Consider the following 55,859-nt stretch of genomic DNA (forward strand, 5'->3'; position numbering starts at 1 on the left):
AGCAGATCGAGACGGTGCTGATCGGCGGGGTGCTCCGCAAGCGCGACGGCCGCCTCCTCGGCATCGAGCCGGAGGAGCTCCGCGAGATCGATCGTCGAGTGCGCCGCAACGCGCTCGCACTGCTGCGCGCCGCCTGACCTTCCCCACGACCCCCTACGAAGGAGAACGCAATGACCGACCCCACGACCTCCGTCGGCTGGCTCGGTGCCGGCCGCATGGGCACCGTGATGATCACCCGACTGCTCGACGGCGGACGCCCCGTGCAGGTGTGGAACCGCACCCGCTCGAAGGCCGAAGCGCTCGAGTCGCGTGGAGCGACGGTCGCCGACACCGTCCAGGATCTCGCCGGCAACGACGTCGTCTTCGTGATGGTCTCGACGCCGAAGGACCTCGAGGCCATCGTGCTCGGCGAGGGCGGACTGCTCTCCGCCGCGGTGCGCCCGAGCGTCATCGTCGACTGCTCGACCGTCGACACCGAGGCATCCGCCAGGGTCCGTGCGGCCGTGAACGCCGCCGGCGTCGGCTTCCTCGCCTCGCCCGTCAGCGGGAACCCGCACATGGTCGAGGGCGGCGAGGCGCTCTTCGTCGCGTCCGGTCCCCGCGAGGTCTTCGACCGCGTGGAGCCGCTGCTCGCCACGATCGGCAAGGCCGCCGTGTACGCAGGCGAAGGGGAGCAGGCGCGGCTCGTGAAGATCTGCCACAACCTCTACCTCGGCCTCATCGTGCAGTCGATCAGCGAGGTCACGACGCTGGCGGAGAAGTCGGGGGTCGACCGCGCCGCCTTCCTCGAGTTCATGAACAACACCGTGCTCGCGACGCCGTGGGTGAAGCGCCGCACCGCCGACATGCTCTCGCTCGACTGGACGCCGACCTTCACCACCGAGCTGCTGCGCAAGGACTTCGACCTCGGCCTCGCCGCGGCGCGGAGCGAGGAGGTCACCATGCCGCTCGCCGCCAGCGTCCTGCAGCTGATCCAAGCGGCCATCGGCCGCGGGTACCGCGACCAGGACTTCCTCTCGCTGTTCGAGGTGCAGGCGGCCTCGAGCGGCATGCAGCTCGAGCCGAAGTCGTCCTGAGCGCCGCCGGCTGACCGACCCCGTCGCGACGCCGCGGCGGACCATCGAAAGGAACCACATGTCACTGCAGCAGTTCGTCGAACCGCCGAAGTTCGAGGAGTACCGGGAACGGTTCAAGGACTTCTTCCACATGGAACGGCGCGAGGACGGCGTCATCTGGGTGCAGGCGCACACGCTCGGCGGCCCCGTGCAACTCAGCGTCGAGAATCACCGCGCCCTCGGCCAGATGCTGAAGGTGGTCGGCAGCGACCCCGAGAACGAGCTGATGATCCTGAGCGGCACGGGCGAGGAGTTCATGATGGACTCGGACCCCGACGGCTTCGCGCTCGAGGAGGAGGACCTCGCGTACTGGGCGTACGAGTACGCCTACAAGGACGGCCGGATCAACGTCAGCTCGCTCGTGAACGACTTCGAGATCCCGACCATCGGCATCTTCAACGGCCACGGCTTCCACTCCGAGATCGTGCTGATGTGCGACCTCACCCTCATGGCCGAGGAAGCCCGTCTCTACGACCTGCACTACGACATCAGCTCGGTGCCGGGAGACGGCATCCACAACGCCTTCCAGGAGCTCCTCGGCACCAAGCGTGCCGCGTACGCGCTCCTCACGGGCGAGGCGATCGACGCGCCGACGGCGCTTGAGTACGGCATGGTGAACGAGATCCACCCGCGCGACGAGCTGAAGGCGCGCGCCTACGTGCTCGCGGACCACATCATGGCGCAGCCGCGGGTGACGCGCCGGCTGACGACGCAGATCATCCGGCGGCCGTGGAAGCGCCGCGTGATGGACGACCTCGACGGCGGGTTCGGCATCCAGATGTTCGGGCACCTCGCGAAGAAGTCCTCGATCCACAGCAAGGACCACATCGCCGGCAACGGCGCCTACGTCCGCGAGGGCCGTCGGAACAACTTCGACTGAGCTCCGGCTCCGGTCGCCCGCGGGCGACCGGAGCCGCCCCACGCGGCACGCACGCCGCGCCTCCCTCCCAGCGATGAAGCTCCAGGAGTGAACGGATGCCCCACCCCCACAGATCCCGCACGCGGCACGCCGTGCTCATGGCCGTGCTCGCCGCGACGGGCCTCGCGCTCGCCGCCTGCGCCGCGCCCGCCGAGCCGGAACCCGGCGACGACGCCGGCGGCGTGCCCGCCGACGGCGGCACCCTCACCATCGGCATCCACGCCGACCCCGGCACCCTCGACCCGACCTTCGCCTCGACCTTCACCTCCGTGAGCGTCTTCAACGCCATGTGCGAGCAGCTCTACGCCGTCGACGCCGACGGCCGGGTGACGCCGCAGCTCGCCGACGGCGAGCCCGAGTTCGACGACGAGGGCCGTGTGGCCACCGTGCGGCTGCGGGAGGGCGTGCGGTTCCAGGACGGCACCCCGTTCGACGCCGCCGCCGTGAAGGCGACCCTCGACCGCTACCTCACCGCCGAGGGCTCGCAGCGCACGAACGAGCTCGATGCGCTCGCCGAGGTCGCCGTCGTCGACGAGCACACCGTCGAGCTGCACCTCAGTGGGCCGATCGCCCGCGGCGTCTTCGACGTGATGTTCACCGACCGCGCCGGCATCATGCTCTCGCCGACCGCGTTCGAGGCGGCCGGCGCCGACTTCGAGCGGGCGCCCGTCTGCGTCGGCCCGTTCGAGTTCTCCAGCCGGGTGGCCCAGGACAGCGTCGTGCTCGTCCCCGACGACGAGTACTACGACCGGGACGAGGTGCACCTCGACGAACTCGTCTACCGGGTCATCCCCGACACGAGTGTGCGCGCGACGAACCTGCTCTCGGGCGACATCGACGTGATGGAGAAGGCGACGCCGACCGAGCTCGCCGTGCTCGAGGGCGGGGCAGGGGTCCGGGTCGAGCAGTTCCCGAGCCTCGGGTACTACAACCTCGAGATCAACATCGGCAATGTCGCCGGTGCCACCGAGCCGCCGGGCCAGCGCGACACCCCGCTCGCCACCGATGCCCGCATCCGCGAGGCCCTCGCCCTGAGTCTCGACCGCGAGGCGTTGAACGCGGCCGTCTTCGGCGGTGCGTACGCGCCGGCGTGCGGCTTCATGGCGCCGTCGAGCCCGCTCGCGAGCGAGCAGACCCTCGGATGCGACGCCCCAGACCCGGAACGCGCCGCCGAGCTGCTCGCCGAGGCGGGAGTCGAGACGCCGTTCCGTATCGAGCTGATGTTGAACCAGCAGCCGGAGTTCCGCCGGCTCGCCGAAGCCATCCGATCGATGGCGGGCGAGGCCGGGTTCGACGTCGTCCTCGACGTGCAGGAGTCGACGACCGCCGTCGACCGCGGCTACGCCGGCGACTTCGAGATGTACCTGAACTCCTGGTCCGGGCGCATCGACCCCGACGCGAACATCAGCCTCTTCGCGATGAGCTCGAGTCCGCGCAGCATGTCGAAGTACCACGACGCCGACGTCGACCGGCTGCTCGTCGAGGCGCGCTCGAGCCTCGACGACGAGGCCCGCGTCGCCGCCTACGACGAGCTCGACCGTCGGCTCGACCGCGACCGGCCGTATGTCTACCTCGTCCGTCCGACGAACCTGATCGGCGTGCGCGACGGAGTGCTCGGCCTCGAGTACCGGCCGAACGGCAGCGTGATTGCCGGACGCGCCGGCTTCGCCGAGACCGGATGACCCGCCGGCAGCCGCGGCACCTGGCCGCGGCTGCCGGGAACACGGCCCGCGATCCGGGCCGACCCACCGAACCACGAGAAAGGCCCACCAGCATGACCACCGCCACCCGCGACGCAGATCTCATCCTGCACAACGGTCTGATCACCACCCTCAGCTCCGACGAGACCGTGCCGGCCGAGACCACCGCGATCGCCCTGCGCGGCGACCGGGTGCTGGCCGTCGGCTCGGATGCCGAGCTCGAAGCGGCACATCGCGGACCGTCCACCCGGATGGTCGACCTCGAGGGCCGGCGCGTCGTTCCCGGACTCATCGACTCGCACGTGCACTTCGTCCGTGCCGGACGCACCTGGAACGACGAGGTGCGCTGGGAGGACGTCTACGACCTCGCCGACGGGCTCGCGGCGATCACCGCCCGCGCCGCGGAGATCGGACCCGGACGATGGATCCGCGTCATCGGCGGCTGGGACGAGCGCCAGTTCGCCGGCGGCCGGGGGCCGAGCCGGGCCGAGCTCGACGCCGCCGCCCCGCAGAACCCCGTGTACGTGCAGATGCAGTACAGCTACGCCGTGTTCAACACGCTCGGCATGACCGAGCTCGGCCTCGACGAGGCGGGCGTCGCGGCGAGCCCCGATCCGGCCGGCTTCGAGCGCGACGAGACCGGCGCGCTCACCGGCCGCGGCGACGGGATGCCGTTGATGACCTGGTTCTATGCGAAGCTCCCCGCCCCGACGCTGGCCGAGCAGACCGCCTCGACCGCGGCGCTCTCGGTCGAGTTCGCCCGGCTCGGCATGACGGGCGCGATCGACGGCGGCGGCGTCAACACCGGGCCGAGCGCCTATGGGCCCATCCATGGCGCCTGGCGCGACGGCGAGCTGAAGACGCGGGTGCGGCTGTTCAAGCACAGCACCGCCGAGGGCACCGAGGACGAGGACTTCGCCGGATATCTGCGCTTCGAGTCGCCGGGCTTCGGCGACGACGTGCTCCGGATGAGCGGGATGGGCGAGGTCATCCTCTTCCGCTCGCACGACCGCATCGCGGCTCCCGGGGACGTCAGCGACGAAGCGATGGCGGAGACGAAGGCGCTCTTCCTGCGGTTCGCCGAGCGCGGCTGGGCCGTGCAGGTGCACGTGCACCAACGGGAGTACTTCCTGCGCCTGCTCGACGTCATGGAGGAGGTGCACCGGGTGCACCCGATCGACGAGCTCCGCTGGGGCTTCGTGCACGCCGAGTCCACCTACGCCGAGGACATCCCGCGGTTGCGTGCGCTCGGCATCGGCATGCTCTTCCAGTCGCTGCTCCGGCTCAACGGCGAGGAGGCCATCGCGGTCTGGGGCGCCGAGCGGGTCGCCCGCTCGCCGGAGCTGCGCGATCTGCTCGACGCCGGCATCCCCGTCGGGCTCGGCTCGGACGCGATGCGGGTGGCCTCCTACAACCCCTGGTCGAGCCTCGAGTGGTTCCTCACGGGGTTGACGGTCACCGGCACGCCGACCCTTGCGGCGCCGCATCTGATCAGCCGGGAGGAGGCGCTGCGCGGCTACACGCACGGCGGCGCCTGGTTCACCCGCGAGGAGGAGCTGCGCGGTCGGCTCGTGCCCGGTCAGCTCGCCGATCTCGCGGTGCTCTCGGACGACTACTTCACGATCCCGGTGGAGGAGATCCGCCATCTGAGCTCGGTCCTCACCCTCCTCGGCGGCGAGCCGGTCTGGGACGGCGCCGGCCTGCTCTCCGGCGCGCACGAACCGGTCACCTCATGATCCTGTACCTCGTCAACCGCATCGGGCAGGCGCTCATCACGCTGCTGCTCGCGGTCGTCGTCGTCTTCCTCGGCGTGCGCGCCCTGCCCGGGGACGCCGCCACGGCGATGGCCGGGCAGGAGGGCACCCCGGAGACGATCGACGCGATCCGGGAGCTCTACGGGCTCGACCAGCCGCTGCCGGTGCAGTTCGTGAAGTACCTCGGGCAGCTCCTGCAGGGCGACTTCGGCCGATCGACCAGCACCGGGGTGCCCGTGAACGAGGTCATCGCGCGCGCCCTCCCGGTGACGCTCGAGCTCGCAGTCCTGGCCATGCTCGTCGCGGTCGCCGTCGGCATCCTGCTCGGCGTCGTCGCCGCGGTGCGCCAGGGGAAGCCGGCTGAGTGGCTCGTGAACGCGGCCGCCCTGCTCGGGCTCTCGGTGCCGAGCTTCTGGCTCGGACTCATGGCGATCCTGCTCTTCTCCGTGATCCTCGGTTGGCTGCCGGCGTCCGGCTTCGTGCCGTTCTCCGAGGATCCGCTCGGCAACCTGGAGCACATGATCATGCCGGCGCTCATCCTCGGCATGTCGATGGCCGCCGTCGTCATCCGGCAGACGAGGGCCGCGATGCTCGAGTCGCTCGGCGCCGACTACATGCGCACGGCGAAGGCCAAAGGCCTGAATCCGCGCGAGGTCGTCTTCGGGCATGGCCTGCGCAACAGCCTCATCTCGGTCGTGACGATCGTCGGCCTGCAGCTCGGCTTCCTCATCTCGGGGGCCGTCGTCACCGAGCAGGTCTTCGTGATCCCCGGCATCGGCAAGCTGACCCTCGACGCGATCTTCACGCGGGACTACCCGATGATCCAGGGGGTCGTGCTCGTCGTGGCCGCCGCGTACATCCTGATCAACCTGCTGACCGATGTCGTCTACTCGATCATCGACCCGCGTATCCGTGTGAGAGGGGAGGCGCACTGATGAGCCTCACGACCCCGGTTCCAAGCGTTCACGCCCCGCGGAGCGCGAAGCGCTCGGCCAGGTGGCGCGTGCTCAGGAAGGCACTGCGCACCCCGTCGGGCATCGTCGGCCTGACCGTCGCGATCGGTATGGTCGCCCTCGGCCTGCTCGCCCCGGTGATCGCCCCGTACCCCGCGGAGGCGACGGACTTCGGTGCGCTCCTCCAGCCGCCGTCGGCCGCGCACCTCCTCGGCACCGACGAGCTCGGCCGGGACCAGTTCTCGCGCGTGCTCTACGGCATCGGGGCCTCCGTGCAGATCGGCCTGCTCTCCGTGCTCATCGCCGCGATCGTCGGGGTGCCCCTCGGCCTCGTCGCCGGCTACTTCCGGCGCCTGGACTCGGTGATCGCCCGCCTGCTCGACGTGATGCTCGCCTTCCCGAATCTCATCCTCGCGGTCGGCCTCGCGGCGATCCTCGGCGCCTCCGCCATGAATGCGACCATCGCGCTCGCGGTCGGGGCGGTGCCGGGCTTCGCCCGCATCATCCGGGGAGAGGTGTTCCGCCTCCGCGGCCTCGATTTCGTCTCCTCGGCGGTCGCGGCCGGGGCGGGCGATGGACGCGTGATGTTCGGGCACATCCTGCCGAACGCCTCGAGCGCGCTGCTCGTCCAGATCACCGTCTCCATCCCGCACGCGGTGCTCGGCGAGGCGGCGCTCTCCTTCCTCGGCCTCGGCATCAGGCCGCCCGCCCCCTCACTCGGCACGATGCTCTCGAACGCGCAACCGTTCCTGCAGACCGCCCCGTGGATGGCGATCTTCCCCGGCCTCGTCATCATCGCGATCACCTTGGCCTTCAACCTGTTCGGCGACGCCCTGCGCGACGCCCTCGACCCGAAGGGACGGAGACGATGAACGTGCTCGAAGTCGCCGATCTCGGCGTCACATTCGCGACGGAGGACGGCCCGGTCGTCGCCGTCGACCGGCTCGACTACGAGGTGCGGGAGGGGGAGATCCTCGCGATCGTGGGCGAGTCCGGCTGCGGTAAGAGCGTCGGCGTGCTGTCGCTGCTCGGCCTGCAGCCCGGCAACTCGACCGTCTCCGGACGAGTCAGCTACCGCGGTGAAGATCTGCTCACCGTGTCCGAGTCGCGGCTCCGGGGGCTCCGTGGACGCGATATCGCGTACATCTTCCAAGACCCGATGACCGCGCTCAATCCATTGATGACGGTCGGCACCCAGGTCGCCGAAACCCTCAGGAAGCACCTGGGCATGAGCAAAGCGGCCGCGCGCGAGCGCGTGGTCGAGCTGCTGGAGCTCGTGGGGATCCCCGCGGCACGGGAGCGGCTCGGGGTGTACCCCCACCAGCTCTCCGGAGGCATGCGGCAGCGGGTCATGATCGCCATGGCGATCGCCTGCGACCCGAAGCTGCTGATCGCCGACGAGCCGACGACCGCCCTGGACGTCACCGTGCAGGCGGGCATCATCGAGACGCTGAAGGAGCTGCGCGACCGCCTCGGCATGGCGATCGTGATCATCACCCACGACATGGGGGTCGTCGCCGACATCGCCGACCGGGTCGTCGTCATGTACGCGGGCAAGGCCATCGAATCCGCCCCCGTCGTCGAGCTGTTCGCGCACCCGACCCATCCGTACACTCGCGGGCTGCTGCAGGCGGTGCCGCAACGCGGGCAGCACGCCACGGCGCACCGGCTGAAAGGCATCTCGGGCAACGTGCCGGTGCTCCGAAGCACGGCGGTCGCCTGCTCCTTCGCCGATCGCTGCGCCTTCGCGAGCGATGCCTGCCGAGCGGTGCGCCCCGAGCCGGCCCCGATCGCCGGCGCCGGCCACACGGTCGCGTGCCTGCACCCCCAGACCGAACCCCTCCTGCTCCAGAAGGGAGCCTGAGCATGGCCGAGCAGCAGAACGGCGACGCCCCCGTGCTCGTCCTGCGAGACTTGGTGAAGCACTACCAGGTGCCGGGCGGCACGGTCCGCAGCGTCGACGGCGTCGACCTCGTCATCGGCCGCGGCGAGATCGTCGGCCTCGTCGGCGAGTCCGGCAGCGGGAAGTCCACCATCGGCAAGATGGCGGTCGCACTCATCTCGCCGAGCTCCGGCAGCGTCGAGCTCGACGGGGTCGACCTCGCTGCGTTGCCGAAGCGGCGGGTGCGCGCCATGCGGAAGCGCTTCAACATCGTCTTCCAGGACCCCGGATCGTCGATCAACCCGCGCACCACCGTCGGCGATGCGATCTCCGAGCCGCTGCGCATCCATCGCATCGTGCCGCGACGTCGCATCGACGAGCGGGTCGCCGAGCTGCTGGAACAGGTCGGCCTGCGTCCGGACACGGCGGCCAGGTACCCGCACGAGCTGTCCGGCGGCCAGCGCCAGCGGGTGAGTCTCGCGCGTGCGCTCGCCGCGGGGCCGGAGCTGCTCGTCGCGGACGAGCCGACCTCGGCGTTGGACGTCTCGGTGCAGGCCTCGGTGCTGAACCTCGTGGCCGACCTGCAGCAGAACCTCGGGTTCGCCTGCCTGTTCATCAGCCACGATCTCTCGGCGATCGAGTACCTCGCCGACCGGATCGCGGTGATGTACCTCGGCCGCATCGTCGAGGTCGCCGATCGGCGCGACCTGTTCGAGCGGCCGATGCACCCCTACACGGACGTGCTGTTGCAGGCGGCGCCCGTGGCGGACCCGGTCGAGCAGCGGGGGCGGGAGCGGGTCGTGCTCCGCGGTGAGATCCCGAGCCCGATGAATCCGCCGAGCGGCTGCAGCTTCCATCCGCGCTGCCCGCTCGCCACGGAGGTGTGCCGCACCACCGAACCGGCGCTGCGCACCGTGCAGCGTGCCGACGGCCGCACCGCGCAGGTCGCGTGCCACCTGGTCGGCGACGACGGCGTGCGCGCCGCGCTCCCCGCCGAATCCGTTCCCGTCGGCTGAACGACGAACCCGAGAGGACCGAACGACATGACCGCACGACCGGACACCATCCTGACCGGGGGCCGGATCACGACCCTCGCCGAAGACGGCCGGACCCCGGCCGACGCCGAAGCGATCGCCATCGGCGACGGCCGCGTCACCGCCGTCGGCACCGACGAAGAGATCCGGGCACTCGCCGGGCCGGGGGCGACGGAGTACCGGCTCGACGGGCGCCGGGTCATCCCCGGCCTCATCGACGGGCACATCCATGCGCTCCGCGCCGGCCGCACCTGGAACGACGAGCTTCGCTGGGAGAACGTCTACGACCTGGACGTCGCGCTCGAGCTGATCCGGGCGGAGGCCGATCGCGTGCCTGCGGGCACCTGGATCCGGGTCGTCGGGGGCTGGCACGACGGGCAGTTCCCGCAGGGTCGCGGACCGACGCGCGACGAGCTCGACGCGGTCGCGCCGCACCACCCGGTCTACGTCCAGACCCGCTACGAGTACGCCCAGCTGAACACGCTGGCGATGGAGCGGATGGGGCTCGACGAGGACCGGGCGGCGGAGGTCGAAGCCGGCGCGACCAGGGCCGCAGGGAACGGCCGATTCGAGCGGGACGCCGAAGGACGGCTCACCGGCCGGGGCTTCGGCATCGCCCTGATGAGCTGGTTCTACCGGCAGCTGCCGGTGCCGAGCTTCGAGGAGCAGGTCGCCTCCACGGCCGCGCTGTCGACGGAGTTCGCGAGGCTCGGGATGACGGGGGTCGTCGACGGCGGCGGGGTCAACTCCGGCCCGGACGCCTACGGCGCCATGTACGAGGCGTGGCGCCGCGGCGGCCTGAAGACGAGGGTCCGTCTCTTCAAGCACCCCACCCAGGACGGCACCGAGCGCGAGGACTTCGCCGGCTACCTGCGCTTCGAGCATCCGCACTTCGGCGACGGCATCCTGCGCGTCTCCGGGCTGGGCGAAGTGGTGCTCTGGCGCAGCCACGACGGCTTCGGCGTGCCCGGCGACATCTCGGCCGAATCGGCCGAGGAGATGTTCGAGATCCTCTCCGAGGCCGCCGCCGCAGGGTGGACCGTGCAGCTGCACGTGCACTCCGACGAGTTCTACGAGCTCGCGCTCGAGGTCTGGGAGCGGGTGCACGCGGTGCATCCCATCGACGGCCTGCGCTGGACGATGGTGCATGCCGAGCCGGTGCAGGCCGCCGACATCCCGCGGCTCGCCCGTCTCGGAGTCGGGGTCAGCATGCAGTCGTTGATGCGGCTGTCCGGCGAGTCCGCGATCGCACGCTGGGGCGCCGAGCGGATCGCCGCGGCGCCGCCCGTGCGCGCGCTGCTCGATGCGGGCATCCCGATGCCGCTCGGCTCCGACGCCATGCGGGTCGCGAACTACAACCCCTTCGTGAGCCTGCAGTGGTTCGTCACCGGCCTGACCGTGTCCGGGACGCCGACGGTGCGCGGCGAGAATCTGCACAGCCGGCTCGAGGCACTGCGGGGCTACACGCTGCAGTCGGCCTGGAGCACGTTCGAGGAGCACGAGCGCGGCAGCCTCGAACCGGGGAAGCTCGCCGACCTCGCCGTGCTCTCCGCCGACTACTTCGAGGTGCCGGCGGAGCAGATCCACACCATCGTCTCGGAGCTCACCCTGCTCGGCGGCGAGGCCGTTTGGGATACTCGGGCGGTGGGTCGTGCGGCGCGCTGACCCGGCGCGCCCGGCCACCGGTCATCGGGGGCCAAGTAGGCTGACCGCGACGTCGGACTGGAGGTGAGCGCGAGTGCGTTCGAAAGAAGAGTCGGTCGAAGAGCTTCGGCGGTCGATGGAGGGCATCACCGCCGAGGCCGCGCCGGGGGCGAGTGCGGCTGAGGACATCGCGGCGAAGATCCAACAGCTCATCGTCGAGAACGACCTCGAGGCGGGCGCCAGGCTCCCGTCCGAGCGCGACCTGGCGCAGACGCTGCAGACGAGTCGGCCGACCGTCAGCCAGGCGATCCGGATCCTCGTGACGAAGGGGCTCGTCGAGTCGCGCCGCGGCTCCGGGGCCTACGTCACCCGGCGCCCGGAGGCCGGCCTCGCCGCCTCGGTCGATCTGATGCTGGAGCTCAACCAGGACTCGGTGCCGCAGCTGGCGGACCTGCGCCTGTGGCTCGAGACGATGGGCATCACCCGGGCGATCGAGTGCTGCACCGACGAGGAGATCGAGGCGTGCGAGGCGGCCCTCGCGACGCTTCGGGACGCCGCGGGCGACACGGCCGCGTGGATGAGCGCCGATACCGCGTTCCACGCGACGGTGGCGCGCGCCTCCCACAACCCGTACCTCGCCTCCCTCTTCGAGAGCGTGCACGCGACGCTGATCAACTACGAGTACCGCGCCTGGATCCAGGAGGGCACCACGCCGCGCTGGCTGCGGAGCACGGAGGTCTCCGCGATGGCGGCGCTCCACGATCCGATCCTCGCGGCGCTCCGCTCGCGCGACGAGGAGGCCGGCCGGGTCGCCGTGCTGCACCACCACTACGTCATGGCGCAGCACCTGGCGCAGGCCCATCAGCTGTAGCGACCCGTCCACCCGCGGACGATCGGGGCGCGGTCCCGTCAGCGGAGCCGCGCCCCGACCTCGTGGTGCCTCGGGTCAGGCCGCCCAGACGGTCTTCAGGTTGCAGAACTCGCGAATACCCGCCGCGGCGAGTTCGCGGCCGAACCCGGAGCGCTTCACCCCGCCGAACGGGAGCTCCGGATGCGACACGGTCATCCCGTTGAAGAAGACGGCGCCCGCCTCGAGCTCGTCCAGGAGGCGCGCCTGCTCCGAGGCATCCGTCGTCCAGGCGGAGGAGCTGAGCCCGAACTCGCTCGCGTTGGCGACCCGGATGGCCTCGTCGAGGTCGGCGACCCGGTACACGGTGGCGACCGGACCGAAGGTCTCCTCCCGTGCGAGACGCATCTCCTCGGTGATGCCGCTCAGCACCGTCGCCGGGTAGTACCAGCCGTCACGCGTCGGCACTTCGCCGCCGAGGTGGAGGTCCGCACCGTGGGCGACGGCGTCGTCGACGAGGGCGGCGAGCTCGTCGCGGCCGGCACGGGTCGCGAGCGGGCCGAGCTCGGTGGACTCCTCGGCCGGGTCGCCCAGTACGAGTGCGGCCATCGCCGCGGTGAACTCCGCCAGGAACGGCTCGTAGACCGCGTCATGCACGATGAAGCGCTTGCCGGCGATGCACGATTGCCCATTGTTCAGCGTTCGCGCCGTCACGGCCGAGGCGACCGCGGCCGTCAGCTCGGCGCTCGGCAGCACGATGAACGGATCGGAGCCGCCGAGCTCTAGCACCGCCTTCTTGATGCTCGCCGCCGCGGTCGCGGCCACGGCGCGGCCCGCCGGTTCGGAGCCCGTGAGGGTGACCGCGGCGATCCGCGGATCCTCGACGACGGCGGCGACCTCGCCGGAGCCGATGAGCAGGGTTGAGAACGCCCCCTCGGGGAATCCGCCGCGAGTGAACAGCTCGTCGAGGTAGAGCGCCGATTGGGGCACGTTCGATGCGTGCTTCAACAGGCCGGCGTTGCCGGCCATGAGGGCGGGGGCCGCGAAGCGGATGACCTGCCAGAGCGGGTAGTTCCACGGCATGACGGCGAGGACGACGCCGAGCGGGCGGTAGACGGTGCCGGCCCGGCTGGCACCGACGACGGACGGGTCGCCGAACGGCTCGTCCGCGAGGAAGTCCGCCGCGTGGTCGGCGTAGAAGCGCATCGCCCTGACGCACTTGGCGACTTCGGCTCGCGAGGCGGTGATGGGTTTGCCCATCTCGAGCGTGATCAGGGCGGCGAGCTCGGTGGCGTCCTGCTCGAGCAGGTCCGCAGCCCGATGCATCCAGCCCGCCCGAGCGGCGAAGTCGGTGCGCGCGAGCGTGCGCTGCGCCGCGTGGGCGGTGGCGATGCGGCGCTCGATCTCGATGGGGTCGTGCGGGGTGAACTCCCGCTCGGTACGGCCGGAGGCCGGGTTGACGGTCGCGATCGACATGATGCTCCTTCGCAGTCGGGCAGGTCGCGGATGGGGTGGATGGGCCGGATGGGGTGATTCAGCGGGCCGCGGCGAAGACCTCGGGGTGCTTCGCCAGTTCGAGGCGGGTGCGGCGCACGTGGATGCCGAGTACCGCCCCGGCCTCGTCGGCGTCGCCGCGGCGGAGCGACTCGACGAGGAGCCGGTGCTCGAGATGGATCCCGCGGTCGGCGCTCGGGTCCGAGAGGCGGAGGAACGCCCGCCGGTAGTGCTGCGTGCGGTTCCAGAGCTGCTCGACCGTGCTGCCGAGCACGCTGGTACGAGCCGCCCCGTAGCTCAGCGCGTGGAAGCGGCGATCGTCGCGGAGGAACTGCTCGACCTCCTGCTCCGAGGCCATGCGGGTGGCGAGCTCGTCGAGCTCGTCGAGCACTTCGGCGCCGAGCAGCGGCACGTTGTAACGGAGCAGGAGCGGCTCGATCTGCTCGCGCATGCGGTAGAGCTCGTCGCACTCCTCCTGACTCAGTCGAGAGACCCAGGCGCCGGTGTTCGCGACGAGGGTCACGAGTCCCTCCGCCTCCAGCATGCGGAGCGCCTCCCGCACCGGAACCCGGCTCGCGCCGTGGTGCTCCGCGAGTTGCTCCTGCCGGACGCGGTCGCCGGGCTCGTACTCACCGTGAAGGATGGCGTCGCGGAGGTCGGCCGCGATCCGGGCGGCGGCCCCGCCGTGCCCGCTCATTCGGCGGGCCGATCCGGCTGCCAGAGGCGCACCGGCGCGCCCTGCTCGTACGCCTTGCCGTTCGGGAAGCTCACGAGTTCGAGCTGCATGCCCCAGGGCGAGAGGAAGTACTGCCAGCGCTGGCCGGCGCTCGGCCCGGTGCTCGCCCACGGTTCGTCGCCCTGGAGTCGAACGCCCTGGCTGCGCAGGTACTCGCTGGCGGCGTCGATGTCGTCGACGTAGAAGGCGAGGTGGTGGCCGCCGAGGTCGCTGTTCCGCGGCAGCGGCGCCTGCCCGTCGGCCGGCTCCCATTGGAAGATCTCGAAGTTGGGGCCGTGCCCGCAGCGGAAGAAGCGGAGCTCGCGCATGATCGACCGGGGGTGCACGCCGATGCGTTCCTGCATCCAGTCGTCGTGCTCGTGGATGAACGGGCCGAGACGGTATACGAGTTCGCACCCGATCACCTCGACGAAGAAGCGCTCCGCCTCGTCGAGGTCGGGCACCGTGAATCCGATGTGTTCGGTGCCGCGCATACCGGGGATGCCGCGACCGCTGCTGGGGGACGTCATGCCTTAGATTGTATACATAGAGTGGTGGCATAGCCAGTTTCAGGGCATAATTGCCGCGTAAATGCGAGTGATTGAATTCAATCTGCCCGCAGAAGCCCCCACTGCCGATCGCGCAGCGCTGCGCCGGAGAGGACGAACGACAATGCCGAGACGGACCCGCTTGGACCCCGCGACCCCGTGGATCGAGCTCCGCAGCACCACCGCGGACTGGAAGGCCGCCGACCCGGCGCTGCTCGCCACCATGCTCGGGCAGCTGCACCTGATCCGCGCCTTCGAGGAAACAGTGCTCGAGCTCGCGGGCGAGTCGCTCGTGCACGGCCCGGCGCACTCGAGCATCGGTCAGGAGGGCGGCGCGGTCGGGTCGATCGTCTCGCTCCGTTCGAGCGACGGCGTCAACGGTTCGCACCGCGGCCACCACCAGTTCCTCGCGAAGGTCATCGGGCATGTCTCGGGCGGCCGTCTTCGCCTGGACGAACTCGTCACCCCCGAGATCGGCGAGGTGCTCCACCGCACGCTCGCCGAGATCCTCGGCCTCGAGAACGGCTACCTGCAGGGCCGGGGCGGCTCGCTGCATCTCCAGCTCCTCGAGGCCGGCGCGCTCGGCACGAACGCGATCGTCGGCGGGGGCGTGCCCTTCGCTGCGGGCAACGCCCTCGCCCAGCGTCGAGCCGGCGACGGCGACCTCACCATGAGCTACTTCGGCGACGGCGCAGCGAACATCGGCTCGGTGCTCGAAACGATGAACCTCGCCGCGGTATGGCGGTTGCCGCTCGGCTTCTTCATCGAGAACAACCTGTACGCCGTGTCGACCCACGTGCGGGAGTCCTCGGCCGACGAGCGCCTCTCGGTGCGCGGCCAGGGCTTCAGCATTCCCGGGTGGCGTGTGGACGGCATGGACCCGCTCGCCGTCCACCTGGCCACGCTCGAAGCAGCCGAACGTCTGCGCTCGGGGGAAGGGCCCGTCGTCATCGAGGCCGAGGTGTACCGGTTCTTCCACCAGAACGGGCCGTACCCCGGAAGCGCCTTCGGCTACCGCAGCAAGGAGGAGGAAGCCGAGTGGCGCGCGCGGGATCCGCTGCTGCGGGTCGCCGACGAGATGGCCCGGCTGGGGCTGCTGAGTCCCGCCGAAGCCGAGCGGGTCCGCCACCAGGCGGTCGCGGCGATGGCCGAGGTCACCGCGAAGCTGCTCGAGCCGGTGCCGGGCGAATCGGGCAAGCGGCGGATCCGGGAGGAGCTGTGGCCCGACCCCGCGACCGTGAACGACGGCGTCCGCGGTGATGCCTCCGAACTCGCGGGACTGCCGGCCGCCGACCCCCGGGAGCATCGCGGCGCATGGCGCGACACGAAGTTCATCGACGCGGTGGCGGCCGTGATGGACCGCCGGATGGAACTCGATCCCGGCATCCTGATCCTCGGCGAGGACGTGCACCGCCTGAACGGCGGGACGAACGGGGCGACCAAGGGGCTCGTGCGGAAGTACGGCGACCGCATCCTCGGCACCCCGATCAGCGAGAACGCCTTCGTCGGCATCGGCGGCGGCCTCGCGCTCGACGGGCGGTTCCGCCCCGTCGTGGAGTTCATGTACCCGGACTTCCTCTGGGTCGCGGCCGACCAGGTGTTCAACCAGATCGGCAAGGCGCGGCACATGTTCGGAGGTCGCAACGACGTGCCGCTCGTGCTGCGCACGAAGGTCGCGATGGGCACCGGCTACGGGTCCCAGCACCTCATGGATCCCGCGGGCATCTTCGCGACGAGCCCGGGGTGGCGGATCGTCGCGCCGTCCGACGCCGCCGACTACGTCGGGTTGATGAACGCGGCGCTCGCGCTGAACGACCCCGTGCTCGTCATCGAGCACGTCGACCTCTACGGCGCCGCCGGCCGCCTACCGGAGGGCGAGCTCGACTACGTCATCCCACCTGGCCGAGCGGCGGTGCGCAGAGCGGGCGAGGCGGTCACGGTGCTGAGCTACCTCTCGATGGTGGGCGTCGCGGCGCGCGCGATCGAGGAGTCGGGCGTGGATGCCGAGCTGATCGATCTGCGTTGGCTCGACCGCGCCTCCCTCGACTGGGAGACGATCGAGCGCAGCGTGCGCAAGACCAACGCCGTCGCGATCGTCGAGCAGGGCGCGAGGGGCACCTCGTACGGCGGCTGGCTCGCCGACGAGCTGCAGCGCCGGGTGTTCGACTGGCTCGACCATCCGGTCGAGCGCGTCACCGGGCAGGAGGCCTCGCCGATCATCTCGCGACCCGTCGAGCGGGCCGCGATCGCCCAGCAGGAGGACATCGTCGAGCTGCTGCAGCGGATCGACCGAGCGAAGGGAGCGCGCTGATGGCCGCGATCATCCGGATGCCGGAGGTGCTCGCCGGCGCCACCGAAGAAGCGATCCAGCAGTGGCTCGTGCATGAGGGGGACCCCGTCGACGTGGGGACCCCGCTCGCGGAGATCGAGACGGAGAAGGCCGTCGTGGAGTTCACGGCCGAGTCGACGGGGACCGTCGCCCGCCGTCTGGTGGCCGACGGTGACTCCGTCCCCGTCGGGTCACCCATCATCGCGCTGCTCGAGTCGGGGGACGACCCGGCCGAGCTGGCCGAGCTCCTCGCCGCGGCGGGGGTCCCGCTCCAAGCGCCCGCCTCGCGGGCGGACGCGCCGGAACCCGACAGCCTCCCGGCCGCCCGCGCGACCCCGTCGACCACGGCGCCGCGCGCCGACGGGCACCGGCGGTTCGCGAGTCCGATCGTGCGGCGACTCGCTGCCGAGCGAGGGCTCTCGCTCGACGGCGTCGTCGGCAGCGGGCCGGACGGCCGGATCGTCCGCCGCGACCTCGAGTTCACCGTGCACGATCCGGCCGGGAGCGCGGCGACGGTCGCGGCAGCGGCCGTGGCGCGGGCGGTGCCGACGAAGCCCGCGGTCGAGGCGCCGACGACCGGCGCTCGACGAAGCAGCGACCCCGGCGGAGGCGCCGTCACGGACACGCCGGCGAGCGCGATGCGGCGCACCATCGCGCGCCGACTGGCCGAGAGCAAGTCCACGATCCCGCACTTCTACATGACCCGCCACCTCGAGGTCGATGAGCTCCTCGCGCTCCGCGAGCGGATCAACGCGCTCGGCGGACCACGGGTCTCCGTGAACGACTTCATCGTGAAGGCGGTCGCGCTGGCGCACCGAGCGGTCCCGGATGCGGCGGCGATCTGGCACGACGAGGGGCTCAGGCGGTACGGCGACATCGATGTCGCCGTCGCGGTCGCCGTCGAGGGCGGACTCGTGACGCCGGTGCTGCGCGGCGTGGACCGTCTGTCGATCGGCGCGCTCGCCGCATCGAGTGCGGAGCTTGCGGACCGCGCACGCGCCGGTGCGCTCACGGCCGCCGATCTCACGGGCGGGACGATCGCGGTGTCGAATCTCGGCATGTACGGCGTCGACGAGTTCGCGGCGATCATCAACCCACCGCAATCCGCGATCCTCGCGGTGGGCCGGGCTTCGGCGCGCCCGATCGCACGGGACGGCGCGCTGGCGGTGGCCACGATGATGAGCGTCACCCTGTCGGGCGACCATCGGGTGATGGACGGGGCGGCCGCCGCGAAGTGGCTCGCCGCGCTCGCGGATCTCGTCGAGCACCCGCTCGGGATCGTCGTGTGACGTGCCACCCCCGCTGGACGCCCCGCCCGCCGCCGCGCGGTCGTGCTCAGTTCGGCGGGGTTCGGCTGAGGTAGCGGAGCAGGATCTCGAGCGACTCACGGACCGTCGCCCGGACGACCTCGTCCGGGCCGCCGTCGAACTGCCGCTTCTGCACCTCGAAGCCGCCCTCGGACGCCACGGCGATGAACACGGTGCCCGCGGGGTGTCCCTCCTCGGGTCCGGGGCCGCCGACGCCCGTCACCGCAACGCCGCAGTCGCTCTCGAGCCGTTTGCGCACGCCGTCGGCCATCTGCTTGGCGGTGTGCGCGGAGACGACCGGCCCGGGGTCGACCGCGAGCAGCTCGTGCTTGACCGAGGGCTGGTAGGCGACGATGGCGCCCGCGAACCACGACGCGGCGTCGGGCGCCTTGCCGAGCGCGACGGAGATCGCCCCACTCGTGAGCGACTCCGCCGCCCCGACTCGACGACCGCTGCGGACGGCGTGCGCCGCGATCTCTCGGGCCAGCGAATCGATGTCGGTCATCCGGGCTCCCGACGGCGCTAGCCGACGATCTTCTCGAGCGTCTTCCGGAGCTCCTCGCTCGTGTGCGTCTCCTGGTCGAGATTGGCGGTGAGCAGGCGGACGACGTCGGGCAGGCCCATCGCCTGAGCGGGGAGGATGAGCGCCTGGTAGGCGGAGATCTCGTAGTGCTCGTTGCCGAGTGCGCAGGAGACGGCGATCTGATCCCGCAGCTTGGGCGCGCCTCGCTCGAGCAGGGAGGCGGCCTGCTTGGAGATGCCCTTCGTGCTCGGCGAGGGCGCGGTCGACTTGCGGTAGTCGAGTTCTGCGAAGATCGCGTCGAGGTTGGCGATCTGCTCGCGGGTCTCGTCGGCGTGGTGGCGGAAGAGCTTCTTCACCTCGGCGCTCTTCGCAGCGCCGGCGAGGTCGCCGAGCGCGGCGAGCGAGTCGTTCTCCATCGTGAGCGCGGTGCGGAGCTGGAAGCGGAACAGTTCGGTGGGGGTGTCGAGTGTCTGCTGGACCATGGCGTCCTCCTTCGTGGCCACCGAATCTCGATGACCACTCCGATGCTCGCGTCGTCCCCCGGCCGGGGGGAAGGGCTTGCGCTGCGGGCGCGGCTGCCGTATGGCGCGGGCGGCTCAGGGCAGTTGCTGCTCGTAGTACTCGCGCTGAGCGGGGAAGTACTCCTCGAAGGCAGGCAGCGGCTGATCGTGCATCGAGGCGCTGAGTTGGTCGAGGTACCACTCCCACCCCGGCCCGACGCCGGCGGCTTCGTCGGCTGAGATCGCCCGGTGCACGAAGCGGAGCTCGCAGCGTTCGCCGGCCGGTGTGAGCTCGACCTCCACCTCCCAGGGGGCACCGGCGGTGAGGAGCACCAGGTGCAGCAGCCGGGGGCGCTCACAGGCGACGATCCGCACCTCGCTCCAGGGGGCGTCCGCTTCGAATCCGAGCTGCAGTCGCACGGTCTTACCGGGAGCGGCATCGCCCTCCCAGCGGCCCATCCAGCGCGCGGTCCGCTCCGGTGCGGTGATGCTGGCCCAGGCGTCGTCGATGGAGCCGGGCAGCGTACGGGTGACGACCAGGTCGAGGCCGGTGTCGGTGGCCAGGATGCGTCCGGTCGGGGTCGGGGTGCTCATGCGCTCTGCTTCCTCTGTCGTTCCGGTTCGTGTCCGGAGCCCGGCGTGTGCCCGGCGTGGGCGCCGGCAGCGGCGTCGCGCCGCTCGCGGCGGGTCCGCGCGACCTCCGTGGCGAGGGCGTCGAGTCCGTGCGCGAAGGGCGGGGCGACGAGGCGGTCGACGTACTCGGCGAGCTCCAAGAACGGCGCCGTGCGCAGCTCGTAGACGCGCTGTCGGCCGCTCGTCGTGACCTCGACCGCTCCGCACTCGACCAGGACCCGCAGGTGCCTGCTGATGGCGGGGCGGCTGATCGTGAAGTGCGCGGCGATATTGCCGGCGGGCAGCGGGGAACGCTGCAGCAGCTCGAGAATCGCTCGCCGCACCGGGTCTCCCAGCGCCCGTGCACCGTCCATGCGCAAAGCGTAACGGTTTGGTTACGCGTTGTCGAGCGAGAATGGCGATCCCGCCAGCCTCACTCGCCCCGATACCAGGCGACCGCTTCGGCCGAGAGCGCGAAGGGACGGGCGAGGGCGACGGATGCCTCGGCCGGCAGGCGTCGGACCGCGAAGCCGTGGTCGACGCCGAGCAGGGCGAGCGCCCGTTCGAGGGTCGGCGAATCGGCCACCGCGGTGCGCGCCTCCTGCATCGGCACGCTCGGGGGTGCCGGACGATCCGGCCAGAGCGCGCCGACGAGCGCCCGCACCCGCATCGGCTCCCGATGCGCGGCGTGCACGACCGAGTGCGCAGGGCGCGGACCGGTGGCGAGCTCGACGAGCAGCGAGCCGAGGGTGCTCGCCTCGATCACCGAGTGCACGGCGCGCCCGTCGTCGACGAGGCCGCCGACGGCCGCCGTGAGCGCGGCGATGCCGCGGCCCACCCAGCGATCGCCGGCGCCGACGACGAGGTGCGGGCGAACCACGAGCCCGCCGTGCGCGAGCACGATCCGTTCCGCGGCCGCGCGGCTCTCGCTGAGCGGGGAGCCCGGGGCGACGGGGGCATCCGCTTCATCGAGATCGTGGAACGGCCCGCGTCCCGAGACGGCGGCCGTGCTGAGGTACACGAGCCGCGCGCCCGCCGCGGCGGCGGCGACGTTGGCCGTGCCCTCGACGTTCACCCGCCGGCAGAGCTCGGGGTCGCTCCCGACGTAGCTCGCCGCGTGCACCACGACCGACGTCCCCGCCAGGGCGGCGCGGAGGGCCGAGGCATCCTGCACGTCGGCGAGCTCCCTCGGGATCGGGCGGGCGGTCCAACCCGCTCGCCGCTGCGCCGCGGCCACCGCGCGCGAACCGATGAAGCCGCGCGCGCCGAGGATCGCGAGAACGGGTGGGGCGGCGGTGCTGGGCATGTCGGCCTCTGTTCATCCGTGGCGGGTTGGCTAGGGTTGACCGCAGCCGAAACGAAGCGGGGTGGAATGGTCCAGCAGGAACGGGCGCGACGGACACGGGCGAAGATCATGCTCGGGGCGGCCGAGGTGATCCGCACCGCCGGGTACTCGAACGCCACGCTCAACGAGATCGGCGCCGCCGCCGGCGTCACCAAGGGTGCGCTCTACTTCCACTTCGACTCCAAGGAGGAGATCGCCCGGGCCCTCATCGAGGAGCAGCATCGGGTGACCCGCGAGGCCGCGACCGAGATCCTCCAGCTCGAGCTCTCTCCGGTCGAGCACATGCTCCGGCTCTGCATGGACCTCGCCGTGCGGCTCACCGACGACCCGATCGTGCGCGCCGGCATCCGCCTCACCACGGACTCCTCGACGTTCGACACCCCGCTCATCGATCCGTACCGGGACTGGATGGCGACCTTCGAGGAGCTCGCCCGCCGGGCCGATGCGGCGGGCGAGACGAACGGGCGCATCTCGCCCGAGGTGTTCGCCCGCACGCTCATCCCCTCGTACACCGGCGTGCAGCTCGTCTCGGAGACGTTCACCGGTCGCACCGACCTGGTCGATCGCATCCACGACCTCTGGCGGGTGCTGCTCTCCGCCATCATCCCCGAGGAGCAGCTCGACGCGAAGCTCGCGCTCGCCGACGAGGTGTTCACCGTGAAGCCCCGTCGGCGCCGGAAGCGAGCGTAGCCTCCGCGCGCATCGCCACGCGCCGCCCCTGGCGGATCTCGAAGTCGGCCCGCTCCCCGCGAACCACCGCGCTGATGCCGGCCGGGGCGTCGAACTCGACGATGCGGCGGAAGTCGGCCTCGAAGCGGGTGAGCTCGAGCCGCGGGTCCGCCGCCTCGAGCCGGGCCGCCTGGCGGCAGGCCTCGATGAGCGCGGCGCCCGGCACGTGGTCGAGGAGATGGTCGTAGAAGACCGGATGCCGCCGGTCGACGTCGAGTTCGAGCCCGCCGTCGCCGTCGACGAGGAGGACGTCCTCGTCATCTCGGCGGCCGACCGCCGCCGCCGGCACGAGCGGCCCGCGACGTCCGAGCGGCGGCGTCGAGCCCGCGCGCTCACCCCGGAGCCGGGCGTACGCGGCCGGGCCGACGACGAGGGCGTCACCGTGCCCCGTCGCGAGGGTGCCGCCCGTCGACGCGCCGAGCGAGATCTCGAAGCGGGCGCTGCGGAACGCCCCGGCGGGGGTGCGCACGAGACGCGTCGCGCGCACCGTCGCATGCAGCTCGGTCGCGGAGCCCGCCGCGGCGGGCAGCGGTCGGCGGAGCAGCGCGAAGCCGAGTCCCGTCATCAGGAAGCGGTGGTCGAGCGGCACGCCGAATCCCTCGTGACAAGCGAGGATCGTCAGCTGACGGATGGTCTCGGTCACGAGGGCGGAGCCGGGGAGCTCGGGCTCGAAGTAGCCGTGCCGCCTCGGCCACTGCAGGGCGGCGACGTACTCGTGCTCGCCCCAGCGGACGAAATCGGTGGGCAGTACCTCGCTCGTGGACTTCCGATGGACGAGGCGGCGCGGGACCGCTTGGTCGAAGGACAGCACTGGCGCTCCAAGGATTTCGGGTTCGGGGTTCTCTGGAAACCGGGAAGGCGGTATGCTGATCTTAGTCGGGGGGCTGTGCGCGGGTGCAGGAATCGGGGGATACCTGTACCCGCGCACTCATGTGGCCGCGCACTCAGGTGCCCCGCAGAAGCGGCGATCAGCGCGCGACGAAGGCCGACACCTCGTCGGCGCTCGGCAGATCGGCCCCGGCGCGCGACGCCGTGATCGCCGCGCAGGCGGCCGCGAAGTGCGCCGCATCGTGCAGTTCGCCCGCGTGTGCCGCACGGCGGCGCAGCTGCGGCACGAGCCCGCCGGCGACGACCGCGAAGAGGAACCCCGCCATGAACGAGTCGCCCGCGCCGACTGTGTCGACCGTCGTGACGGGGAACGCGTCGAACGTCACCACCTCGGAGCCCGCCGCGAGCAGTCCGCCCGCCGCGCCCCGGGTGATCACCGCCACCGCACCGGACTCGGTCGCGAGCGCCGAGGCGGACTGCTCGGCGGTGCGGCCGGGGTAGAGCCACGCGGCATCCTCGTCGCTCATCTTCACGAGCTGGGCGAGACCGGCGAACTCGGCGACGCGCGCGACCGCGGCCGCACGCGAGCCGATCAGGGTCGGGCGCACGTTCGCGTCGAAGGAGACGAGCGCATTCGCCGAGGCCTCGCCGACGGCGTCGAGCACCGTCGCCGCACCGGGCTCGAGGTAGGCGGCGATCGACCCCGTGTGCACCACGTCGAATCCGGTCACGTCCGGTCGCGCCGGTCGCCACTCGACCGCGAATTCGTAACTGGCCCCGCCGTCCGCGGCGAGCGTCGCCCGCGCGGTTGATGTGCGCGGGATCGCGCCGAACGTGCCGGGGGCGATGGCGACGCCGGATGCCTCGGCGTGCCGCCGTACGAGCGCGCCGTGGGCGTCGTCGCCGAGGCAGCTCGCGAGCTGCACGGTCGCGCCGAGGCGGGCGAGTCCGACGGCGACGTTCAGTGGGCTCCCGCCCGGATGCTCCGCGACGCCGCCGGCGCGGTCGTGCACGACGTCGACGAGCGCCTCGCCGATCGACAGGACCCGCGCGCCGGCGGGCCAGCTCACTGCGGTCATGTCGGCTCCCAGCTCTCGGTGCTCGGTTCGCGGTGCTCGGTTCGCGGTGCTCGGTTCGTCAGCCTGAGGTGGAGGCGTGCGGGGGCGTCCCGGCGGGTCGCCGGAATCGGCTGATCCACAGCCCGGGCAGCACTTCCTGGTCGCCCTCGTGGACGAAGCCGGCGCCCTCGTAGAGGCCTCGGGCGGGATCGTTGCCCCGACCCGTGGCCACCACCGCCCGGGGTGCGAGGGCGAGTGCCTCGCCCGCGAGTGCGCGGCCCACACCGCGCCGCGCGTGCTCCGGCGCCACGACGAGGCGATCGAGGTCGAGCAGCTCGTCGTCCACGGTGAAGCCCAGTGCGCCGGCGAGCTCGCCGTCGCGTTCCGCCACGAGCCAGCGCAGTCCGGCCGCGCGCAGCCCCGCCTCCGTCTCGTGCAGTGGCGGGATGCGGTCGTCGCCGATGAGCGCCGCCTCGATCGCGTAGGCGGCGTGCTGGATCTCGAGCAGCCGGGGCGCGAGCTCGTCGAGCTCGGCCGCACCGAGCTCGCGGACGGCGACGGGCTCGCTCACGCCGGGCGGTCGCCGTCCTCGGCGTCGGCCGCGCCGCGCTCGGACGCCTCGGCCCGGCTCAGGTGGTCGAGCAGCTCGTCCATCGTCGCGAAGGAGCGGCTCTCGGCGCCCGCGCCGTCGCCTTCGAGCTCGTACTCGTACTCGAACTCCTCGTCGTCCTCGTCGAGCTCGACCTCGGCGACCGCGAGCTCCTCGTCGAGTGCGCAGAAGACGGTGACGCCCTGACCGGGCGCGTCGTACATGAGCACGAGTTTCGCGTCGGGCAGCACGATGACGCCCTCGAGGGCGACCTCGACGGCCTCGCCGTCCTCCACCGCGAGCTCCGCCGCGGCGCGCTCGTCGGCGGCCAGCAGGTGGGACTCGGCGAGGGGCGCGAGGGCGCGCTCGACGAGGGCGCGCATGGCCCCGAGCTCGGCGGTGGTGCCCTCCTCCGGCTCCGAGAGCACGGCGACGACGCGGTCGCCGGGCAGGGTGGCGGTGGCGGTCAGGTCGCCGTCGTCGTCCAGGGTGACGTCGGTGAGTCCGGTCATGGTGGGGCTCCTCAGCTGGGGTGGACAGCATCGATCCTGCCACCCGCCGCCGGGTCGCGCTGCATCCCGCGGCGAGCCGGCGAGGCATCCGTCGAGTTGTTTTGATTCATTCAAAACAACTTGCTAGGGTCGAGACATGGAGGTGCACGGCATGGCGACGGACAGCGCGGAGCGACTCCGGGCCGCGGGCCTCAAGGTCACCGCGCCGCGCAGGGCGGTGCTCGCCGCCCTCACCGGCCATGGCCACCTCGACGCCGAGACCGTCTTCGAACGGGTGCGCGGCGAGCTGCCGACGACCTCGTTGCAGGCCGTCTACGGGGTGCTCTCCGCACTGACCGGCGCCGGTCTGCTGCGCCGCATCGAGCCCGCCGGCTCCGCCGCCCTGTACGAGAGCCGCACGGGCGACAACCACCATCACCTCGTCTGCACGAAGTGCCACACCGTCGCCGACGTCGACTGCGTCGTCGGCGAGCCGCCCTGCCTCGAGCCGACCGACGCGGGCGGCTTCGCCATCCACACCGCCGAGGTCACCTTCTGGGGCCTCTGCGAGACCTGCAGATCGGAACCGGCGGCGTAGCGCCACCGGCATCCGTCCCACCGCCCCCGCCGGCCCTGCCCGGCGGTGTTCGGCGCGCCCTGCCGCGCCTGCCGCGCCCGCCGCGGCTCGTCACCCATCCGCCCACGAACCGAAGGACGAACGCATGACGAACCCCACCACCACCCAGACCGGCACGCCCGTCGCGAGCGACGCGCACTCGCTCACGGCCGGCCCGGACGGCACGACCGCGCTGCACGACCGCTACCTCGTCGAGAAGCTCGCCCAGTTCAACCGCGAGCGGATCCCGGAGCGCATCGTGCACGCGAAGGGCGGCGGCGCCTTCGGTCGCTTCGAGGCGACCCACGACGTCTCGGCGTACACCCGGGCCGCGCTCTTCCAGCCCGGCGCCGAGACCGAGACGCTGATGCGGTTCTCCTCGGTCGCCGGCGAACAGGGCTCGCCCGACACCTGGCGGGACGTGCGCGGCTTCTCGGTGAAGTTCTACACCACCGAGGGCAACTACGACATCGTCGGCAACAACACCCCCGTGTTCTTCATCCGCGACGGCATCAAGTTCCCCGACTTCATCCACTCGCAGAAGCGGCTGCCCGGCTCCGGCCTCCGCGACGCCGACATGCAGTGGGACTTCTGGACCCTCTCGCCCGAGTCGGCCCACCAGGTCACCTACCTCATGGGCGACCGCGGCCTGCCGAAGTCGTGGCGCGAGATGCCCGGATTCGGCTCGCACACGTACCAGTGGATCAACGCCGCCGGCGAACGCTTCTGGGTGAAGTACCACTTCGCGAGCCGCCAGGGCGACCTGCACCTCGACGCCGCCGAGGCCGAGGCCATCGCGGGCGCCGACGCCGACTTCTACCGCCGCGACCTGCACGACGCGATCGCGCGTGGCGAGTTCCCGCAGTGGGACCTCTCGGTGCAGGTGATGCCGTACGAGGACGCGAAGACCTACCGCTTCAACCCCTTCGACCTGACGAAGGTGTGGCCGCACGCCGACTACCCGCTCATCCCGGTCGGCACGCTCACGCTCGACCGCAACCCGCAGAACTTCTTCGCGGAGATCGAGCAGGCGGCGTTCTCGCCCGCGAACACGGTGCCGGGCATCGCGATCAGCCCCGACAAGATGCTGATGGCGCGCGTGTTCAGCTACCCCGACGCGCAGCGCTACCGGGTCGGCACGAACTACGCGCAGCTGCCGGTGAACGCGCCGCACGCGGCGCCCGTGCACAACTACTCGCAGGACGGCGCCCAGCGGCACCGCTTCAATTCGCCGACGACGCCCGTGTACGCGCCGAACTCCTTCGGCGGCCCGGTCGCCGACGAGCAGCTCGCGGGCGAGGGTTCGTGGGAGTCGGACGGCGAGCTCGTGCGCACCGCGGCGACGTTGCACGCCGAGGACGACGACTTCGGCCAGGCGGGCACGCTCTACCGCGAGGTGTACTCGGCCGATGCGAAGGCGCGCTTCCAGGCGACGCTGCTCGGGCAGGCCCGCGCGATCACGGTCGACGAGATCCGCGAGCGCTTCTTCCAGTACTGGACGAACGTCGACGCGGGCCTCGGTGCCGCCCTGCGCACCGCCTACGCCGCCTGACGCCCAGCCCAGCCAGCCCAGCCCAGGGTTGCCCGACTTTCATGAAAGTCGGGCAACTCTGGGGGTTCGGGCGGGCGGGCGGGTCACCAGCCGGTGGTGAGCACGCGGTCGACGGCGGCGACGAACGCGTCGACCCCCTCGCGGCCGAGGCACATCGGCGGCTTGATCTTCAGCACGTTCTGGTGGTCGCCGGTCGGCTGCACGATCACACCGAGCTCGAGCAGGCGCTCGCAGATCGCCGCCGTCTCCTCGGTCGCGGGCTCCAGCGTCTCGCGGTCGCGCACGAACTCGAGGCCGAGGTAGAAGCCCGAGCCGTGCACCGCGCCGACGAGCGGGTGGCGCTCGCCGAGCTCCGCGAGCCGCTCCCGGAAGTATCCGCCGACCTCGCGGGCATTCTCCTGCAGCCCCTCCTCGCGGATCACGTCGAGCACGGTCGAGCCGACGACGCTCGAGACTGGACTGCCGCCCGCTGAGGAGAAGAAGTACCCCTGGCTGCGGTACGCGGCCGCGATCTCCTTCGTCGTGATCACCGCGCCGAGCGGATGCCCGTTGCCGATCGCCTTCGCGACGGCGACCACGTCGGGCACCACGCCCTGCTGCTCGAACCCCCAGAACCACTCGCCGAGCCGGCCGTAGCCGACCTGCACCTCGTCGGCCACGGCGACGCCGCCGTGCCGTCGCACGGCCTCGTACACCGCGGCGAGGTAGCCGTCGGGCAGCGCGATGCCGCCGGCATTGCCGTAGTAGGTCTCGGCGATGAACGCGCCGACCGGGGCGCCGGCGGCGGCGAGGCGTTCGATCTCGGCGACGGCCTCACCGGCGTAGCGGGACGCTTCGGTGCCGCGGTGCCGACCGCGGAACGGGTTCGGCGCGTCGACCGTGTGCACCCAGCCCGGACGGCTCGCGAGCGCGCCCGGGTTGTCGGCGACGGAGGTGGAGACCGCGTCGGAGAGGTCGGTCCAGCCGTGATACGCCTCGCGCACGGCGAGGATGTCGCGCCGCCCGGTCGCCGCGCGGGCGAGGCGGAGCGCGAGATCGACCGCCTCCGAACCGCTGTTCACGAGGAAGACGGTGTCGAGCGGCTCGGGCACGAGCGAGGCGAGCCGCTCCGCGTACTCCACGACGGCAGGGAAATTGAACCGCGAGTTCGTGTTCAGCAGCTGCCACTGCTCGGTCACCGCTTCGACGAGCCGCGGGTGCGCGTGCCCGATCGAGGTGACGTTGTTCAGGGCGTCGAGGTAGACGCGGCCGTCGGCGTCGACGAGCAGCTCGCGCCAGCCGCGCACGATCGCCGGCGGCTCTTCGAAGTAGTACTCCTGCACCTCGGCGAACACGGCCTCGCGGCGGGCGATGAGCTCGCGGGCGGCACGGGCCCCGCCCGGCAGGGCCGCGTCGCCCGCCGAGGCGCTCGCGCGCTCCGAACCCGTCACGAGCGGGCTCGGGTCGGCGACGAGCGCGAGCCAGCCGGCGGCGTCCGCGACCGGCGCGAACCACGGCGGGGTCGCGCCGCCGTCACGGTGCACGCGCACGGCGAGCTGCGTCCCGGCGCGGCCGATCGCCGCGCCCCGGGCGACGTGGGCACCCTGCTGCGGGTCGGAGGTCGCGACGGCGGCGGATGCCTCGGCGCCGTCGAGCCGCAGCACGAGCCCGTCGCCGCGCAGCTCGAGCCCGTCCTCCCCGGCGGTCACGAGCCCGGGCCAGGGCGCGAGCAGCTCGACCGGCCGGGCGAGGGCGAGCTCCACGCCGAGGGCCACGTTCGCCGGGGCCTCCTGCGCGAAGGGGGTCGAGCGGGTGAGCCGCGCCTCGCCGAAGCGCGTCGCGGCGACGGCGGCTCCGTCGGCGAGCGCCGCACGGGCGGCGGCGGTCTCGGCATCCGGCTCCAGCCAGCGACCGCCGTGCAGTGCGGGGCTCGTCGCGCCGAGCTCGACGTGGGCGAGCTCCTCGGGGCGGACGCCGCCGAGCAGGGGCCCGTGCGCGGGCAGCGCGAGCGTCTCGGGTTCGTGCCCGGTCGCCGCGAGTACGAGCGCCGTCTGCACGGCGAGCGGCACGGCGGTGGCCGCGCCGAGGATCGCGAGCTCGTGGCCGAGGTTCTCGACGGCGTAGGCGTTGCCCGGGTCGGTCGCGACGACGTGGTGCCCGCTCGCGACGAGCACGGCGGCGCGCAGCACGACGAGCGGCCAGAGCGCCTCGGCCTCGGCGCGGGAGAGCGGTCGCAGTGCGTGGTACGCGGTGGCCGCGCGGAGGGCGGCGCGGCGGTCGACGCCGTCGTGGTGCAGCAGCGAGGACAGCGTGATCGCGAGCTCGCCGACGGTCCAGCCGCGGTTCAGGTCGCCGAGGTCGATGACGCCGTCGGGCTGTCGGGTGAGCGGGTCGCTCCAGACCACGTTGTCGTCGGTGAGGTCGCCGTGCACGGCCTGCACCGGCAGCTCGGGGGCGAGTCGCTCGACGACGGCCCAGGCCTCGCGCGCGGCGGCGGAGATCCGATCGCGGAGCGCGGCGTCGCCGACGTAGGGCAGCAGCGCGTCGAGCACGGCGGGCGCCCGGCGGAGGTCCCACTGGTGCGGCCGCTCGACGCCGGGGGCGTCGAAGTCCGCCAGGGCGAGATCGACGCGGGCCGCCAGCTCGCCGATGCCGCGCACGACCGCGGGGGAGAGGTGGCCGCTGCCCGAGAGGGTGCCGCCGTCGAGGAACTCGAGCACGCGCGCGCCGAGGCGCTGCCCGCCCTCCTCGATCTCGCGAACGGTCGCGCCGTCGCCGTCGCCGTCGCCGCTGGACCCGGGACCCGCGAGGCTCCGCGGGGTGCGCAGGCCGGGCGCGCGCTCGGCGATCCGGGCCGCCGCGGCCGACTGCGCCTCGAGCTCGGCGCTCGTCGTGCCGGGGTTCGCGATCTTCAGCAGCACGGGGGGCTCCTCGCCGCGCTCGAGGAGGAAATTGCGGTCCTGATGGCTGCCGAGGGCGCGGGCGGCGGCGGGCAGGCCGAACGCGTCGCGGGCGATGCGCTCGGCGTCGGCCGGGGAGAGCTCGGGCGGAGTGGGCTGCACGAGCTCGAGCTCGGAGGGCAGGGGGAGCGTGGGCATGAGGAGTCCTTCTGGGTGCGCGGGGGAGCGGATGGGTCGGTGCGGAGCGAGCGGCGGACGGCTCAGTCCCCGGGGTCGAACACCAGATCGCTCGTCGGGGCGGAGCAGCACACGAGCACACTGCCCGCGGGCGGCGGGGTGAGCGGTTCGCTCAGGTACTCGACCGTGCCGCTCGTGAGCTTCCGCACGCAGGTGCCGCAGACGCCGACGCGGCAGCCGCTCGTCCAGTCGATGCCGATGCCCTCGACGGCGTCGAGCACCGAGCCGGATTCGGGACGCCAGTCGAGCTCGTCCTCGCCGACGGCGATGCGGTGCGGGCCGCTCGTCGAGGGCTCGCGCGGCTCGGCGAGCTCGGCGGAGCTCGGCGAGAAGAAGACCTCGGCGTGCACCCGCTCGGGGTCGACGCCGAGGGCGGCGAGCTGCGCGCGGACGTCGGCGGTGAAGGTGCCGGGGCCGCAGGCGTAGACGTCGAGGCGGTCGAGGTCGAGCTGCGCGAGGATCGCGCCGAAGGTCGACGCGTCCGGTCGCGCGCTCGCGGCGCGGAGGCGTTCGGCCCCCTCCGGGTCGCGGGTGAGGTGCAGGGATGCCTCGGCGTCGGGCAGGGCGGCGACGGCGTCCCGCACCTCGTCCCAGAGGGCGACGGAGGCGGCGTCGCGGTCGCTGTGCACGACGCGCACGCGGCCGGTGCCGGGCGCGGCCAGCCGGGCCCGCAGCATCGCGGCCGTCGGGGTGATGCCGGCGCCGGCGCTGACCAGCAGGAGGTCGCGGGAGGCGTCCTCCTCGAGCACGACGTCGCCGAATGGGCCGGTGACGACGAGCTCGCCGCCGGCCTCGAGCTGGTCGTGCAGCGCCGTCGAGATGCGGCCGTCGCGCTTGACGCTGATCCGGAACCGGCCGGACCGGCCCGCCTCGCTCGCGCCGCTGTCGGTCGCGGAGATCGTGTAGCAGCGCCAGTTCGGCGCCGCGGCGCCGGGCGCGTGGATGCGCACGTGCTGGCCGGGCCGGGCGCGCGGGAGGAGACCGAGCGGGTCGTCGAACCAGAAGCTCGTGACCGCCGCGGACTCCCGGCGACGCTCGACGACGCGCCCGGTGCGCGGCCAGCTGTGCTCCGCCTCGGGGAGCGGCCGGCGCTCGTCGAGGGGCTCGATCCGGTCGCCGGGCGAGATCCGGCCGGGTTCGACGACCCGGGCGTAGACGCCGCAGAACATGTGGCCGAAGCGGCTCGCGAGGAGGGCGGGCACGTTCAGGTCGGAGACCGCGTCGAGCGGGTTGATGGTGGTGGCCCGGCAGCGGTCGGTCGGCTGGAACACCTCGAGCACCGCCCCGCCGAGCCGCACCCGGCGGCCGAGGAGCGCGAGCTCGCCCCAGGCGGGGAGGCCGCCGAGGTACAGGTTGCCGCGGAAGCGCCGCGGGTCGACGGGTTCGCCGGCCGCCTCGGCGAGCGCCTCGAGCGTGGCCAGGTTGATGATCGAGAGGTGGGCGGCGGGCCAGTCCCAGAGCCCGGCCGCCGCGGTGCGGACGAGTGTCGGCGGCCCGAGCGGGCCGCCCGGCAGCGTCTCCCGGAGCAGGGCGTTCGCCGCGGTGGCGTCGAGCGACGGCCCGGCGAGGCCCACCCGGGCACTGCCACCCGCGGCGGTGAGCGTCAGGACCGGCTCGTCGCCCTCGGCGCCGTCGAGCGCGGTGCGGATGCGGGCGATCGACTCGTGCTTCGCGAGGTGGAAGTAGGTCTCCCGCGGCTGCCACGCGGCCCGATCGGCCGGCGCGACGGTGCCGTTCTCGACGGCGTGCCCACGGTCCCAGCGGAGGCCGCGGCCGGGGCGCAGCTCGGCACCGCCGGTCTCGGGCACGCCGGGCAGGCCCTTCACGGGGTAGCGCACGATGCGCTCCAGGTGAGCGGATGCCATGGCGCCTCCTTCAGCGCGATCGCGTCGTCGGGGCGATCCGATGCCGGATCGATCCGGCATTGGCAGCGAGACTAGCGGGCGGTGCGCACGCCGTCAATGTTGCCGGAACGATCCGGAGGCTGAGATCACGGGGATGTCTCGATTGCGGGAAACCTTCCCGCGAAGTCTTGACGGGCCGTCCGATCGCGGCTAGCTTTCCAACACGCCGGAACGATCCGGCATCCGTGGCCACACCAGGAACCCCTTGCTCCACCCCTCCGATCACGGGCCCCCGCCCACGAACCCAAGGGAGTCGACAACGATGCGACACGCGTTCCCCCTCATCGGCGGCCTCGCCGCCGCCACCCTGCTCCTCACCGGCTGTACCGGCGAGCCCGCCGCCGGCGGCGACGACGCCGCGGCCGAGGTCGCCCCCGGCTTCCTCGCGGTCGCCGACGACTCGATCGCCTCGAGCGGCACCTTCCGCGCCTACCTCGATTACGACACCGTCGAGCCCAACGGCCTCGACCCCCGCACGGCCGACACCGCCCGCTCCTGGACGATCATGGGCCTCGCCTACGAGACGCTCGTGAACATCGACGAGAACTTCGAGTTCACCCCCGGCCTCGCCGAATCCTGGGACGAGGTGAGCCCCACCGAGTACGTCTTCCACCTCCGCGACGACGCCGTCTTCTCGAACGGCCGGCCGATGACCGCCGAGGACGTGAAGGGCAGCATCGAGCTCCTGCTCGAGACCGGTTCGGCTTGGTCGCTGCAGCTCGGCCCCATCGAGTCCGTCGAGGTCACCGGCGACCTCGAGGTCACGGTGAAGCTCTCGGCCCCCTACACCGCCCTCCTCGGCGCCCTCGCGAACACGCCCGCGGCGATCCTCCCCGTGCAGGAGGTGCGCGACGGCACCGTCGACCTGAAGACCGAGATGGTCGGCACCGGCCCGTTCGTGCCCACCGCGCACGTGCAGGACGAATCCTGGACCTTCGAGCAGAACCCGCACTACCACGGCCTCGACGAGCTCGGCATCGACGCCGTCGAGCTCGAGATCGTGCCCGACGAGGCCAACCGCCTCGCCGCCATCCGCGACGGCAGCGCCCAGTACGTGTTCTTCAACAACGCCGACGCTCTCGACCTCCTCGCCGGGACCCCCGAGGCCAAGGTCGTGAACCAGCAGAACACCGACTTCTACTACGTCATCCTGAACTCGACGAACCCGGACTCGCCGCTCGCGGACGAGCGGGTGCGCTTCGCGGTGAACGCCGCGATCGACCGCGCGCAGCTGTCCGACCTCACGCTCGCCGGCCACGGCCTCGCCACCGGCGTCTCGCCCGTGTCGCTGCCCGGCGCCTGCGACCCCGAGGAGCTGCCGAGCCAGCAGCTGAGCGACGAGGAGATCACGAAGCTCCTCGCCGACGCCGGCGCCGAGAACATCACCCTCTCCCTGCAGACCTGGAACTCCGAGAGCGCCCCCGGCAAGATCGCCCAGGTCATCCAGCAGCAGCTCGAGCCCTTCGGCGTCACCGTCGACATCGAGATCGTCGACGACGCCAGCTACGGCGCCACCTTCTACGGCTCGGAGGAGACCGCCGGGGCCGACATCGGCGTCAGCTGGTACGCCGGCTACGGCGACGCCGCGATGGTCTCGCGCTGGTGGAACACCGAGCAGGCCGGCTTCACCGCGCGCTTCATGCAGGGCACGCCCGAGCTCAACCAGCTCGTGGTCGACGCCAGCGAGGAGCCCGCCGGCGAGGGACGCGACGCGACGCTCACGAAGCTCTGCGCCGCCGTCGACGAGGGCGCCGAGCAGGTGCCGCTCATGACCCGCCCCGGCGTCATCGCCTACCGCGACGACCTGATCAGCCCGACGATCAACTCCAACGAGGGCTACGGCGACATCTTCCGCTACGTCACGGACTTCCGTCTGAAGAGCGAGGGCTAACGGCACCATGCGCCTGCTCCACTGGCTCCCGGGGAGGCTCCTCAGCGCGGTCGTCGTGCTGCTCGGGGCATCCATCCTGATCTTCGCCGCGGTCAGGAGCCTCCCCGGCGACTTCGCCCAGATCGTGCTCGGCCCGCTCTCGAACGAGGAGCAGCGCGAGCAGCTGCGGCAGAGCTTCGGCTTCGACCGCTCGCTGCCCGAGCAGTACCTGCTCTGGCTCGGCAACGCGGCGCGCGGCGACTTCGGGCTCTCGCTCGCGAGCCAGCAGCCGGTGCTCGACGAGCTCGCCTCCCGGCTGCCGGTCACCGCGCTGCTCGCCGGGATGGCGATGCTCGTCACGATCGCGATCGGCATCCCGCTCGGCGTCTACGCGGGCACGCACGCCTCGACGGGCCGCGGCAGCGTCGCGGCCAGGATCGTCTCGACGATCGGCATCAGCTTTCCGGAGTTCGTGCTCGGCTGCCTCGTCGTGTTCCTCTTCTCCCGCTTCGACCTCGGGCTCTCGGTCGGGGCGTTCACCTCGCCGACGGCGGACTTCGGCCGCGGCGTCGTCTCCCTGCTGCTGCCGGCGCTCGTGCTCTCGGTGTTCTGCGTCGCAGCCACCGCGCGCACGACCCGCGACGCCGTGATCGGGGTGCTCGTCGAGCCGCACATCGCCGCCTCGGTGGCGCGCGGCGAGCCGAAGGGCTTCATCATCCGCCACCACGTGCTGCGGAACGCGCTGATCCCCGTGCTCACCCTCACCGCGACGATCACGGCCTACCTCCTCGGCGGGGCCGTCATCGTCGAGCGGGTGTTCAACGTGCCGGGCATCGGCTCCTACCTGGTGCTCGCGCTCGACCGACGCGACTACACCGTGATCCAGGCGGGCGTGCTCCTCGCGACCGCCGTGTTCGTGATCGCGAGCCTGTTGATCGACGTGCTCACCGGCCTCGTCGACCCGCGGGTGAGCGTCGCGAAGAAGGGACGGGGCGCATGACCGCCGTCATCCGGGTCGAGGGCCGGCGGCGCAGCGTGCTCCGCCGCGCCTGGGACTACCTCGCCTCCTTCGACGGGCTCGCGAAGACCGCGATGTGGACGCTCGCCGTGCTGTTCACGGCGGCGCTGCTCGGCCGGCTCTTCGGCCTCGGCGGCAGCCCGACCGCGATCGTCGGGCCGCGCCTCGCGCCGCCATCCCTGGCCTACCCGGCGGGCACCGACAGCCTCGGCCGCTCGCTGCTGCCCCGGCTGCTCGAGGGCGTCATGACGACGCTGCTGCTCTCCGCGGTGGCGGTGCTGCTGACCGCCGTCATCGCGACGCTCTGCGGCATCATCGCCGGGTACCGCGGCGGCCGCACGGGCGGGCTGATCATGCGGGTCGGCGACATCCTCTACGCCTTCCCCGCCATCGTGCTCGCGATCCTCGTCGCCGCCGTCGTCGGGCCCGGCTACGTCGCGGCGCTCTGCAGCATCGTGCTCGTCACGGTGCCGCTGATGACGCGGATGGTCGGGCAGGCGACGAGGCTCGTCGCGCAGCGCGACTTCATCACCTCGGCCGTCATCAGCGGGGTGTCGACGCCCGTCATCATGACCCGGCACGTGCTGCGGAACATCTCGGGCACGATCGCCGTGCAGGGCACCTACGCGCTGTCGGTCGCGATCCTCGTCGAGGGCGGCCTGAGCTTCCTCGGCTACGGCGTGCAGCTGCCGGGCTCGAGCCTCGGCCTCCTCGTGCAGGAGGGCACGCTCTACATGGTGAAGGCACCGTGGCTGATCCTGCTGCCGGGAGTCATCCTCGTGCTCGCCATCCTCGCCATCAACCTCATCGGCGACAGCCTGCGCGACCGATTCGAACCGAGAGAGGCGAGGTCCCTCGAATGAGCGCCATCCTCGACATCCAGGACGTCACGGTCGAGTACTCGACCGGCGGCACGATCGTGCGCGCCCTCGACGGGGCGAGCCTCGCGGTCCGCGCGGGCGAGACCGTCGGCCTCGTCGGCGAGTCCGGCTCCGGCAAGTCGACCCTCGGCTCGCTGGTCGGGCGGCTGCTGCCCGGCAACGCCCGCTACCCGGAGGGCCGGGTACTCGTCGACGGGCACGACGTGCTGCAGCTCGGCGTGAAGGAGCTGCGCGGCCTCCGCCGCGAGCAGCTCGGCTTCATCCCGCAGGACCCGATCTCGGCGCTCGACCCGACCATGCGGATCGGCCGCCAGCTCGAGCTCGCGCTGCGCGGCTTGCCGAACGACCGCGCCGCGCTCCTCGGGCACCTCGAGCGGGTGCGGATGCGCGAGCCCGAGCGGGTGCTGCGGCTCTTCCCGCACGAGATCTCCGGCGGGATGGCCCAGCGCATCGTGATCGCGATGACGATGGCGCGCTCGCCGCGCATCCTGATCGCCGACGAGCCGACCGCGGCGCTCGACTCCAACGTGCGCAGCGAGGTGACGAAGCTCGTCTTCGGCCTCGCCCGCGACGCCGGCACCACGGTGCTGTGGCTCAGCCACGACCTGCGCAGCGTCGGCCGCTGGTGCGAGCGGGTCGCCGTGATGTACGCCGGCCGCGTCGTCGAGGACGGCCCCGCCGAGCAGGTGCTCGGTTCGCCGACGCATCCGTACACCGTCGCGCTCGCCGCGGCGGATCCGGCCGGCGTGCAGCCGGGCGAGCGGATCGAGACGAGCTCGGTCGACGTCGCCGCACTCGCGGCGAGCTTCCGCGACGAGGAGGAGGTGGTGGCCCGATGAGCGAGACGATCCTCGAACTCGACCGCGTCACGACGGTGTTCCGCACCGGCTGGGGGCGCGGCCGCAGCGAGCTCGTCGCCATGCGCGAGGTCAGCCTCGACGTGCGGGCCGGCGAGACGCTCGGCCTCGTCGGCGAGTCCGGCTCCGGCAAGAGCACCACGGCGAGCGTCGCCCTCGGCTTGCGCGAGCCGACGAGCGGCGCGGTGCGCTTCCTCGGCGAGCCCATCGGCGGGCCGAAGCAGCGCCGGGCCCGCCGCGGCCTCATCCAGACCGTGCCGCAGAACCCGCACTGGTCGCTCGACCCGCGGATGCCCGTCGGCCTCTCGGTCGCGGAGCCGCTCGCCGCGCTCGACGGCTCCCGCCTCACCGCGCACGCCGAGCGGGTCACCGAGCTGCTCCGCCAGGTGCGACTCGACCCCGCCCTCGCGGCGCGCTATCCGCACGAGCTCTCGGGCGGGCAGCGGCAGCGCATCGCGATCGCCCGGGCGCTCGTGACGAACCCGCGCTTCATCGTCTTCGACGAGGCGGTGAGCGCGCTCGACGTCTCGGTGCAGGCGCAGATCCTGAACCTCATCATCGACCTGCAGGCGCGGCACGGCTTCGGCGCCCTCTTCATCTCGCACGACCTCGCGGCCGTGCGCTACCTCGCCCACCGGATCGCGGTGATGCGGCTCGGCGAGATCGTCGAGCTCGCCGACACCGCCCGCTTCTACGAGACCCCCGAACACGAATACTCCCGCCAACTCCTGGAGGCACTGTGACCGACCCCTCAGCCACCACGATCCCGCCGCGGCTCGCCGGACTGCCCAGCTGGGGCGCGCGCCCCACGAACCGCGACGTCGAGCTCGTGCCGAGCACCGACTGGTCGGGCGACGTCGTCACCTACGACTTCCCCGGCGTCGAGGTCGGCGTCGCCACGTACGAGAACGGCCCGACCGGCTGCACCGTGCTGCACGTGCCGGCCGGCGCCCGGCTCGCGATCGACGCGCGCGGCGGCGCGATCGGCATGAGCAACGGCTTCGAGTACTTCGCCCACGCGATCTGCCTCACCGGCGGCTCGGTGTACGGCCTCTCCGCCGGCTCGGGCGTCGCCGACGAGCTCCGCGCCCGCGGCGGCAACCGGGGCGGCGTCGACGACCTGCAGCTCGTCTCGACCGCGGTCATCTACGACTACTCGGCGCGCGAGACGGCGATCCACCCGGATGCCGCGCTGGGACGTGCGGCGATCCGCGCCGCCCGGCACGGCCGCGTCCCCGTGGGCCGCGTCGGCGCCGGGGCCACCGCCTCCGCGGGCAAGATCGACTACGCCCGCACCGAGCTGACCGGCCAGGGCGCCGCCTTCGCCCGCGCGGGCGAGGTGCGCGTGCTCGTCGTCACCGTGCCGAACCCGGTCGGCGTCATCGTCGACCGGGACGGCGAGGTCGTGCGCGGCAACTACGACGCCGAGCGCGGCGAGCGGCGCCGCCTCGAGGGCGACTACGTCGCGGCGATCGAGCGCGCGCAGCAGCCGCGCGCCGAGCGCGGCAACACGACGATCACCGCGGTGATCACGAACGTGCGGCTGAGCGACCGCGAGCTCATCCACTTCGGCCGGCAGGTGCACTCCTCGATGAACCGGGCCATCCAGCCGTTCCACACCGCGCTCGACGGCGACACCCTGTTCGCGCTCGCGACCGACGAGGTCGACCTCAACCCGAGCATCCCCGCCGAGGACGACGACGCTCCGGTCAACTCGATCGCGATCGGCGCGCTCGCCTCGGAGCTCGCCTGGGACGCCGTGCTCGAGGCGGCCCGATGAGCGCCGCAGCGCCCGCGACCACCGGCCGGACCACCGCCGAAGCTCCCGCCCCCGCCACCACCACGGAAGGATCCGACGTGCCGTTCATCGACCCCGCCGCGAGCGACGCCGGTCGCGCAGCGCCGCACCGGCTCACCCCGCCGCCCTACTGGGGCGACCGCGTCGGCAACGACGACGTCGAGCTCGTGCCGAGCCACGGCGTCGGCCGCGGCCTCGTCGCCTTCGACTTCCCCGGGGTCGCCGTCGGCACCGCCGAGTACGCGAACGGGCCGACCGGTGCGACCGTCATCACGATCGCGAAGGGAGCCAGGACCTCGGTCGACGCCCGCGGCGGCGCGATCGGCATCATCGGCCGCTACGAGGAGTTCAACCACGCCATCTGCTTCGCCGGCGGCTCCTCCTACGGCCTCGCCGCCGCGACGGGCGTCGACGAGGAGCTGCTCGTGCGCGAGGAGGGCCGGGTCGGCTGGCAGGACCTGCGCTCCGCCTCCGGCGCGGTCATCTACGACCTCGGCGCCCGCGACACCGGCATCGTGCCCGACGCGGCACTCGGTCGGGCCGCGCTCGAGGCGGCCCGCTCCGACGTGATCCCGGTCGGTCGGGTCGGCGCGGGCATCGCCGCCTCCGCGGGCAAGATCGACCTCTCCCGCTGCGAGTTCACCGGGCAGGGCGCCGCCTTCCGGCAGATCGGCGACCTCCGCATCCTCGTCGTCACGATCGTGAACCCGGTCGGCGTCATCGTCGACCGCGACGGCCGGATCGTCCGCGGCAACTACGACCCGGAGACGGGCGAACGGCGCCTGCCCGTCGTCGACTACGAGGCGGCCCTGCTCGCGGGCGAGCAGCCCGTCACCGCCGCCGGCAACACGACGATCACGGCGGTCGTCACCAACGTCAAGCTCGACGACAAGGAGCTGCGGCTGTTCGGCCGCCAGGTGCACAGCTCGATGCACCGCGCCATCCAGCCGTTCCACACCAACCACGACGGCGACACGCTCTTCGCGCTCACCACCGACGAGATCGCGCTGCCGCCCGCCGGCAGCACCCGCCTCGGCGAGCAGGCGGTCAACTCGATCGCGCTCGCCGCCGTGGCCTCCGAACTCGCCTGGGACGCCGTGCTCGAGGCGGGCCGATGACCCGAGCGACGAGCAGCACCACCAGCACGACCAGCACCGCCAGCACGACCAGCACCACCCCGTTCGCGGCCCGCCGCGAGGAAGGAACCCCCAGATGACCGTCCGCCGCTTCGAGACCGACGAGCTCGACCCCTACCAGCGCGGGCTCGCCCTCGGACGCTTCGGCGCCGAGGAGATCGCCTGGAACGCCCGCGGCTACGCCGAACTCTTCGAGGTCGTCGGCGTCGCCGCAGCCGACCTCCCCGGCCTCGGCCGGGCGGCGATCGAGCGCACCGAGGCGTGGGCGCCGGAGCTCGCCGCCGAGCTCCGCGGCCTCGCGGACGGCGCGGGCCTCGAGCACTGGCAGCTCGGCGTGCTGAACGCGCGCACCGAGATCCTCGCGACGGTCGGCGCGATCGGCGAAGGGGAGTGCTCCACGGTCGTCACGCTGCCGGCGGATGCCGCGCCGCGCACCGTGCAGACCTGGGACTGGCACGACGTCTCGAACGACCACACCCTCGTCGTGCGCGCCCGCGTGCGCCCCGACCACGAGGTGCGGTACTTCACGGAGTTCGGCATCCTCGGCAAGATCGGCCTGAACAGCGCCGGCATCGGCGTGCACTTCAACATCCTGAACCACGAGGGCGACGGCGACGGCATCGGGGTGCCCGTGCACGTCGTCGCCCGGGCCGTGCTCGACCGCGCGCGCACCCTGGAGGAGGCCGTGTCGATCGCGTCCTCCGCCGTGGTCAGCGCCTCGACGGTGCTCACGGTCGTCTCGTACACCGACGGGGTCGCCGACGCCGTCTGCGTCGAGCTGAGCTCCGGTGGCACGGCCGTCGTGCGCCCGAACGACGACGGGCTGCTCGTGCACACGAACCACTTCCTCGACGAGACCCTGTCGGGCGGCGAGCTGTCGCCGACGACCGCGAGCAGCTACCCCCGGCTCGAGCACCTGCTCGCCCGCGAGGAGCTGTTCCGTTCGGACGACCCGGTCGACCGGGCGATCGGCATGCTCGTGCACGACGCCGACGGGGCGCCCGTGTGCTGCCACCCCGACCCCGAGCTCGCCTTCGAGCACCGCTGGCAGACGCTGCTCACGATCTCGCTCGACCTCGAGGGCGGCCGCCTGCAGTTCCACGAGGGCGGGCCGTGCCGCGTCGAGCGCGCGAGCTGGCAGGTGTTCTGAGCGGAGAGGGTCTGACACAATGGCGGGGACTCGGGGAGGGCACGTGACGCCGGCGACGATCGTGGACGTGGCGCGAGCCGCGGGAGTATCGAAGACCACCGCGTCCGACGCCCTGCGCGGGCACGGACGCGTCTCCGACGCGACCCGCGAGGCCGTGCTGCGCGCGGCATCCGAGCTCGGCTACGCCATCAACCGTTCCGCGCGCTCGCTGCGCACCTCGATGACCGGGGCGATCGGCCTGTACATCCCCCAGGTGCTCTTCCGCAGCGAGCACTACCTCTCCTTCGTCTACGGCGTCGTCGACGTCGCCGCGGGCTTCGACTACGACGTCACGGTGATCGTCTCGGGCGAGGAGGCGCGGCCGAACTACGCGCCGCACGTCGACGGGCTCGTCATGATCGACCCGGCCGAGGGCGACGCCATGGTCGAACGGCTCCTCGCGAGCGGCCTGCCGATCGTGTCCTCCGAGCGCTTCCCGAGCGGGCAGCAACCGACGGGCGTGGTCTGGTCGGACCACGGCGGCTACACCCGGGTGCTGCTCGACCATCTCGCCGCGCACGGGGCGCACCGGCCGGCGCTCCTCGCCTCGGCGACCGTCTCCGACTGGTCGATCGGCATCCAGGAGGCCTACCTCGCCTGGTGCCTCGACCACGGCGTCGAACCGGCCGTCGCGGTCGCGACGTTCGGCACGGATGCCGCGCAGGCGCAGGCCGAAGCGGCCGCGCTGCTCGAGCGCGAGCCGGACCTCGACGCCCTGATCGGGGCGAGCGACGGCTTCGCCGCCGCGGTCGCGCCCGTCGTCACCGCGGCGGGCCGGGTCATCGGCGAGGACCTGCTGCTCGCCTCCTGCGTCGACAACAGCACCCTGCGGGCGATGCACCCCTCCGTCACGGCGATCGACACGAAGGGCGGCGAGGCCGGCGCCGAGTGCGCCCGGCTGCTGTTCCGCCTGATGAGCGGCGAGACCGAACGCGGCACCTCGATCGAGCTCCCGCTCGAGCTGCACGTGCGGGAGTCGACCCAGGGGCGGACGGGCGGCCGCGGCGCGAGCGCCTAGCCTGAACGCATGGCATTCGCGTTGATCCGCTCGCAGTCGCGCGCGTTCCTCGAGCGGGCGGGCACGGCGGACGCGCGGATCGCCGACGCCGACCGAGCCGCCACCGTGCTGCGGGCCGACGTCGAACGGTGGTCCCGCTGGTGGCTGGGGCTGCTCGCGTTCACCGCCGTGTCGTGGTGGCTCCGGCTCCCGTACACGGAGGGCGGACGCCCGCGGCGGGCAGCGGGCTGGTTGCGGGCGCGACTCGTGAATCTCGAGCCCCGAGTGCTCGTCCGGCTCGTCTCAGGAACCCTGGCGCTGCTGCTCGCCGTCGGCGCGCTCGCGCTCGTCGGCCGCGACCTCGTCGTCGGCACCTCGCCGATGACGGCGGCCGCGCTCGCGGTCGGGCTCATCGCGCTCGCCTCGGCGCTCGGGCAGCTCGGCGGGGTGCTCCGCCTCGTCTCCGCGGTCGCCGAGGCGGACCCGCTCTGGGCGCGGATCCGCCCCTGAGCCGGCCCGCGCGGCGCGCAGCCGCGTAGCGTGGGAGGCATGACCTCACCAGCCGTCCCGACTCCGGCCGAGCTTCTCGGCCTCGCCCGCGACATCGCCGTCCGCGCCGGCGAGCAGGCACTCGCCGCCCGACGTGAGGGGGTGAGCGTCGCCGCGACGAAATCCACCCCGCTCGACATCGTGACCGCCGTCGACCGCGACACCGAGGCGCTGATCCGTTCGCTGATCGCCGAGGTGCGGCCCGACGACGGCGTGTTCGGCGAAGAAGACGCGGCGCGCATCGGCACGAGCGGGCTCGAGTGGATCGTCGACCCCATCGACGGCACGGTGAACTTCCTCTACGGCATCCCGAACTGGGCGATCAGCATCGCCGTCGTCTCGGGCGGATCCGACCCCGCGGGGTGGACCGCGCTTGCCGGCGTCGTCGTGAACCCCGTCTCGGGCGAGCTCTTCGAGGCGAGCGCCGGCGGCGGCGCGCGGCTCGCCGGGGCCGAGCTGCGCGTGAACGATCCGGTGCCGCTGTCGCACGCGCTCATCGGCACCGGGTTCGGGTACTCGGCGGAGGCGCGCCGCGCGCAGGGCGCCGTCGCGGCCGCCCTGCTTCCCGGCATCCGCGACCTGCGCCGACTCGGCTCGGCCGCCCTCGACCTGTGCGCGCTCGCGGCCGGCCGCCTCGACGGCTTCTACGAAACCGGATTGAACCCCTGGGACCACGCCGCGGGGGCGCTCATCGCGCGCGAGGCGGGTGCGCTCGTGACCGGCCCCGGCGGCGGGGCCGAGTCGAGCGAGCTCCTCGTCGCGGCCGGCCCGTCGCTCGCGCCGGAGCTGCGCGACGCGCTCGTCAGCGCCGGCGTGCCCGCCTAGGCGGACGCCTCGCGGAGGTGCGGCCGGCGGGTTCCGGTTCCGCGCCGGTCGGTCCGCTCTGCGGGTGCTCGGCAGCGCGCTGGCGACGCTCTTCACGGAGCTGTTCGCGCACGCGGACCACGCCGCCGACCGCCGTGATGCAGAAGAACAGAGCGGAGAACGCGGCGACCACCGTCAGGGTCACCGCTTCACCGAGCTGCCGTGGCGCCGGGCCGCCGTCGCTCCAGATCGACACCGCGGCGATGGTGAAGACCGTCGCGAGCGCACCGAGGGGCACGAGCGTCACGACCATCCAGATGATCCGGCGCCGGGCCGTTCTCGGTGCGGTGCGGTTCCCCGCGTGGAAGAGCGCTCCGGACACGGCTCAGTCCCCGTTCGGCCGGCGACGGGCCGGCGGGGTGAGGGCGTGACCGACGGATGGCGCGTGCATACCCGTGAGCCTAGGCGTGCTCGGCGCCGCTCGCGCGCCACCGGTTCCCTGGAGACGGCGCGTCGCCCGGAACGGCGGGGATACCGGCCGGACCGCCCGCCCGGTGGGTGGCGCGATCGGCGTGCCCGGGGTAGCCTTTACCAATCTGTTACCCGAGCAGCGCTCGGAATGACGGCCCCTACGTCCGCCCCCAACGCCGAAAGCCCCTACGTGCTCGAGTCCCCCCTCGTGCCCGACGGTTCCACGCCAGGCACTCAGACCCCGTTGCGGTCTGAACGACCCCTGACCCGTCGAGAGCTTCGCGAACGGGAGCGCGCCGCCGAACAGGCTGCGACGCCCGAAGCGGCTTCGAACCCCGCGCCGGCTTCGAACCCCGTGCAGGTCCCCGTGGCGACCGTCGTCGACGAGGAGCCCAGCGGCCTCGAACTGTTCGACGCGATCATCTCCGGCGAGCCGGTGCCGGCGGAGGCCGTCGCGGCCGCTGCCGAGGCTGCGCCGGCCCAGGTCGAGGTGCACCCGGCCGCTCGGATCGCCGAGCCGCTGCCCGCACCGGCCGAGACTGAGCTCGCCGCCGCGGTGCCCGCGATCCCGGCGCCGAGCCCCGAGGTGCAGCTCAGCCGACGTGCCCGCCTCGGCGACGCCGAGCCGCAGCCGCGCTCGGGTCGCCTCGCCAAGGCCGCCGCACCGGCCGCCGAGACCCCTCCGGCGACCATCCCCGCGCCGCGTTCGGCGAACGCCGCGTTCGCGGGCCCGACGCCCGCACGTGCGCGTCGCAGCGGAGCCAAGCTCACGAGCCTCGTCGCGATGGGCTTCGCGGCCATGCTGGCCGTCGCCACCTCCGTGCCCTCGCTCTCGCTGCTGAGCTCCGACGACGTGCAGGCCATGGCGCTCACGGGCACCGACTCCGGCCGCCAGGCCGGCCAGACGTTCGACACCAGCGGCGACGCCATCGCGGCCACCCCGCAGCTCGGCCTCGAGTCGTACAAGTCGCAGTCGATCGCCGAGTACGCGGCCGCCGCCGGCATCCGCCCCGAGGCGACCTTCACGAACAACCCGAACGGCACCGTCCAGTGGCCCTTCGCCGTCGGCGTGCACATCGGCGACCGCTTCGGCTACCGCGACTGCGCCGGCTGCTCGAGCGATCACCACGGCCAGGACTTCAACCCCGGCCTCGGCGCCGACATCCAGGCCATCGCCGACGGCGTCGTCTCGCAGTCGACCGACAACGGCGGCTCACTCGGCACGGTCATCATGATCGACCACGTCATCGACGGGCAGACCGTCACGAGCGTCTACGCGCACATGATCGAGGGCTCGCGCACCGTCGAGATCGGCGACACCGTGCACGTCGGCCAGACCATCGGCGAGACCGGCAACACCGGCATGTCGACCGGGCCCCACCTGCACTTCGAGATCCGCATCGGCGGCATCAACGGCACCTGGGTCGACCCGCTCGAGTGGCTGTACGCCAACACCAACTGAGCCGGCGCCTCGGGCCCCGGCCCCGGCCCCGGCGTCGCCGTGGGCTCAGCGGGCGAGCCAGACCGTGGTGTCGGCGGGCAGGATGCCGCGCGCCACGTCGCCAGAGGCGAGCAGCGGCTGGGCGGCGGCGGCCGTAGCGTGCTCGGCGGGCAGGACCTCGGAGAGCGCGACCGTGGTGCCGCCGGTGTTCGCGACGACCAGCACGTCGCCGTTCGTGAACGCGACGAGGTCGGCGGCGTCGCGGGTGTCGACCCACTCCAGCGCGCCGCTCGCGAGACCGTGCTCGCGGCGCAGGTGCAACGCGGCCCGGTACATCGACCAGGTCGAGCCGGCGACGTCGCGTTGGCGGTCGCGGGCGTAGTCGGCCCATTCGGCGGGCTGGGGCAGCCACGAGGCATCCGTCGGGCCGAAACCGTAGGAGGGTGCTGCGGCCTCCCAAGGGATCGGCACCCGGCAGCCGTCGCGACCGTAGCGCTCGCCGTTCGTGCGGAACCACGTCGGGTCCTGCCGGGCGTCGTCGGGGAGGTCGATCGCCTCGGGGAGGCCGAGCTCTTCGCCTTGGTAGAGGTAGGCGGAGCCGGGGAGGGCCAGCATGAGCGCGGTCGCCGCTCGGGCGCGGCGCAGGCCGGTGGCGGGGTCGCCGATGCCCGGGGTGCGGGGGCCGACGCCGTGGCCCTGCAGATTGCCGACGGTGAGCGCGAGCCGGGTGGGGTGGCGCACGACGTCGTGGTTCGACAGCACCCAGGTGGAGGGGGCGCCGACGGCGCCGAAGGCGGCCAGCGACTCGTCGACGACGCGGCGGAGGGCGGGGGCCTGCCAGGGGGTCTCCAGGTAGGCGAAATTGAAGGACTGGTGCATCTCGTCGGGGCGCACCCAGAGCGCGACGCGCGCGAGCGGATCGACCCAGGCCTCGGCGGCGAGGATGCGGTCGCCCGGGTAGCCGTCGAGCAGGGCGCGCCAGTCGCGGTAGATCTCGTGCACGCCGTCTTGCGCCCAGAACGGCGCGGCGTCGCCGGGCTCGGAGGAGATCTCCGGCTCGAGCGGGACGCCCGGCTCGGCGGTCGGGACGGGGCGCTCGGCACCGGGCTGGTCGTCGGCGAGGCCACCGGCCCCGCCCATGCTGCCGCCGTCGGCAGGCGGGGTCCAATCGGGCAGGCCCTCGGCCTTCACGAGGCCGTGCGCGACGTCGACGCGGAAGCCGTCGACGCCGCGGTCGAGCCAGAACCGCAGGATGTCGCGGAACTCCTCGCGCACCTCTTCGTTGGTCCAGTCGAAGTCGGGCTGCGAGGAGTCGAAGAGGTGCAGATACCACTGGCCGGGTCGGCCGTCGGCCTCGGTCACCCGGGTCCAGGCCGGGCCGCCGAACACGGAGTCCCAGGTGTTGGGCGGCAGCTCGCCGGCCTCACCACGGCCGTCGCGGAACAGGTAGCGGGCGCGCTCCGGGCTGCCGGGCGCGGCGGCCAGGGCGGCCTGGAACCACTCGTGCTCGTTCGAGGAGTGGTTCGGCACGAGGTCGACGATGACGCGGATGCCTCGCGCGTGCGCCTCGGCGAGCATCGCGTCGAAGTCGGCGAGGGTGCCGAACAGCGGATCGACGTCGCGGTAGTCGGCGACGTCGTAGCCGGCGTCGTGCTGGGGCGAGGTGTAGAACGGCGAGAGCCAGATGGCGTCGACGCCGAGCTCGTCGAGCGCCCCGAGCCGGGCGGTGATGCCCGCGAGATCGCCCATGCCGTCACCGTTCGCATCGGCGAAACTGCGGGGGTAGATCTGGTAGATCACGGCCGTCCGCCACCACTCGCTCGTCATAGCGCTCACTGTACGCGACGGGTCCGACGGGGCCGTTCGGGGGAGCCGACCTCGATTCGGTGGTGCGCCGCCGAGGTGCTATCCTCGAACGGTTGCCGAACGCGGCGACGCGCCCCGATAGCTCAGTGGTAGAGCACTTCCATGGTAAGGAAGGGGTCGTCAGTTCAATCCTGACTCGGGGCTCTGGTTCCCGGCTTCGGCCGGAGGCCTTGCGGCGGGGTAGCTCAGGTGGTTAGAGCACACGGCTCATAATCGTGGTGTCGCGGGTTCGAGTCCCGCCCTCGCTACCAGAAAGCCCGGAACTCATCGAGTTCCGGGCTTTTCTCGTCGGCGGGTGCTGGCGGGGCGTCGCGGTCTCAGTGCTCCCGACCGAGGCGGGCGAGCACGAGCTCGTCGGGGGGTTCGACCTCGATCGCACCGTCCGCGAAGCGCACCACCGGCACCCGGGGGCCGCCGCCGAGGCGGGCGGCCTCGGCGGCGAGTGCAGCGTCGGCCTCCACGTCGAGGAACTCCGCCGGCACGCCGAGCTCCGTCAGCAGTGCCAGGGTGCGCCGCGTGTCCGCGCAGCCCGCCTTGCCGTACACGAGCACGGTGCCCGACCGCGCGGCCGGCGTCGTCGGCGTGCTCATCGGGCCGTGTACCCGCCGTCGACCGGCAGTACGACGCCGGTGATCCAGTCGGCCTCGTCGGAGGCCAGGAACAGCACCGCGTACGCGACGTCGATCGGCCGGCCGAGGCGACGCAGCGACTGGTGACCCGTCATCTGCTCCTCGTACGCGGGCAGGCCGCCCGGGAAGTCGCGGGCGATGCCCTCCACGAGCGGCGTGAGCACCGTCGAGGGGTTGACGGCGTTCACGCGGATCCCGTGCCGGCCGTAGCTGGCGGCGTCCTGCTTCGTCTGCATGTTCACCGCGCCCTTGGCGACGTGGTACGGGGTGAACTCGTCGTTGCCGAGCAGCCCGTAGATCGAGGAGAAGTTCACGATCGCGCCGCCGCCCCCGGCGAGGAAGTGCGGCACGCTCGCCTTCGTGGCGAAGAAGACGCCCTTGACGTCGACCGCGAAGACCGCATCCCACTCCGCCTCCGCGACCTCGTGGGTCGGTTTGTCCACGCCGATGATGCCCGCGCAGTTCACCAGCACGTCGAGGCCGCCGAAGGCCTCGGCCGCCGCGTCGACGGCGTCGCCGACCGAGCGCTCCGCCGAGACATCCGCCCGGAAGAACCGCGCATCGCCGCCGGCGTCCCTGATGCCCGCCGCGACCGCCTCGCCCGGCTCCGCCTGCGCGTCGAGCACGGCGACGCGCGCGCCCTCCTGCGCGAACAGCTCCGCCGTCGCCCGCCCCATGCCGGATGCTCCGCCGGTGATGACGACGCGCTTGCCGCTGACTCTTCCCATTTCCGCTTCCCTCCTCGGTGAACGAACTGTTCGATCGATGCCTTCCGGGGCGGGGCGCCGGCCGATGCGGCCGAGCGCCCCGCCCCGGAGGATCAGGCCGCGTCGGCCGACGTGGGCTCCGCCGCCCGGTGCAGCAGCGCGGCGTAACCCGACTCCTCCAGCTCCCGGCAGTAGCGCTGGTAGACCTGACCGCCGCCCATGTAGACCTGGAACTCCTCCGGCTTGCCCGGGACGTTCTCGCCGAGGAACCAGGCCTTCGCCTTCTTGCCCTCCGAGTACATGACGGTGCCGCGGCCGGCCCGTTCGGTCTCCTCGCGCCACCAGTCCTCGGACTCCGGCGTCGCCTCGAAGTACTCCACATCGTTCGCCTCGGCCCAGGCCAGCGCACGCTGCAGCCACTGCGCCCCGAGCTGGATCGGCACGACGAGGTTCGAGTACGGCGTCTGCGGACCGAGCGACATGAAGAAGTTCGGGAAGCCGTTCGCGTTGATCCCGAGGTTCGACTTCAGGCCGTCCTCGGCCCACTTGTCGCGGAGCGTCCGACCGCCCCGGCCGACGATGTCGATCTTCGTGAGCGTGCCGGTCATCGCGTCGAAGCCCGTCGCGAAGACGAGCACGTCGAGCTCGTACTCCGTGTCGCCGACCCGTACGCCGTTCGCCGTGATCGCCGTGATCGGGGTCGACGCGGTGTCCACGAGGTGCACGTGCTCCTGGTTGAACGCGCTGTAGTAGCCGTGGCCGGTGGGCACCCGCTTGCCGTTGAACGAGTAGCTGCGGGGCGACAGCAGCTCCGCGGTCGCCGGGTCGGTGACGATCTCGGCGATCTTGCCGCGGATGAACTCGCTCGCGAGCTCGCTCGCCTCGTGGTTGGTCGCGAGGTCGTTGAAGCACTCGTTCGCGAAGTGGAAGCCGCCCTCGTTCCACTTGCTCTCGAAGATCCGCCGGCGCTCCTCGGGCGAGACCTCGAGGGCGCTGTGCTCGGCCGGTTCCATCGCGACGCCGAAGGGGTGGTTCGCCGCCTTCTCGTAGACCGCGTCGTAGTTGGCGCGGAGCCAGGCCAGGTCGTCGTCGCCCACCGCGTCGTTGTTCGTCTCGACGACGAAGTTCGGCGTGCGCTGGAAGACGAAGAACTCCTCGGCCTGCGCGGCCACCGCGGGGACGATCTGGATGCCGGACGCGCCCACGCCGATCAGCCCGACGCGCTTGCCGGAGAGGTCGACGCCCTCGCGCGGCCACCGGGCGGTGTGGTACTTCTCGCCCTGGAAGTCGTCGATGCCGGGGATCGCCGGGTAGACGGCCTCCGCGAGCACGCCCATGCCGCTCACCAGGTACTTCGTGGTGAGGCGCTCGCCGTCGGCCGTCTCGACCGTCCACGTGTTCGTCGCCTCGTCGTAGCGGGCCGCCTCGACGCGGGTGTTCAGGCGGATGTCGCGGCGGAGATCCAGGCGGTCCGCGACGAAGTTGAGGTACGAGAGCACCTCGGCGCCGGAGGGGTAGCGCTCGGTCCAGTCCCACTCCTCGCGCACCTCCTTCGAGAAGGAGTAGGAGTAGTACGAGTACTCGCTGTCGGTGCGGACGCCGGGGTAGCGGTTCACGTGCCAGGTGCCGCCGACGCCGTCCTCGGCGTCGAGCACGAGGGTGCGCAGTCCGATCTCCCGCAGGTGGTGGAGGATGGCGAGGCCGGAGAAGCCCGCGCCGATCACGATCGCGTCGTAGTCGCGTGCCGTGCTGCGTTCAGTCATCGATGTTCCTTTCAGAGGGTCAGGCCGCGTCGCGTTCGTCGCGCGCGGTGCGGAGCCATTCGGCGATCCGCGAGATGGAGGCGTCGGCCGGCGCATGGCGGCCGGCCTGGAGCGGCCAGACGTGCTGCTCGCCGGAGACGGGCTCGAAGACCACGTCGACGCCGTCGCGGCGGGCGCGCTCGACGAGGCGCACGGCGTCGGCGTACAGCGATTCGCTGTCCGACGCGGTCACGTAGAGCGGGGGGAAGCCCGTGAAGTCCGCGTACAGCGGGTTCACCAGCGGATCGACGGGCGACGCGCCGCCGGAGAGGTAGCGGTCGATGTTGCCCTGCAAGCCCTCGCGGGCGATCAGGAAGTCGCTCGCATCGTTCGACTCGATCGTCTCGCCGGAGTTCTCCATGTCGAGCCAGGGCGAGACGACGACCACCCGGCCCGGCAGCTCACGGCCGTCGCGGAGCCGTCGCAGCGTCGTCGCGATCGCGATGCTCGCGCCGGCGCTGTCGCCGACCGGAGTGAGCGCCGACGCCTCGAACCCGGCGTCGAGGAGGGCGTCGATGACCGCATCCGCATCGTCGAGCTGGGCCGGGTACGGGTGCTCGGGGGCCAGGCGGAAGTCGGCCACGAAGGCGGCGGCGCCCGCGGCTTTCGCGAGGTGGCCCGCGAACTTGCGGTGGCTCGCGGAGGAGCCGAGCGCGAAGCCGCCGCCGTGCAGGACGAGGAGCATCCGACCGGGGTCGGCGTCCAGCGGGCTGGCGAGGATGCCGGGGACCCCGCCGTACTCGACCGAGGCGTAGGTCACGCCCTCGGGTTCGGCGGTCGCGCGCTGCCAGTCCTCGAACACCCACCTGAGCACCGGCAGGCGCATCTCCGGGGCGGCGGTGAACTCGACGGTCCACTCCGCGTACATCTGGCCCAACGGGTCGGTCGGGACGTGCTCTGCCATGGACGGATCCTCCTCATCGCGGATTCCACTCGGCCGGGTCCCAGCGGCCCGGTCGGAACCAGGATGACCCGCCGGGAACTCGGCGTCCGGCGGGTGTCGCAGAATGAGCCACCCCTGTCTCACGCTGACGCGATCGGGGTGGTCGGGCGGACCACAGACTGACCTGACCACCACCACTGCGCCGACGGCACCGCCGGGTTCCCGTGCCCGCCGCCGGCTCTCAACGAAGAGAAAGTTGGCCTGCACATGCGATCAACGACCATGCGCCGAGCGGGAGTCGCGCTCGCCGCCGTCGCCGCGCTCGTCACGATGACCGCCTGCTCGACCGGCTCGCTGTCCGCCTCCGGCGGGACGGCACCGTCCTCCGGCGGCGCCGGCTCGAGCGTCACGACCGGGACGGTCGGCGTCCAGGGCGACATCCAGGACATCTCCCAGTTCTGCGGCGAGGACGACCTCGTCGTCGCGCTCGCCGACGGCTTCGGCGGCAACTCGTGGCGCAAGATCACGCGGGCCATCTTCGAGGCGGAGGCGGCGAAGTGCCCGAACATCACGAAGGTGCTCTACACCGACGCGCAGGGCGACACCCAGAAGGCGATCAGCGACATCAACTCGCTCGTCGCGCAGGGCGCCGACGTCATCGTCACCTTCGTCGACGGCGGTGAGGCGCTGCTGCCGACGATCCAGAAGGCGACCGCCGCGGGCGTCGCCGTCGTTCCCTATGTCGGCTCGCCCGGCGGCACTCCGGGCACCGACTACGTCGACTTCGTCTCCGAGGACATCCGCACCTACGGCCGGAACCTCGCCGACTGGACCATCGAGACCATGGGCGGCAGCGGCAACCTCGTCATGCTCGGCGGCATCGCCGGCAACTCCTACTCGCAGGGCGTCTTCGAGGGCGTGCTCGAGGCGGTCGCCGAGAACCCCGACATCACGCTGCTGAACGAGGACGGACCGGTCTCGACCGACTGGGAGCCGGGCAAGATCCAGCAGGTCGTCGCCGGCCTCATCACGAAGTACGGCCAGATCGACGGCATCGTCGCCGACTACGGCGGCGGCTCGGTCGGCGGCATCCGGGCGTTCGAGGCGGCCGGCAAGCCGTTCCCCGTCTGGTCGGCCAACGACTCGAACGAGTTCGCCTGCCTCTGGTACGAGTACAAGGACGCGCAGCCGAGCTACCAGATCGCCACGGAGTCGTCCCGCAACTGGATCGTCACGGTCGCGCTGCACAAGGGCCTCGCCGCCGCGAACGGGCTGCCGAACGAGGAGCCCTCGACCTACAACCTCGAGATCATCGAGGACTCCACCGACCCCGACCGGCAGCCGCGCTGCGAGGAGGGGCTCCCAGCCGACGCGATCCTGTCGTCCGGCCTCACCGTCGAGCAGCTCGAAGCGCTCTTCAACTGACCGCCCGGCGGGGTCCCGGACACCCTCCGGCGACCCCGCCGGCCCGCACCTCTGGAGGACATCGTGAACCGACTCGACGGAAAGGTCGCCGTCGTCACCGGCGCCGGGCGCGGCATCGGCCGCGCCATCGCCAACGCCCTGCACGCGGAGGGGGCGACGACGATCGCGACCTCGCGCGCGAGCGCCGACCCCAGCTTCGGCGCCATCGAGTACGAGACGCTCGACGTCGCCGACGAGCAGGGCTGGGCGCGCGTCATCGAGCGGGTGCTCGAGCGCCACGGCCACGTCGACGTGCTCGTGAACAACGCGGGCATCATCGCCTACGACCCGCTGCACGAGCTCAGCATGGCCGACTGGCAGGCCGTGGTCGCCACCAATCAGACGGGCGTCTGGCTGGGGATGCGCGAAGTGGTGCCGCACATGATCACGCAGGGCGGCGGCTCGATCGTGAACATCTCCTCGATCTGGGGCTCCGCGGCCGTCGGTGGCGCGCACGCCTATCACGCGACGAAGGGGGCGGTGCGGAACATGTCGAAGAACGCGGCCATCACCTATGCGCCGCAGAACATCCGGGTCAACTCGCTCCACCCGGGGTTCATCGGCACGCCCCTCACGGACGCGCAGGCGCCGGAGGTGAACGCCTACGTCGTCTCGCAGACGCCGATGGGCCGCGCGGGCACCCCCGAGGAGATCGCGGCCGGCGTCGTGTTCCTCGCGAGCGACGAGGCGAGCTTCGTCACGGGTTCCGAACTCGTCATCGACGGCGGCTACCTCGCCCAGTGAGCGGCGAGCGAGGAAGGAAGGACACACGGCGATGACCGATACGGAATCCATCACCCAGGCGGAGGCGAGCTCCGAGCGCGCCCGCCGCGCGGACGGGCCGACCGCGGGGCCCGTCGACCAGCCGTCGGCGCTCCGGCTGCACGGCATCACGAAGACGTTCCCGGGGGTCCGGGCGCTGAGCGACGTCGCGCTCGACGTCGTGCCCGGCGAGATCCACGCGCTCGTCGGTGAGAACGGCGCCGGCAAGTCGACGCTGATGGCGGTCGCCTCCGGCGCGCTCGCCGCGGACGAGGGCCTCGTCTCGATCGCCGGGACGGTGCTCGAGACGGCCAGCCCCGACGAGGCGCGCCGCCTCGGCCTCGGGATCGTCCGGCAGGATCCCGCGGTCCTCCCCGACCTCACCGTCGCCGAGAACATGGCGATCGGCGTCGGCTACCGGCGGGTCGGCGGGCTCCGTCGGGCCGTCGCCTGGGCCGCCGCGCAGCTCGAGCCGTGGGGGATGGGCATCGACCCCACGGCGCGCGTCGCCGAGCTCTCGGTCGAGCAGCGGTTCATCGTCGAGATCGCGAAGGCGCTGGCGCTCGATCCGCGGGTGTTGATCCTCGACGAGCCGACGGAGCACCTGAGCCTCGAGGAGGTCCAGTTGCTGTTCCGGCGGGTGCGCGAGGTCGTCGCGGGCGGCGCCGCCGTGGTGTACATCTCCCACCGCATCCCCGAGGTGAAGGAGATCTCCGACCGCATCACGGTGCTCCGCGACGGGCGGGTGCGCGGCACCTTCCCGACCCCCGAGGTCGACGAGTCGCAGATCATCGAGCTCGTCGTCGGCCGCAAGCTCGAGGCCGTGTTCCCGGAGAAGGGCAGCGTCGCCGGGACCGTCGGCGAAGCGGAACGGCTGCAGCTCGTCGGGCTGTCGGGCGCCGGTTTCCACGAGGTGTCGCTGGCCGTCAGAGCCGGCGAGATCATCGGGCTCGCCGGCGTCCAGGGCAACGGCCAGGCCGAGCTCGTCCGTGCGATCGCCGGACAGCAGCCGTCGACCGGCGAGGTCCGCATCGACGGCCGGCGAGTCGGCCGGGGCGGCGCGGCTGCCGCGGCGGCCGGCGTCGTGTACGTGCCCGCCGACCGGCACCGCGAGGGCGTCTTCCTTCCCCTCTCGGTGGGCGAGAACATCTCCGCCGCCACGTTGGACGAGGTCGCGCCCGCCGGGTTCGTCCGGGAACGGCGCGTGCTCGCCCGAGCCCGCGACATGATCGAGCGCCTCTCGATCAAGACGCCGGGACCACGGGTGCCGGTCGCGGCACTGTCCGGCGGCAACCAGCAGAAGGTGGTGCTCGCCCGCACGCTCCTGGCCCGACCCCGCGTGCTCGTCGCCGAGGAGCCCACCCAGCGCGTCGACGCCGGGGCGCGGGTCGACATCTACCGCATCCTCAGGGAGGCGGCCGACGACGGCGCCGCGGTCGTCGTGCTCTCCTCCGACGGCGTCGAGCTCGAGGGGCTCTGCGACCGGGTGCTGATCCTCTCGCGCGGCGAGGTCGTCCGGGAGCTGACCGGCGACGAGGTGACCGAGTCGGCCATCGCCACGGCGGCGCTCACTGCGACGACCGTGCGCGCCCGCGAGTCGGTCGAGCACCCCTCGTCCCGGGTGCGTTCCTGGCTGCGCGGGGATCACGCGCCCGCCGTCGCGCTCGCCGCGGTCTTCCTCGGCCTCGGCGTGGCGGTGGCCGCCGTGAACCCGGCGTACTTCTCGGCGTTCAACCTCAACACGCTGCTCTTCATGGTGGCGCCGCTCCTGTTCGTGGGCGCGGCGCAGCAGGTGGTCGTGCTCGGCTCGGGCTTCGACCTCTCCGTCGGCCCGCTCATGGGCTTCCTCGTCGTGCTCGCCTCGTACTGGATCGTCGACGGCGGCAACCTCTACGTCGGCCTGGGGCTCATGCTCGCCGGGGCGCTCGGGGTCGGTGCGATCAACGGCCTGCTCGTGACGAGGTTCGCGATCAGCCCGGTCGTGGCGACCCTGGCCATGTTCATGGCGCTGCAGGGGCTCTATCTGCAGCTCCGGAGCACGCCAGGGGGTGTCATCTTCGCGCCGGTGAGCGAGCTCATCCAGGCGCGGGTCGGCGTCGTGCCGATCGTGACGATCGTGGGCGTCGTCCTCCTCGTCGCGCTCGAGTTCGCGCTGCGCCGCACTCGCTGGGGCGTGCAGCTCCGCGCGGTCGGCTCGCAGGATGCCGCGGCGGCCCGCCTCGGCATCCGCGTCCGCCTCGTCCGCTTCGGCTCGTACGTCGTCGCCTCGCTGCTCGTGCTGCCGGCCGCGGTCGTGCTGATGGCGCAGATCGGCATCGGCGACGGCCGTCCCTCGATCTCGTACACGCTGTCCTCGGTGACGGTGGTGGTGCTGGCCGGCACGAGCATCTTCGGGGGCCGCGGCTCCTTCATCGCGGTGCTCGCGGCAGCGTTCCTCGTCCAGCAGATCCTCAACGTGTCGCCGTTCCTCGGCCTCTCGCAGGCCTGGTCGTACTGGCTGCCCGGCGTCGTCACGCTCGCAGCCGCCGGCCTGTACGCCGTGCTGCGCAGCGGAGGGCGACCGCGTCGCCGTCGGCGGGGCGCCGCCATCGCATCCCCAGGAGGAGTCGCATGACCATCGCAGACCGTTCC

At 72.4% G+C, this 55,859-nt stretch carries 52 protein-coding genes and 2 tRNA genes (2 of these 54 cut by a window edge); 34 read left to right on the plus strand and 20 right to left on the minus strand.

Annotation, left to right across the window (positions count from 1 at the left end):
• From M3147_RS11005 to M3147_RS11055, 11 genes are all read left to right on the plus strand, one after another.
• A protein-coding gene (locus M3147_RS11005; protein ID WP_251203516.1) for an amidohydrolase family protein crosses the window boundary here: on the plus strand, nt 1–137 show its final stretch. Its footprint begins 1,210 nt before the window's first position; the window shows 137 of its 1,347 coding nt (coding positions 1,211–1,347); the start codon falls outside the window, past its left edge; its stop codon occupies nt 135–137.
• A 33-nt stretch (nt 138–170) separates the two neighbouring features.
• Entirely contained in the window at nt 171–1,076 is a 906-nt protein-coding gene (locus M3147_RS11010; RefSeq protein ID WP_251203517.1) for an NAD(P)-dependent oxidoreductase, read from the plus strand.
• A gap of 58 nt (nt 1,077–1,134) precedes the next feature.
• Nucleotides 1,135–1,995, plus strand: a complete 861-nt coding sequence (locus tag M3147_RS11015; RefSeq protein WP_251203518.1) for an enoyl-CoA hydratase/isomerase family protein — start codon at nt 1,135–1,137, stop codon at nt 1,993–1,995.
• Nucleotides 1,996–2,090: 95 nt separating this feature from the next.
• The gene (locus M3147_RS11020; RefSeq protein WP_251203519.1) at nt 2,091–3,716 is read left to right on the plus strand and encodes an ABC transporter substrate-binding protein; all 1,626 of its coding nucleotides are present in this window, start codon (nt 2,091–2,093) and stop codon (nt 3,714–3,716) included.
• A gap of 92 nt (nt 3,717–3,808) precedes the next feature.
• Nucleotides 3,809–5,470 (plus strand): amidohydrolase, encoded by a 1,662-nt coding sequence (locus tag M3147_RS11025; RefSeq protein WP_251203520.1) that lies wholly within the window; start codon nt 3,809–3,811, stop codon nt 5,468–5,470.
• The gene (locus tag M3147_RS11030) at nt 5,467–6,423 is read left to right on the plus strand and encodes an ABC transporter permease (protein ID WP_251203521.1); all 957 of its coding nucleotides are present in this window, start codon (nt 5,467–5,469) and stop codon (nt 6,421–6,423) included. Before M3147_RS11025 ends, M3147_RS11030 begins: the two co-directional genes overlap by 4 nt.
• A complete protein-coding gene (locus tag M3147_RS11035; protein WP_251203522.1) occupies nt 6,423–7,313 on the plus strand; it encodes an ABC transporter permease in 891 nt (296 codons plus the stop codon). Before M3147_RS11030 ends, M3147_RS11035 begins: the two co-directional genes overlap by 1 nt.
• On the plus strand, nt 7,310–8,305 hold the full coding sequence (locus M3147_RS11040) for an ABC transporter ATP-binding protein (RefSeq protein ID WP_251203523.1): 996 nt from the start codon (nt 7,310–7,312) through the stop codon (nt 8,303–8,305). Before M3147_RS11035 ends, M3147_RS11040 begins: the two co-directional genes overlap by 4 nt.
• A gap of 2 nt (nt 8,306–8,307) precedes the next feature.
• Nucleotides 8,308–9,339 carry an ABC transporter ATP-binding protein gene (locus M3147_RS11045; protein WP_251203524.1) on the plus strand — a complete coding sequence of 344 codons (1,032 nt, stop codon included), beginning with the start codon at nt 8,308–8,310 and terminating at the stop codon, nt 9,337–9,339.
• A 27-nt stretch (nt 9,340–9,366) separates the two neighbouring features.
• The gene (locus M3147_RS11050) at nt 9,367–11,022 is read left to right on the plus strand and encodes an amidohydrolase (protein ID WP_251203525.1); all 1,656 of its coding nucleotides are present in this window, start codon (nt 9,367–9,369) and stop codon (nt 11,020–11,022) included.
• Between the two features lie 73 nt (nt 11,023–11,095).
• Nucleotides 11,096–11,872 carry a FadR/GntR family transcriptional regulator gene (locus tag M3147_RS11055; protein WP_251203526.1) on the plus strand — a complete coding sequence of 259 codons (777 nt, stop codon included), beginning with the start codon at nt 11,096–11,098 and terminating at the stop codon, nt 11,870–11,872.
• Nucleotides 11,873–11,947: 75 nt separating this feature from the next.
• Here the strand turns inward: M3147_RS11055 and M3147_RS11060 are convergent, their stop codons facing one another.
• From M3147_RS11060 to M3147_RS11070, 3 genes are read right to left on the minus strand one after another with little or no spacing between them, the layout of a single operon-like run.
• Nucleotides 11,948–13,324 (minus strand): aldehyde dehydrogenase family protein, encoded by a 1,377-nt coding sequence (locus M3147_RS11060; protein WP_251203527.1) that lies wholly within the window; start codon nt 13,322–13,324, stop codon nt 11,948–11,950.
• A gap of 58 nt (nt 13,325–13,382) precedes the next feature.
• Entirely contained in the window at nt 13,383–14,039 is a 657-nt protein-coding gene (locus tag M3147_RS11065) for a GntR family transcriptional regulator (protein ID WP_251203528.1), read from the minus strand.
• The gene (locus tag M3147_RS11070; protein WP_251203529.1) at nt 14,036–14,587 is read right to left on the minus strand and encodes a VOC family protein; all 552 of its coding nucleotides are present in this window, start codon (nt 14,585–14,587) and stop codon (nt 14,036–14,038) included. Before M3147_RS11070 ends, M3147_RS11065 begins: the two co-directional genes overlap by 4 nt.
• A gap of 142 nt (nt 14,588–14,729) precedes the next feature.
• On the opposite strand from M3147_RS11070, the gene M3147_RS11075 reads away from it, so the two are divergent.
• Both M3147_RS11075 and M3147_RS11080 read left to right on the plus strand, forming a co-directional pair.
• Nucleotides 14,730–16,916, plus strand: a complete 2,187-nt coding sequence (locus M3147_RS11075; protein ID WP_251203530.1) for an alpha-ketoacid dehydrogenase subunit alpha/beta — start codon at nt 14,730–14,732, stop codon at nt 16,914–16,916.
• A complete protein-coding gene (locus M3147_RS11080) occupies nt 16,916–18,223 on the plus strand; it encodes a dihydrolipoamide acetyltransferase family protein (RefSeq protein ID WP_251203531.1) in 1,308 nt (435 codons plus the stop codon). Before M3147_RS11075 ends, M3147_RS11080 begins: the two co-directional genes overlap by 1 nt.
• Nucleotides 18,224–18,269: 46 nt before the next feature.
• Here the strand turns inward: M3147_RS11080 and M3147_RS11085 are convergent, their stop codons facing one another.
• The 5 genes from M3147_RS11085 to M3147_RS11105 all read right to left on the minus strand — a co-directional run bounded on the left by M3147_RS11085 (nt 18,270) and on the right by M3147_RS11105 (nt 21,182).
• Nucleotides 18,270–18,746 carry a CinA family protein gene (locus M3147_RS11085; protein WP_251203532.1) on the minus strand — a complete coding sequence of 159 codons (477 nt, stop codon included), beginning with the start codon at nt 18,744–18,746 and terminating at the stop codon, nt 18,270–18,272.
• 17 nt (nt 18,747–18,763) lie between these two features.
• Nucleotides 18,764–19,246, minus strand: a complete 483-nt coding sequence (locus tag M3147_RS11090; protein ID WP_251203533.1) for a DUF892 family protein — start codon at nt 19,244–19,246, stop codon at nt 18,764–18,766.
• Between the two features lie 114 nt (nt 19,247–19,360).
• On the minus strand, nt 19,361–19,858 hold the full coding sequence (locus M3147_RS11095; RefSeq protein ID WP_251203534.1) for an SRPBCC family protein: 498 nt from the start codon (nt 19,856–19,858) through the stop codon (nt 19,361–19,363).
• The gene (locus M3147_RS11100; RefSeq protein ID WP_251203535.1) at nt 19,855–20,250 is read right to left on the minus strand and encodes a metalloregulator ArsR/SmtB family transcription factor; all 396 of its coding nucleotides are present in this window, start codon (nt 20,248–20,250) and stop codon (nt 19,855–19,857) included. The genes M3147_RS11095 and M3147_RS11100 overlap by 4 nt, the downstream gene beginning before the upstream one ends.
• Before the next feature lie 59 nt (nt 20,251–20,309).
• Complete coding sequence (locus M3147_RS11105) at nt 20,310–21,182, minus strand: NAD-dependent epimerase/dehydratase family protein (RefSeq protein WP_251203536.1); 873 nt, start codon at nt 21,180–21,182, stop codon at nt 20,310–20,312.
• Nucleotides 21,183–21,248: 66 nt separating this feature from the next.
• Between M3147_RS11105 and M3147_RS11110 the strand changes: the two genes are divergently transcribed.
• A complete protein-coding gene (locus M3147_RS11110) occupies nt 21,249–21,911 on the plus strand; it encodes a ScbR family autoregulator-binding transcription factor (RefSeq protein WP_251203537.1) in 663 nt (220 codons plus the stop codon).
• Here the strand turns inward: M3147_RS11110 and M3147_RS11115 are convergent.
• The 4 genes from M3147_RS11115 to M3147_RS11130 form a co-directional block, all read right to left on the minus strand.
• Nucleotides 21,874–22,761: a ScbA/BarX family gamma-butyrolactone biosynthesis protein gene (locus M3147_RS11115; protein WP_251203538.1), complete on the minus strand. Its 888-nt coding sequence runs from the start codon at nt 22,759–22,761 to the stop codon at nt 21,874–21,876. The two genes, M3147_RS11110 and M3147_RS11115, sit on opposite strands and share 38 nt — an antisense overlap.
• Before the next feature lie 157 nt (nt 22,762–22,918).
• On the minus strand, nt 22,919–23,857 hold the full coding sequence (locus tag M3147_RS11120; protein ID WP_251203539.1) for a PfkB family carbohydrate kinase: 939 nt from the start codon (nt 23,855–23,857) through the stop codon (nt 22,919–22,921).
• 58 nt (nt 23,858–23,915) lie between these two features.
• Entirely contained in the window at nt 23,916–24,407 is a 492-nt protein-coding gene (locus M3147_RS11125; RefSeq protein ID WP_251203540.1) for a GNAT family N-acetyltransferase, read from the minus strand.
• Nucleotides 24,404–24,937 (minus strand): hypothetical protein, encoded by a 534-nt coding sequence (locus tag M3147_RS11130; protein WP_251203541.1) that lies wholly within the window; start codon nt 24,935–24,937, stop codon nt 24,404–24,406. Before M3147_RS11130 ends, M3147_RS11125 begins: the two co-directional genes overlap by 4 nt.
• Before the next feature lie 136 nt (nt 24,938–25,073).
• Here M3147_RS11130 and M3147_RS11135 point away from each other — a divergent pair, with 136 nt between their 5' ends.
• Nucleotides 25,074–25,514, plus strand: coding sequence for a Fur family transcriptional regulator (locus M3147_RS11135; RefSeq protein ID WP_285873765.1), 441 nt, complete (start codon nt 25,074–25,076; stop codon nt 25,512–25,514).
• Between the two features lie 124 nt (nt 25,515–25,638).
• Nucleotides 25,639–27,084: a catalase gene (locus tag M3147_RS11140; protein WP_251203542.1), complete on the plus strand. Its 1,446-nt coding sequence runs from the start codon at nt 25,639–25,641 to the stop codon at nt 27,082–27,084.
• A gap of 83 nt (nt 27,085–27,167) precedes the next feature.
• Here M3147_RS11140 and M3147_RS11145 read toward each other — a convergent pair whose 3' ends face one another.
• Nucleotides 27,168–30,161 (minus strand): aminotransferase, encoded by a 2,994-nt coding sequence (locus M3147_RS11145; protein WP_251203543.1) that lies wholly within the window; start codon nt 30,159–30,161, stop codon nt 27,168–27,170.
• A gap of 62 nt (nt 30,162–30,223) precedes the next feature.
• On the minus strand, nt 30,224–32,065 hold the full coding sequence (locus tag M3147_RS11150; protein WP_251203544.1) for an MOSC domain-containing protein: 1,842 nt from the start codon (nt 32,063–32,065) through the stop codon (nt 30,224–30,226).
• Between the two features lie 301 nt (nt 32,066–32,366).
• Here M3147_RS11150 and M3147_RS11155 point away from each other — a divergent pair, with 301 nt between their 5' ends.
• The 11 genes from M3147_RS11155 to M3147_RS11205 all read left to right on the plus strand — a co-directional run bounded on the left by M3147_RS11155 (nt 32,367) and on the right by M3147_RS11205 (nt 43,224).
• Nucleotides 32,367–33,995 carry an ABC transporter substrate-binding protein gene (locus tag M3147_RS11155; RefSeq protein WP_251203545.1) on the plus strand — a complete coding sequence of 543 codons (1,629 nt, stop codon included), beginning with the start codon at nt 32,367–32,369 and terminating at the stop codon, nt 33,993–33,995.
• A 7-nt stretch (nt 33,996–34,002) separates the two neighbouring features.
• A complete protein-coding gene (locus tag M3147_RS11160; protein ID WP_251203546.1) occupies nt 34,003–34,974 on the plus strand; it encodes an ABC transporter permease in 972 nt (323 codons plus the stop codon).
• The gene (locus tag M3147_RS11165) at nt 34,971–35,855 is read left to right on the plus strand and encodes an ABC transporter permease (protein WP_251203547.1); all 885 of its coding nucleotides are present in this window, start codon (nt 34,971–34,973) and stop codon (nt 35,853–35,855) included. Before M3147_RS11160 ends, M3147_RS11165 begins: the two co-directional genes overlap by 4 nt.
• Nucleotides 35,852–36,712: an ABC transporter ATP-binding protein gene (locus M3147_RS11170; RefSeq protein WP_251203548.1), complete on the plus strand. Its 861-nt coding sequence runs from the start codon at nt 35,852–35,854 to the stop codon at nt 36,710–36,712. Before M3147_RS11165 ends, M3147_RS11170 begins: the two co-directional genes overlap by 4 nt.
• Entirely contained in the window at nt 36,709–37,473 is a 765-nt protein-coding gene (locus M3147_RS11175) for an ATP-binding cassette domain-containing protein (RefSeq protein ID WP_251203549.1), read from the plus strand. Before M3147_RS11170 ends, M3147_RS11175 begins: the two co-directional genes overlap by 4 nt.
• Nucleotides 37,470–38,510, plus strand: coding sequence for a P1 family peptidase (locus M3147_RS11180; protein ID WP_251203550.1), 1,041 nt, complete (start codon nt 37,470–37,472; stop codon nt 38,508–38,510). The genes M3147_RS11175 and M3147_RS11180 overlap by 4 nt, the downstream gene beginning before the upstream one ends.
• Nucleotides 38,507–39,646: a P1 family peptidase gene (locus M3147_RS11185; RefSeq protein WP_251203551.1), complete on the plus strand. Its 1,140-nt coding sequence runs from the start codon at nt 38,507–38,509 to the stop codon at nt 39,644–39,646. Before M3147_RS11180 ends, M3147_RS11185 begins: the two co-directional genes overlap by 4 nt.
• Before the next feature lie 94 nt (nt 39,647–39,740).
• Nucleotides 39,741–40,814, plus strand: a complete 1,074-nt coding sequence (locus tag M3147_RS11190) for a C45 family autoproteolytic acyltransferase/hydolase (protein ID WP_251203552.1) — start codon at nt 39,741–39,743, stop codon at nt 40,812–40,814.
• Nucleotides 40,815–40,857: 43 nt separating this feature from the next.
• Complete coding sequence (locus M3147_RS11195; RefSeq protein ID WP_251203553.1) at nt 40,858–41,871, plus strand: LacI family DNA-binding transcriptional regulator; 1,014 nt, start codon at nt 40,858–40,860, stop codon at nt 41,869–41,871.
• Nucleotides 41,872–41,880: 9 nt separating this feature from the next.
• On the plus strand, nt 41,881–42,360 hold the full coding sequence (locus M3147_RS11200) for a hypothetical protein (RefSeq protein WP_251203554.1): 480 nt from the start codon (nt 41,881–41,883) through the stop codon (nt 42,358–42,360).
• Between the two features lie 39 nt (nt 42,361–42,399).
• The gene (locus M3147_RS11205; RefSeq protein WP_251203555.1) at nt 42,400–43,224 is read left to right on the plus strand and encodes an inositol monophosphatase family protein; all 825 of its coding nucleotides are present in this window, start codon (nt 42,400–42,402) and stop codon (nt 43,222–43,224) included.
• On the opposite strand, the gene M3147_RS11210 is transcribed toward M3147_RS11205, so the two are convergent.
• Nucleotides 43,202–43,585 carry a hypothetical protein gene (locus tag M3147_RS11210; RefSeq protein ID WP_251203556.1) on the minus strand — a complete coding sequence of 128 codons (384 nt, stop codon included), beginning with the start codon at nt 43,583–43,585 and terminating at the stop codon, nt 43,202–43,204. The two genes, M3147_RS11205 and M3147_RS11210, sit on opposite strands and share 23 nt — an antisense overlap.
• A 456-nt stretch (nt 43,586–44,041) precedes the next feature.
• Here M3147_RS11210 and M3147_RS19545 point away from each other — a divergent pair, with 456 nt between their 5' ends.
• Entirely contained in the window at nt 44,042–45,136 is a 1,095-nt protein-coding gene (locus M3147_RS19545) for a M23 family metallopeptidase (RefSeq protein ID WP_308201065.1), read from the plus strand.
• 45 nt (nt 45,137–45,181) lie between these two features.
• Here the strand turns inward: M3147_RS19545 and M3147_RS11220 are convergent, their stop codons facing one another.
• A complete protein-coding gene (locus M3147_RS11220; protein ID WP_251203557.1) occupies nt 45,182–46,942 on the minus strand; it encodes a glycoside hydrolase family 13 protein in 1,761 nt (586 codons plus the stop codon).
• A 111-nt stretch (nt 46,943–47,053) separates the two neighbouring features.
• Here M3147_RS11220 and M3147_RS11225 point away from each other — a divergent pair.
• Together M3147_RS11225 and M3147_RS11230 are read left to right on the plus strand one after the other, a co-directional pair.
• Nucleotides 47,054–47,125: transfer RNA gene (locus M3147_RS11225), tRNA-Thr, on the plus strand.
• Nucleotides 47,126–47,155: 30 nt separating this feature from the next.
• A tRNA-Met gene (locus M3147_RS11230) sits at nt 47,156–47,232 on the plus strand.
• 66 nt (nt 47,233–47,298) lie between these two features.
• Here M3147_RS11230 and M3147_RS11235 read toward each other — a convergent pair.
• The 4 genes from M3147_RS11235 to M3147_RS11250 all read right to left on the minus strand — a co-directional run bounded on the left by M3147_RS11235 (nt 47,299) and on the right by M3147_RS11250 (nt 51,023).
• Nucleotides 47,299–47,571 (minus strand): glutaredoxin family protein, encoded by a 273-nt coding sequence (locus tag M3147_RS11235; RefSeq protein ID WP_251203558.1) that lies wholly within the window; start codon nt 47,569–47,571, stop codon nt 47,299–47,301.
• Complete coding sequence (locus M3147_RS11240) at nt 47,568–48,338, minus strand: SDR family NAD(P)-dependent oxidoreductase (RefSeq protein WP_251203559.1); 771 nt, start codon at nt 48,336–48,338, stop codon at nt 47,568–47,570. Before M3147_RS11240 ends, M3147_RS11235 begins: the two co-directional genes overlap by 4 nt.
• 92 nt (nt 48,339–48,430) lie before the next feature.
• Nucleotides 48,431–50,080: a flavin-containing monooxygenase gene (locus M3147_RS11245; protein ID WP_251203560.1), complete on the minus strand. Its 1,650-nt coding sequence runs from the start codon at nt 50,078–50,080 to the stop codon at nt 48,431–48,433.
• 19 nt (nt 50,081–50,099) lie between these two features.
• Nucleotides 50,100–51,023: an alpha/beta hydrolase fold domain-containing protein gene (locus tag M3147_RS11250; RefSeq protein ID WP_251203561.1), complete on the minus strand. Its 924-nt coding sequence runs from the start codon at nt 51,021–51,023 to the stop codon at nt 50,100–50,102.
• Nucleotides 51,024–51,284: 261 nt separating this feature from the next.
• On the opposite strand from M3147_RS11250, the gene M3147_RS11255 reads away from it, so the two are divergent.
• The 4 genes from M3147_RS11255 to M3147_RS11270 form a co-directional block, all read left to right on the plus strand.
• Complete coding sequence (locus tag M3147_RS11255; protein WP_251203562.1) at nt 51,285–52,427, plus strand: substrate-binding domain-containing protein; 1,143 nt, start codon at nt 51,285–51,287, stop codon at nt 52,425–52,427.
• 63 nt (nt 52,428–52,490) lie between these two features.
• Complete coding sequence (locus tag M3147_RS11260) at nt 52,491–53,210, plus strand: SDR family NAD(P)-dependent oxidoreductase (RefSeq protein WP_251203563.1); 720 nt, start codon at nt 52,491–52,493, stop codon at nt 53,208–53,210.
• A gap of 31 nt (nt 53,211–53,241) precedes the next feature.
• Nucleotides 53,242–55,842 carry an ATP-binding cassette domain-containing protein gene (locus M3147_RS11265; protein ID WP_251203564.1) on the plus strand — a complete coding sequence of 867 codons (2,601 nt, stop codon included), beginning with the start codon at nt 53,242–53,244 and terminating at the stop codon, nt 55,840–55,842.
• Nucleotides 55,839–55,859: the beginning of an ABC transporter permease gene (locus tag M3147_RS11270; protein ID WP_251203565.1), read on the plus strand. It continues 1,047 nt past the right edge of the window; only the first 21 of its 1,068 coding nucleotides appear in the window; the start codon lies at nt 55,839–55,841; its stop codon lies beyond the right edge, outside the window. The genes M3147_RS11265 and M3147_RS11270 overlap by 4 nt, the downstream gene beginning before the upstream one ends.

Source organism: Agromyces mediolanus (assembly GCF_023715325.1).
GTDB lineage: Bacteria > Actinomycetota > Actinomycetes > Actinomycetales > Microbacteriaceae > Agromyces > Agromyces mediolanus_A.

Bases quoted from the DNA above. Each gene is read 5' to 3' on its own strand.
- M3147_RS11025 (WP_251203520.1), top strand. From the start codon at position 3,809: ATGACCACCGCCACCCGCGACGCAGATCTCATCCTGCACAACGGTCTG.
- M3147_RS11050 (WP_251203525.1), top strand. From the start codon at position 9,367: ATGACCGCACGACCGGACACCATCCTGACCGGGGGCCGGATCACGACC.
- M3147_RS11255 (WP_251203562.1), top strand. From the start codon at position 51,285: ATGCGCCGAGCGGGAGTCGCGCTCGCCGCCGTCGCCGCGCTCGTCACG.
- M3147_RS11060 (WP_251203527.1), bottom strand. From the start codon at position 13,324: ATGTCGATCGCGACCGTCAACCCGGCCTCCGGCCGTACCGAGCGGGAG.
- M3147_RS11185 (WP_251203551.1), top strand. From the start codon at position 38,507: ATGAGCGCCGCAGCGCCCGCGACCACCGGCCGGACCACCGCCGAAGCT.
- M3147_RS11110 (WP_251203537.1), top strand. From the start codon at position 21,249: ATGGTCCAGCAGGAACGGGCGCGACGGACACGGGCGAAGATCATGCTC.
- M3147_RS11080 (WP_251203531.1), top strand. From the start codon at position 16,916: ATGGCCGCGATCATCCGGATGCCGGAGGTGCTCGCCGGCGCCACCGAA.
- M3147_RS11190 (WP_251203552.1), top strand. From the start codon at position 39,741: ATGACCGTCCGCCGCTTCGAGACCGACGAGCTCGACCCCTACCAGCGC.
- M3147_RS11250 (WP_251203561.1), bottom strand. From the start codon at position 51,023: ATGGCAGAGCACGTCCCGACCGACCCGTTGGGCCAGATGTACGCGGAG.
- M3147_RS11075 (WP_251203530.1), top strand. From the start codon at position 14,730: ATGCCGAGACGGACCCGCTTGGACCCCGCGACCCCGTGGATCGAGCTC.
- M3147_RS11065 (WP_251203528.1), bottom strand. From the start codon at position 14,039: ATGAGCGGGCACGGCGGGGCCGCCGCCCGGATCGCGGCCGACCTCCGC.
- M3147_RS11175 (WP_251203549.1), top strand. From the start codon at position 36,709: ATGAGCGAGACGATCCTCGAACTCGACCGCGTCACGACGGTGTTCCGC.
- M3147_RS11165 (WP_251203547.1), top strand. From the start codon at position 34,971: ATGACCGCCGTCATCCGGGTCGAGGGCCGGCGGCGCAGCGTGCTCCGC.
- M3147_RS11200 (WP_251203554.1), top strand. From the start codon at position 41,881: ATGGCATTCGCGTTGATCCGCTCGCAGTCGCGCGCGTTCCTCGAGCGG.
- M3147_RS11070 (WP_251203529.1), bottom strand. From the start codon at position 14,587: ATGACGTCCCCCAGCAGCGGTCGCGGCATCCCCGGTATGCGCGGCACC.
- M3147_RS11205 (WP_251203555.1), top strand. From the start codon at position 42,400: ATGACCTCACCAGCCGTCCCGACTCCGGCCGAGCTTCTCGGCCTCGCC.
- M3147_RS11020 (WP_251203519.1), top strand. From the start codon at position 2,091: ATGCCCCACCCCCACAGATCCCGCACGCGGCACGCCGTGCTCATGGCC.
- M3147_RS11100 (WP_251203535.1), bottom strand. From the start codon at position 20,250: ATGGACGGTGCACGGGCGCTGGGAGACCCGGTGCGGCGAGCGATTCTC.
- M3147_RS11015 (WP_251203518.1), top strand. From the start codon at position 1,135: ATGTCACTGCAGCAGTTCGTCGAACCGCCGAAGTTCGAGGAGTACCGG.
- M3147_RS11170 (WP_251203548.1), top strand. From the start codon at position 35,852: ATGAGCGCCATCCTCGACATCCAGGACGTCACGGTCGAGTACTCGACC.
- M3147_RS11135 (WP_285873765.1), top strand. From the start codon at position 25,074: ATGGAGGTGCACGGCATGGCGACGGACAGCGCGGAGCGACTCCGGGCC.
- M3147_RS11035 (WP_251203522.1), top strand. From the start codon at position 6,423: ATGAGCCTCACGACCCCGGTTCCAAGCGTTCACGCCCCGCGGAGCGCG.
- M3147_RS11145 (WP_251203543.1), bottom strand. From the start codon at position 30,161: ATGCCCACGCTCCCCCTGCCCTCCGAGCTCGAGCTCGTGCAGCCCACT.
- M3147_RS11030 (WP_251203521.1), top strand. From the start codon at position 5,467: ATGATCCTGTACCTCGTCAACCGCATCGGGCAGGCGCTCATCACGCTG.
- M3147_RS11160 (WP_251203546.1), top strand. From the start codon at position 34,003: ATGCGCCTGCTCCACTGGCTCCCGGGGAGGCTCCTCAGCGCGGTCGTC.
- M3147_RS11105 (WP_251203536.1), bottom strand. From the start codon at position 21,182: ATGCCCAGCACCGCCGCCCCACCCGTTCTCGCGATCCTCGGCGCGCGC.
- M3147_RS11120 (WP_251203539.1), bottom strand. From the start codon at position 23,857: ATGACCGCAGTGAGCTGGCCCGCCGGCGCGCGGGTCCTGTCGATCGGC.
- M3147_RS11240 (WP_251203559.1), bottom strand. From the start codon at position 48,338: ATGGGAAGAGTCAGCGGCAAGCGCGTCGTCATCACCGGCGGAGCATCC.
- M3147_RS11265 (WP_251203564.1), top strand. From the start codon at position 53,242: ATGACCGATACGGAATCCATCACCCAGGCGGAGGCGAGCTCCGAGCGC.
- M3147_RS11040 (WP_251203523.1), top strand. From the start codon at position 7,310: ATGAACGTGCTCGAAGTCGCCGATCTCGGCGTCACATTCGCGACGGAG.
- M3147_RS11155 (WP_251203545.1), top strand. From the start codon at position 32,367: ATGCGACACGCGTTCCCCCTCATCGGCGGCCTCGCCGCCGCCACCCTG.
- M3147_RS11045 (WP_251203524.1), top strand. From the start codon at position 8,308: ATGGCCGAGCAGCAGAACGGCGACGCCCCCGTGCTCGTCCTGCGAGAC.
- M3147_RS11130 (WP_251203541.1), bottom strand. From the start codon at position 24,937: ATGACCGGACTCACCGACGTCACCCTGGACGACGACGGCGACCTGACC.
- M3147_RS11245 (WP_251203560.1), bottom strand. From the start codon at position 50,080: ATGACTGAACGCAGCACGGCACGCGACTACGACGCGATCGTGATCGGC.
- M3147_RS11220 (WP_251203557.1), bottom strand. From the start codon at position 46,942: ATGACGAGCGAGTGGTGGCGGACGGCCGTGATCTACCAGATCTACCCC.
- M3147_RS11095 (WP_251203534.1), bottom strand. From the start codon at position 19,858: ATGAGCACCCCGACCCCGACCGGACGCATCCTGGCCACCGACACCGGC.
- M3147_RS11140 (WP_251203542.1), top strand. From the start codon at position 25,639: ATGACGAACCCCACCACCACCCAGACCGGCACGCCCGTCGCGAGCGAC.
- M3147_RS11085 (WP_251203532.1), bottom strand. From the start codon at position 18,746: ATGACCGACATCGATTCGCTGGCCCGAGAGATCGCGGCGCACGCCGTC.
- M3147_RS11235 (WP_251203558.1), bottom strand. From the start codon at position 47,571: ATGAGCACGCCGACGACGCCGGCCGCGCGGTCGGGCACCGTGCTCGTG.
- M3147_RS11010 (WP_251203517.1), top strand. From the start codon at position 171: ATGACCGACCCCACGACCTCCGTCGGCTGGCTCGGTGCCGGCCGCATG.
- M3147_RS11150 (WP_251203544.1), bottom strand. From the start codon at position 32,065: ATGGCATCCGCTCACCTGGAGCGCATCGTGCGCTACCCCGTGAAGGGC.
- M3147_RS11090 (WP_251203533.1), bottom strand. From the start codon at position 19,246: ATGGTCCAGCAGACACTCGACACCCCCACCGAACTGTTCCGCTTCCAG.